53 protein-coding genes and 1 pseudogene (2 of these 54 cut by a window edge) are annotated in these 55,340 nt (G+C 73.5%); 20 read left to right on the top strand and 34 right to left on the bottom strand.

Features of this window, described 5'->3' with window-relative positions; translation table 11 throughout:
* The 3 genes from BJ961_RS21135 to BJ961_RS21125 all read right to left on the bottom strand — a co-directional run.
* Positions 1-956 carry the 5' portion of a streptophobe family protein gene (locus tag BJ961_RS21135; RefSeq protein WP_381160666.1) on the bottom strand. It extends 349 nt beyond the left edge of the window, so the window shows 956 of its 1,305 coding nt (coding positions 1-956); it begins with the start codon at positions 954-956; the stop codon falls past the left edge of the window.
* Between the two features lie 82 nt (positions 957-1,038).
* On the bottom strand, positions 1,039-1,455 hold the full coding sequence (locus BJ961_RS21130) for a hypothetical protein (RefSeq protein ID WP_271414359.1): 417 nt from the start codon (positions 1,453-1,455) through the stop codon (positions 1,039-1,041).
* Entirely contained in the window at positions 1,452-2,039 is a 588-nt protein-coding gene (locus tag BJ961_RS21125; protein WP_271414358.1) for a PRC-barrel domain-containing protein, read from the bottom strand. Before BJ961_RS21125 ends, BJ961_RS21130 begins: the two co-directional genes overlap by 4 nt.
* A 168-nt stretch (positions 2,040-2,207) precedes the next feature.
* Between BJ961_RS21125 and BJ961_RS21120 the strand changes: the two genes are divergently transcribed.
* On the top strand, positions 2,208-2,663 hold the full coding sequence (locus BJ961_RS21120; RefSeq protein ID WP_271414357.1) for an ATP-binding protein: 456 nt from the start codon (positions 2,208-2,210) through the stop codon (positions 2,661-2,663).
* Between the two features lie 39 nt (positions 2,664-2,702).
* Here BJ961_RS21120 and BJ961_RS21115 read toward each other — a convergent pair whose 3' ends face one another.
* A complete protein-coding gene (locus BJ961_RS21115) occupies positions 2,703-3,590 on the bottom strand; it encodes an RNA polymerase sigma factor SigF (protein ID WP_271417121.1) in 888 nt (295 codons plus the stop codon).
* A gap of 348 nt (positions 3,591-3,938) precedes the next feature.
* On the opposite strand from BJ961_RS21115, the gene BJ961_RS21110 reads away from it, so the two are divergent.
* Positions 3,939-4,367, top strand: a complete 429-nt coding sequence (locus BJ961_RS21110; protein WP_271414356.1) for a helix-turn-helix domain-containing protein — start codon at positions 3,939-3,941, stop codon at positions 4,365-4,367.
* Between the two features lie 51 nt (positions 4,368-4,418).
* Here BJ961_RS21110 and BJ961_RS21105 read toward each other — a convergent pair whose 3' ends face one another.
* Together BJ961_RS21105 and BJ961_RS21100 are read right to left on the bottom strand one after the other, a co-directional pair.
* A complete protein-coding gene (locus tag BJ961_RS21105; protein WP_271414355.1) occupies positions 4,419-5,021 on the bottom strand; it encodes a ClpP family protease in 603 nt (200 codons plus the stop codon).
* Between the two features lie 2 nt (positions 5,022-5,023).
* The gene (locus BJ961_RS21100; RefSeq protein ID WP_271414354.1) at positions 5,024-5,677 is read right to left on the bottom strand and encodes an ATP-dependent Clp protease proteolytic subunit; all 654 of its coding nucleotides are present in this window, start codon (positions 5,675-5,677) and stop codon (positions 5,024-5,026) included.
* 217 nt (positions 5,678-5,894) lie between these two features.
* On the opposite strand from BJ961_RS21100, the gene BJ961_RS21095 reads away from it, so the two are divergent.
* The 5 genes from BJ961_RS21095 to BJ961_RS21075 all read left to right on the top strand — a co-directional run bounded on the left by BJ961_RS21095 (position 5,895) and on the right by BJ961_RS21075 (position 10,311).
* A complete protein-coding gene (locus BJ961_RS21095) occupies positions 5,895-6,377 on the top strand; it encodes a VOC family protein (RefSeq protein ID WP_271414353.1) in 483 nt (160 codons plus the stop codon).
* Between the two features lie 46 nt (positions 6,378-6,423).
* The gene (locus tag BJ961_RS21090; protein WP_271414352.1) at positions 6,424-7,221 is read left to right on the top strand and encodes a VOC family protein; all 798 of its coding nucleotides are present in this window, start codon (positions 6,424-6,426) and stop codon (positions 7,219-7,221) included.
* A 31-nt stretch (positions 7,222-7,252) separates the two neighbouring features.
* A complete protein-coding gene (locus BJ961_RS21085) occupies positions 7,253-7,957 on the top strand; it encodes a ribonuclease H family protein (RefSeq protein WP_271414351.1) in 705 nt (234 codons plus the stop codon).
* Between the two features lie 92 nt (positions 7,958-8,049).
* Positions 8,050-9,315, top strand: coding sequence for an FAD-dependent monooxygenase (locus BJ961_RS21080; protein WP_271414350.1), 1,266 nt, complete (start codon positions 8,050-8,052; stop codon positions 9,313-9,315).
* Between the two features lie 12 nt (positions 9,316-9,327).
* Positions 9,328-10,311, top strand: coding sequence for an aldo/keto reductase (locus tag BJ961_RS21075; protein ID WP_271414349.1), 984 nt, complete (start codon positions 9,328-9,330; stop codon positions 10,309-10,311).
* 27 nt (positions 10,312-10,338) lie between these two features.
* Here BJ961_RS21075 and BJ961_RS21070 read toward each other — a convergent pair whose 3' ends face one another.
* Positions 10,339-10,683, bottom strand: coding sequence for a hypothetical protein (locus tag BJ961_RS21070; RefSeq protein ID WP_271414348.1), 345 nt, complete (start codon positions 10,681-10,683; stop codon positions 10,339-10,341).
* A gap of 239 nt (positions 10,684-10,922) precedes the next feature.
* Between BJ961_RS21070 and BJ961_RS21065 the strand changes: the two genes are divergently transcribed.
* Positions 10,923-11,348, top strand: a complete 426-nt coding sequence (locus tag BJ961_RS21065) for a DUF6328 family protein (protein ID WP_271417120.1) — start codon at positions 10,923-10,925, stop codon at positions 11,346-11,348.
* A 21-nt stretch (positions 11,349-11,369) separates the two neighbouring features.
* On the opposite strand, the gene BJ961_RS21060 is transcribed toward BJ961_RS21065, so the two are convergent.
* From BJ961_RS21060 to BJ961_RS21020, 9 genes are all read right to left on the bottom strand, one after another.
* A complete protein-coding gene (locus BJ961_RS21060; protein WP_271414347.1) occupies positions 11,370-11,798 on the bottom strand; it encodes an SsgA family sporulation/cell division regulator in 429 nt (142 codons plus the stop codon).
* A gap of 90 nt (positions 11,799-11,888) precedes the next feature.
* The gene (locus tag BJ961_RS21055) at positions 11,889-12,866 is read right to left on the bottom strand and encodes an LLM class F420-dependent oxidoreductase (protein WP_271414346.1); all 978 of its coding nucleotides are present in this window, start codon (positions 12,864-12,866) and stop codon (positions 11,889-11,891) included.
* Between the two features lie 216 nt (positions 12,867-13,082).
* Positions 13,083-14,042, bottom strand: a complete 960-nt coding sequence (locus BJ961_RS21050) for a threonine/serine dehydratase (RefSeq protein WP_271414345.1) — start codon at positions 14,040-14,042, stop codon at positions 13,083-13,085.
* 108 nt (positions 14,043-14,150) lie between these two features.
* A complete protein-coding gene (locus tag BJ961_RS21045) occupies positions 14,151-14,828 on the bottom strand; it encodes an AIM24 family protein (protein WP_271414344.1) in 678 nt (225 codons plus the stop codon).
* 58 nt (positions 14,829-14,886) lie between these two features.
* Positions 14,887-16,200, bottom strand: a complete 1,314-nt coding sequence (locus BJ961_RS21040; protein ID WP_271414343.1) for a CAP domain-containing protein — start codon at positions 16,198-16,200, stop codon at positions 14,887-14,889.
* A 93-nt stretch (positions 16,201-16,293) separates the two neighbouring features.
* The gene (locus tag BJ961_RS21035) at positions 16,294-19,251 is read right to left on the bottom strand and encodes a helix-turn-helix transcriptional regulator (RefSeq protein ID WP_271414342.1); all 2,958 of its coding nucleotides are present in this window, start codon (positions 19,249-19,251) and stop codon (positions 16,294-16,296) included.
* 76 nt (positions 19,252-19,327) lie between these two features.
* Positions 19,328-19,681: a UBP-type zinc finger domain-containing protein gene (locus BJ961_RS21030; RefSeq protein ID WP_271414341.1), complete on the bottom strand. Its 354-nt coding sequence runs from the start codon at positions 19,679-19,681 to the stop codon at positions 19,328-19,330.
* An 8-nt stretch (positions 19,682-19,689) separates the two neighbouring features.
* Positions 19,690-21,174 (bottom strand): ATP-binding protein, encoded by a 1,485-nt coding sequence (locus BJ961_RS21025; RefSeq protein ID WP_381161372.1) that lies wholly within the window; start codon positions 21,172-21,174, stop codon positions 19,690-19,692.
* A gap of 11 nt (positions 21,175-21,185) precedes the next feature.
* Positions 21,186-22,862 carry an FAD-dependent oxidoreductase gene (locus tag BJ961_RS21020; protein ID WP_271414339.1) on the bottom strand — a complete coding sequence of 559 codons (1,677 nt, stop codon included), beginning with the start codon at positions 22,860-22,862 and terminating at the stop codon, positions 21,186-21,188.
* 209 nt (positions 22,863-23,071) lie between these two features.
* On the opposite strand from BJ961_RS21020, the gene BJ961_RS21015 reads away from it, so the two are divergent.
* Positions 23,072-23,944 carry a universal stress protein gene (locus BJ961_RS21015; protein WP_271414338.1) on the top strand — a complete coding sequence of 291 codons (873 nt, stop codon included), beginning with the start codon at positions 23,072-23,074 and terminating at the stop codon, positions 23,942-23,944.
* Positions 23,945-23,965: 21 nt separating this feature from the next.
* Here BJ961_RS21015 and BJ961_RS21010 read toward each other — a convergent pair whose 3' ends face one another.
* The 3 genes from BJ961_RS21010 to BJ961_RS21000 form a co-directional block, all read right to left on the bottom strand.
* Positions 23,966-25,198: a DUF4032 domain-containing protein gene (locus BJ961_RS21010; RefSeq protein ID WP_271414337.1), complete on the bottom strand. Its 1,233-nt coding sequence runs from the start codon at positions 25,196-25,198 to the stop codon at positions 23,966-23,968.
* Between the two features lie 22 nt (positions 25,199-25,220).
* Positions 25,221-25,967 carry an MBL fold metallo-hydrolase gene (locus tag BJ961_RS21005; protein WP_271414336.1) on the bottom strand — a complete coding sequence of 249 codons (747 nt, stop codon included), beginning with the start codon at positions 25,965-25,967 and terminating at the stop codon, positions 25,221-25,223.
* A 77-nt stretch (positions 25,968-26,044) separates the two neighbouring features.
* Positions 26,045-26,677, bottom strand: a complete 633-nt coding sequence (locus tag BJ961_RS21000; RefSeq protein WP_271414335.1) for an alpha-ketoglutarate-dependent dioxygenase AlkB — start codon at positions 26,675-26,677, stop codon at positions 26,045-26,047.
* Positions 26,678-26,798: 121 nt separating this feature from the next.
* Between BJ961_RS21000 and BJ961_RS20995 the strand changes: the two genes are divergently transcribed.
* On the top strand, positions 26,799-27,422 hold the full coding sequence (locus tag BJ961_RS20995) for a TetR/AcrR family transcriptional regulator (RefSeq protein WP_271414334.1): 624 nt from the start codon (positions 26,799-26,801) through the stop codon (positions 27,420-27,422).
* A gap of 22 nt (positions 27,423-27,444) precedes the next feature.
* Positions 27,445-29,118, top strand: a complete 1,674-nt coding sequence (locus BJ961_RS20990) for an FAD-binding dehydrogenase (RefSeq protein ID WP_271414333.1) — start codon at positions 27,445-27,447, stop codon at positions 29,116-29,118.
* Positions 29,119-29,147: 29 nt separating this feature from the next.
* On the opposite strand, the gene BJ961_RS20985 is transcribed toward BJ961_RS20990, so the two are convergent.
* Both BJ961_RS20985 and BJ961_RS20980 read right to left on the bottom strand, forming a co-directional pair.
* Positions 29,148-29,399: a WhiB family transcriptional regulator gene (locus tag BJ961_RS20985; protein WP_054100096.1), complete on the bottom strand. Its 252-nt coding sequence runs from the start codon at positions 29,397-29,399 to the stop codon at positions 29,148-29,150.
* A gap of 113 nt (positions 29,400-29,512) precedes the next feature.
* A complete protein-coding gene (locus BJ961_RS20980; protein WP_271414332.1) occupies positions 29,513-30,415 on the bottom strand; it encodes a LysR family transcriptional regulator ArgP in 903 nt (300 codons plus the stop codon).
* 77 nt (positions 30,416-30,492) lie between these two features.
* Between BJ961_RS20980 and BJ961_RS20975 the strand changes: the two genes are divergently transcribed.
* Together BJ961_RS20975 and BJ961_RS20970 are read left to right on the top strand one after the other, a co-directional pair.
* Entirely contained in the window at positions 30,493-31,107 is a 615-nt protein-coding gene (locus tag BJ961_RS20975; RefSeq protein ID WP_271414331.1) for a LysE/ArgO family amino acid transporter, read from the top strand.
* Between the two features lie 95 nt (positions 31,108-31,202).
* Positions 31,203-32,513: an MFS transporter gene (locus BJ961_RS20970; RefSeq protein WP_271414330.1), complete on the top strand. Its 1,311-nt coding sequence runs from the start codon at positions 31,203-31,205 to the stop codon at positions 32,511-32,513.
* A gap of 6 nt (positions 32,514-32,519) precedes the next feature.
* On the opposite strand, the gene BJ961_RS20965 is transcribed toward BJ961_RS20970, so the two are convergent.
* The 3 genes from BJ961_RS20965 to BJ961_RS20955 all read right to left on the bottom strand — a co-directional run bounded on the left by BJ961_RS20965 (position 32,520) and on the right by BJ961_RS20955 (position 35,043).
* Entirely contained in the window at positions 32,520-32,975 is a 456-nt protein-coding gene (locus tag BJ961_RS20965) for a cyclic nucleotide-binding domain-containing protein (RefSeq protein WP_271414329.1), read from the bottom strand.
* Between the two features lie 333 nt (positions 32,976-33,308).
* A complete protein-coding gene (locus tag BJ961_RS20960; RefSeq protein WP_271414328.1) occupies positions 33,309-34,778 on the bottom strand; it encodes an aminotransferase class I/II-fold pyridoxal phosphate-dependent enzyme in 1,470 nt (489 codons plus the stop codon).
* A 49-nt stretch (positions 34,779-34,827) separates the two neighbouring features.
* A complete protein-coding gene (locus BJ961_RS20955; protein WP_271414327.1) occupies positions 34,828-35,043 on the bottom strand; it encodes a hypothetical protein in 216 nt (71 codons plus the stop codon).
* 151 nt (positions 35,044-35,194) lie between these two features.
* Between BJ961_RS20955 and BJ961_RS20950 the strand changes: the two genes are divergently transcribed.
* The 5 genes from BJ961_RS20950 to BJ961_RS20930 all read left to right on the top strand — a co-directional run bounded on the left by BJ961_RS20950 (position 35,195) and on the right by BJ961_RS20930 (position 38,444).
* Positions 35,195-35,653: an ATP-binding protein gene (locus BJ961_RS20950; protein WP_271414326.1), complete on the top strand. Its 459-nt coding sequence runs from the start codon at positions 35,195-35,197 to the stop codon at positions 35,651-35,653.
* A gap of 184 nt (positions 35,654-35,837) precedes the next feature.
* On the top strand, positions 35,838-36,713 hold the full coding sequence (locus tag BJ961_RS20945) for a SigB/SigF/SigG family RNA polymerase sigma factor (RefSeq protein ID WP_271414325.1): 876 nt from the start codon (positions 35,838-35,840) through the stop codon (positions 36,711-36,713).
* Between the two features lie 38 nt (positions 36,714-36,751).
* Complete coding sequence (locus BJ961_RS20940; RefSeq protein ID WP_271414324.1) at positions 36,752-36,997, top strand: DUF5133 domain-containing protein; 246 nt, start codon at positions 36,752-36,754, stop codon at positions 36,995-36,997.
* A 150-nt stretch (positions 36,998-37,147) separates the two neighbouring features.
* On the top strand, positions 37,148-37,981 hold the full coding sequence (locus BJ961_RS20935) for a DUF1206 domain-containing protein (RefSeq protein ID WP_271414323.1): 834 nt from the start codon (positions 37,148-37,150) through the stop codon (positions 37,979-37,981).
* A gap of 28 nt (positions 37,982-38,009) precedes the next feature.
* Positions 38,010-38,444, top strand: a complete 435-nt coding sequence (locus BJ961_RS20930) for a hypothetical protein (RefSeq protein ID WP_271414322.1) — start codon at positions 38,010-38,012, stop codon at positions 38,442-38,444.
* A 22-nt stretch (positions 38,445-38,466) separates the two neighbouring features.
* On the opposite strand, the gene BJ961_RS20925 is transcribed toward BJ961_RS20930, so the two are convergent.
* From BJ961_RS20925 to BJ961_RS20880, 10 genes and pseudogenes are all read right to left on the bottom strand, one after another.
* Positions 38,467-40,713: an FUSC family protein gene (locus BJ961_RS20925; protein WP_271414321.1), complete on the bottom strand. Its 2,247-nt coding sequence runs from the start codon at positions 40,711-40,713 to the stop codon at positions 38,467-38,469.
* A 123-nt stretch (positions 40,714-40,836) separates the two neighbouring features.
* A complete protein-coding gene (locus BJ961_RS20920; protein WP_271414320.1) occupies positions 40,837-42,213 on the bottom strand; it encodes an NAD(P)/FAD-dependent oxidoreductase in 1,377 nt (458 codons plus the stop codon).
* A gap of 252 nt (positions 42,214-42,465) precedes the next feature.
* Entirely contained in the window at positions 42,466-44,217 is a 1,752-nt protein-coding gene (locus BJ961_RS20915; RefSeq protein ID WP_271414319.1) for a PP2C family protein-serine/threonine phosphatase, read from the bottom strand.
* Positions 44,214-45,278 carry an ATP-binding SpoIIE family protein phosphatase gene (locus tag BJ961_RS20910; protein WP_271414318.1) on the bottom strand — a complete coding sequence of 355 codons (1,065 nt, stop codon included), beginning with the start codon at positions 45,276-45,278 and terminating at the stop codon, positions 44,214-44,216. Before BJ961_RS20910 ends, BJ961_RS20915 begins: the two co-directional genes overlap by 4 nt.
* Positions 45,278-45,718 (bottom strand): anti-sigma regulatory factor, encoded by a 441-nt coding sequence (locus BJ961_RS20905; protein ID WP_271414317.1) that lies wholly within the window; start codon positions 45,716-45,718, stop codon positions 45,278-45,280. The genes BJ961_RS20910 and BJ961_RS20905 overlap by 1 nt, the downstream gene beginning before the upstream one ends.
* Positions 45,718-46,149, bottom strand: a complete 432-nt coding sequence (locus BJ961_RS20900) for an STAS domain-containing protein (protein WP_271414316.1) — start codon at positions 46,147-46,149, stop codon at positions 45,718-45,720. Before BJ961_RS20900 ends, BJ961_RS20905 begins: the two co-directional genes overlap by 1 nt.
* Positions 46,146-47,045 carry an STAS domain-containing protein gene (locus tag BJ961_RS20895; RefSeq protein WP_271414315.1) on the bottom strand — a complete coding sequence of 300 codons (900 nt, stop codon included), beginning with the start codon at positions 47,043-47,045 and terminating at the stop codon, positions 46,146-46,148. Before BJ961_RS20895 ends, BJ961_RS20900 begins: the two co-directional genes overlap by 4 nt.
* A 157-nt stretch (positions 47,046-47,202) precedes the next feature.
* On the bottom strand, positions 47,203-47,595 hold the full coding sequence (locus BJ961_RS20890; protein ID WP_271414314.1) for an STAS domain-containing protein: 393 nt from the start codon (positions 47,593-47,595) through the stop codon (positions 47,203-47,205).
* 118 nt (positions 47,596-47,713) lie between these two features.
* Positions 47,714-50,133 (bottom strand): annotated as a pseudogene (locus BJ961_RS20885) (SpoIIE family protein phosphatase).
* 52 nt (positions 50,134-50,185) lie between these two features.
* The gene (locus tag BJ961_RS20880; RefSeq protein WP_271414313.1) at positions 50,186-54,181 is read right to left on the bottom strand and encodes a HAMP domain-containing protein; all 3,996 of its coding nucleotides are present in this window, start codon (positions 54,179-54,181) and stop codon (positions 50,186-50,188) included.
* 386 nt (positions 54,182-54,567) lie between these two features.
* Between BJ961_RS20880 and BJ961_RS20875 the strand changes: the two genes are divergently transcribed.
* Together BJ961_RS20875 and BJ961_RS20870 are read left to right on the top strand one after the other, a co-directional pair.
* Entirely contained in the window at positions 54,568-54,933 is a 366-nt protein-coding gene (locus BJ961_RS20875; protein ID WP_271417119.1) for a PRC-barrel domain-containing protein, read from the top strand.
* Between the two features lie 42 nt (positions 54,934-54,975).
* On the top strand, positions 54,976-55,340 hold the 5' portion of the coding sequence (locus BJ961_RS20870) for an ATP-binding protein (RefSeq protein WP_271414312.1). The gene runs 100 nt beyond the window's last position; the window shows 365 of its 465 coding nt (coding positions 1-365); the start codon lies at positions 54,976-54,978; its stop codon lies beyond the right edge, outside the window.

Genomic DNA, 55,340 nt, shown 5'->3' with positions numbered 1-55,340 from the left:
CGCCCGTCGCGCTCGGCGAGCGTGCCCACGTTCACGGTCGAGACGTCCGGCGTGCGCAGCACCTTGTCGAGCACCTGCGGCATCGGGAGCCCGAAGGGCCCCTCCACGCGCCCGTTCCAGGTCGCCCCCAGGCCGATCGTGAGCGCGGGCCACGCCAGGTTCGGCAGACCCAGGAGCAGCACGGGGAAGGTGTCCGCCGGATGCCCCCGCGTCCCGGCGACCACCAGGGCGACGACGACGCCGATCACCACGTACGCCAGCAGCAGCGCGACCATCGAGTACGCGGCCGGACGCACCGACGTCCGCAGACCCCGCAGCCGGCCGGGCAGCGGAGCCGCGGGCGAGGCCAGCAGGGCGAGGACGAGCACCCCCGCCAGCCAGAGCAGGCCGAAGAGGACGGTCAGCGGCACGTCCGTGGTGAAGCCGACCCTCGGGGCGACGCCGAACAGGTCGCCGAGGTCGTTCAGCAGGCCCTCGCCGAGCGACACCTCGAACGTCTGCCGTGCCGCGAACGACATCCCCAGCAGCGCGAGCAGCCACAGGACGGCGATCCGCCCGGCCCAGCCGGCCAGCTCCGCCGCCCCGACCTCGGCGCGGTGGCGCAGCGGTCGCAGGAAGCCCCGGGCGATCATCAGGGCGCCGGTCAGGGTGACGGACAGCGGCATCACGGTCAGCCCCGCGTCGGTGGCCGCCAGGTCGCCCGCGTCGCCGGACATCTCCAGCGCGCCGCCCACGGCGGTGACGAGGGTCGCCACGACGACCCGCGGGAAGGCGTTGTCGGGCAGGTCCGCGGCACCGGCCGCCCACAGCCCGAGCGCGGCCGCGGCCCCCATGGCGACCAGCCCGGCCAGCACCGTCCCCAGTGCCTGCGCCCAGCCGGGACCGGCGGGCGTCCGGCCCGGGGAACCCGGACGTCCGGGGGGCCCGGCGGCCGCGGAGGGGGTTCGCGCACTCACGCTGCCACGCTATGCAGCCCCCGCCGGACCCGCCCGCCGACACGTCCGTCCGCGTCGCCCCGAGCCGCCCCGCGCCGCGGACTCAGTGCGCGCCGATCACCAGGGCGTAGTCGCCGAGCCCCAGCAGGCGGTCGGGCGGCACTTCACCGCGGGTGGTGAAGACCGCGAGGATCCTGGCGGTGCGCGGGTCGAACGCGACGTCCAGCACGGTGCCGTGCCCGTTGCCCGTGTCGGTGAGGATCCGGTGGCCCAGCAGGTCGTGGTGGGGCGGCACCGTCCCGGGGGCGTCGGCGGAACCGACCCGGACCGCGCCGGGCCCGACGGAGTGCACCGCGTCCCAGGCCAGCACCGTCTCCCCGCCGAGGCGCCCGTGCCGGAAGCGGACATGGCTCACGGTGGCGGACGCGGCGTCGACGGTCAGCGACGTCACGGCGCCGAGCGGACCGCCCCCGGACCGCGGCAGCACCGGCAGCCCGCGCACCTCGGTGAACAGCATCACGGCAGTGGCCCCGTCCGGTGGCCGGGCACGCCGCCGCCGACCAGGGCGGTGAGGCCCGGCAGGTCGTCCGCGACGTGCCGTACGGCGTCCTCGGGCAGGACGAGGTCGCGGCCGTTGACCGTGAGCGTCTCGCCGCGCGGCACGTACACCCGCCGCCGGTGCCGGGAAGCTCCCGGTACGAACCGCCGGCTCGCCGCCACCCGGAAGCCCATGATCCGCCCACCGGTGCCGCCCTCCACCACGACGTCGAGCACCGTGCCGACCTCGGCGCCCGCCTCGGTCAGCACCCGCGCGCCGAGCACCCGGGCCCGCAGGTTCTGCTGGTGCGCCGTCATCGCCGCCGCGCTCACCAGGCCCCGCCCGTCGCGGATCATCACGGCGTCGTGGCCCAGCGCGTACACACCCGACCAGGGCAGGCCCTCCTTCAGGGGGCCGGACAGCAGGCCCCGCCCGGTCAGCGTGAAACCGGTGATTCGGCCCGCGGCGGCGTCGCATACGGTGTCCTTGACATGGGCGACGGCGTCGCCGCGGAGGGTGACCACCGGCCGGGTGGTGAGGCTTCGTGCGGCCATCAGTTCGTCCATCGCACACCCTCCGCCTCGCCCGATCGCACACCCTTCTCGCACTACGGGTTCCCCGCACCACTGTGACGATGCCCGCACTGCGAAGAGACGGGGACTGCGACGCGCGGCTCGGGGTACGAGGACAGGTGCAGCAGCGTCCGGCCAGTCCGGCTTCCGAGAGAGAAACGCATGACCGAGTACCTGGACGGGGCAGTGATACCGACTGGTTTCGACGTTCCCGTTGAACCGCTGAGGCGGGCGGCACACTACTCCGGCGAGCCGGGATGCATAGCGCAGGCGCGTTCCTTCGCCTCGCTCTTCCTCGACCAGCTGAGGACCGAGTGGTGCGCCACGATCGGCCCCCGCGCGGACGGCGCGGTCCTGCTGGTGGTGAGCGAGCTGGTCACCAACGCGGACCGACACAGCAGGGGGCCGTACATCCTGGAGCTGGAGGGCACCGGCACCTCGGTGGCGGTGACCGTCTACGACAGCAGCGGCGCCGTGCCCGAGCGCTACCCCCGGGACCCCGAGCGGATCGGCCGGCACGGGCTGGAGATCGTCCACGCCCTGGTGGAGACCGTCGTCGTCGAACGCGTCCCGGTCGGCAAACGGGTACGTGCCGTGGTGCCCCTCACCGCGGCGTGAACCGAGGGGCGAAGGGCACCGTCGTCGTCGCGGCCGGGCTCAGGCGCAGCCGAGTTCCCCCAGCATGCCCTCGCGCAGCCGGGTGATGATCCGCTTGATCAGTCGGGACACGTGCATCTGCGAGCAGCCGAGCCGTTCGCCGATCTCCGCCTGAGTGGCCTCCTCCACGAACCGCAGATGGATGATCTCGCGGTCGCGGTCGCTCAGCTCGGCCATCAGCGGAGCCAGCGAGTGGAAGTCCTCGACGAGTCGCAGCCCGTCCTCCTCCACGCCGATGAAGTCCGCCAGGACCGACTCCCCGTGCTCGGGGCCGTCGCCGGTCAGCGCGGCGTCCAACGACGAGGAGTGGTAGCCGTTGGACGCGATCTGCCCCTCGACCACCTCGCGCTCGCCGATGTTCATCAGCGTCGCGAGTTCGGCGACGGTGGGCTCGCGGTCCAGGCGGGAGGAGAGCTCCTCGCGTGCCCTGGCCAGTTCCACCCGCAGCTCCTGGAGCCGCCTCGGCACGTGCACCGCCCAGGTCGTGTCCCGGAAGAAGCGCTTGATCTCCCCGACGATGTACGGCAGCGCGAAGGAGGTGAACTCGACCTCGCGGGACAGCTCGAACCGGTCGATGGCCTTGATGAGACCGATCATGCCGGTCTGCACGATGTCCTCCATGTCGTTCCCGCGGCCCCGGAAGCGGCCGGCGGCGAACCGCACGAGCGACATGTTCATCTCGATCAGGGTGTTGCGCGCGTACTGGTACTCGGGCGTGCCCTCTTCGAGTTCCGTCAGACGCCGGAAGAACTGGCGGGACAGCTGCCGCGCGTCACGCGGCGCCACGGTGCGGGGGTCCACGACGTCCCGCGGTGCTTGCCCGCCCGCCCCGCCCCCGGCGGTCTTCTCGACGACCTGCGCTTCCGGCCGGACCACGGCGGTCTCCATTGCCTCTCCCACGAAAGTCACGGTTGGACGTCTCCCTGGACTCTTCCCGCTTGCGGGTACCCGGGCCGCGACGGGGCATGCCACCCGTTGTCACGCGTGGCGCGACGTGTGCCGCGGCGTCCTCGCGGGGCGTTGCGTCACTCGCCAGCGTAGTCCCGCGGGCGGGGCCCGGCACCCGCGACCGGCGCGGCGGTTTCCGGTATACGGACGGATGCCCGACGGATCTCATCGACGGATCTCCTTGACCGGTCTCCCCGACCTGTCTCCCCGACCGGTCTCCCCGAGGATTTCCCTGAGGGCGGAACGCCGCACCCTTCCGTGACGCGCCCCGGCTCCTAGGCTGAGCAGGTGACCAGCCACGTGCCGAACGAAGCCCGCGTCATTCCGCTGCGCCCGCAGGCCGCGCGCCCGGGAGCCCGCCCCGCCGCCCCGCCGGTCCCCCCGGGGCGCAGGGCGCCCGCCGCGAGGGAGCCCCTGTGGCGCGACCTGGTGGGGGACGTCCTGCGCCGTGAACGCCTCGGGCAGGAGCGCACCCTGAAGGAGGTCGCGGAGGCCGCCCGGATCTCCATGCCCTACCTGTCGGAGGTGGAGCGCGGTCGCAAGGAGGCATCCTCGGAAGTGCTCGCCGCCGCCGCGGGCGCCCTCGGCCTCGGCCTGGGCGACCTGCTGGCCCGCGCCCAGGGAGAACTGGTCCGCCTCACCTCCCGGCACACCGGCGCGGGACCGGGCCGGGGCGCGTCGGGCGCGCGGTTCGACGGGATGTGCCTGGCCGCCTGAGCACACGCACGGGCCGGCACCCCGCACGGAGCGGGACGCCGGCCCGGTCGCTCACACCCGCGCCAGGCGCCGGACGAGCACCTCGTCGGCCAGCCCGTACGCCACCGCCTCCTGGGCGGTGAACACCTTGTCGCGGTCCATGTCCGCACGCAGTGCCGCGACGTCGTGGTGCGTGTGGCGGGCCAGCACCTCCTCCACCTGGGAGCGGATCCGCACCATCTCCTTGGCCTGGAGCGCCAGATCGGAGACCGTGCCCTGCCGCCCGCCACTGGCCGGCTGCCCCAGCAGCACCCGCGCGTGCTCGAGCACGAAGCGGCGCCCCGGGTCCCCGCCCGCCAGCAGCACGGCCGCCGTGGACGCCGCCTGCCCTACACAGAACGTGGAGATCGGCGCCTGCACGAACGTCATCGTGTCGTAGATCGCCATCAGCGAGGTGAACGAGCCGCCGGGGGAGTTGATGTAGATCGCGATCTCGCTCTCCGGGGCCGACGACTCCAGATGCAGGAGCTGTGCGATCACGACGTTGGCCACGCCGTCGTCGATGTCGGTCCCCAGGAAGATGATCCGCTCCGACAGCAGCCGGCTGAACACGTCGTAGGAGCGCTCGCCCTGCGGGGTCCGCTCGACGACGTTCGGAATCGTGTAGCTCCCCATGTTCACAGCCCCATCCGTCGCTTGGCGGCGGCCGGGCGCACATCCGCGAGGGACTGCACGACCCGGTCCACCATTCCGTACTCCCTGGCCTCCTCGGCCGTGAACCAGCGGTCGCGGTCGCCGTCCCGGGAGATGGTCTCCGGGCTCTGACCGGTGTGCTCGGCGGTGATCCGCTCGATGGTCCGCTTGGTGAACTCCAGGTTGTCCGCCTGGATCTCGATGTCGGCCGTGGTCCCGCCGATGCCCGCCGACGGCTGGTGCATCATGACCCGCGCGTTCGGCAGCGCGTAGCGCTTGCCCGCCGTGCCGACACTCAGCAGGAACTGCCCCATGCTGGCGGCGAACCCCATGGCGAGCGTCGCGACGTCGTTGGGGACCAGGCGCATGGTGTCGTAGATGGCGAGCCCCGCGTGCACGGACCCGCCGGGGCTGTTGATGTACAGGCTGATGTCGGTGCGCGGGTCCTGCGCGGACAGGATCAGCAACTGCGCGCAGACCCGGTTCGCGGACACCTCGTCGACCTGGGTGCCCAGCAGCACGATCCGCTGGTCGAGCAACTGCTCGGCGAGCCGGTCGTCGAACCGGGTCGCGGGGGTGTCGCCGTCCTCGGCCCTGGGCGGTGCGGCCGGGGCGCGGCCTGCGATGAGTGGAGACATCGGCACTCCTTGTCGAGTCGTAGCGCGTCGTGAGGGGTGGTAGTGGTGGTGGGAGTGGTCCGCGGCAGTCGGCGCCGCGGTTCCTCCACTCTCGGCCCGCCGCGGCCCCCGCCGGGGATTTCTCTGCCCGCGGCAGATTCGCCACCGGCGAAGCGATGAGTTCCGCGGCCCGCGCCGGTCGACAGTGGTGACCGTGTCGCACGCCCAGGAGGTAGTCATGAGCACCGACGGATTCACCACGTGCCTGTGGTTCGACGGCGATGCCGAGGAGGCCGCCCACTTCTACGTCTCCCTCTTCAAGAACTCCGGCGTCGGCGCCGTCACCCGCTACCCGGAGGGGTCGTACCAGCCCGCGGGCAGCGTGCTCACCGTCGAGTTCACGGCCAACGGCCAGAAGTTCGTGGGCCTCAACGGCGGCCCGCAGTTCAGGTTCAACGAGGCGATCTCCTTCCAGATCGGCTGCGAGGACCAGGAGGAGGTCGACCACTACTGGTCGAGGCTCACCGAGGGCGGCGGCGAGCACGGCCCCTGCGGCTGGCTCAAGGACAGGTTCGGCGTGTCCTGGCAGGTCGTCCCGAGGAGGCTGGAGGAGATGTTCCGCGACCCGGATCCCGCGAAGGTGGCGCGCGCCAACAAGGCCATGATGTCGATGCGCAAGCTCGACATCGCCGCGCTGGAACAGGCGTACGCCGGGGAGTGACCCGCGCCCCACCCGCACCACCACGCCCGCACAGGAGGCGGCAGCCATGGCCGTATCACCGGAAGGGGCCCCTTGCTGGGCCGACGCGATGTTCACGGACGTCGAGGGAGCCAAGCGCTTCTACGGCGGCGTCCTCGGCTGGACCTTCGGCGAGTCGTCGTCGGAGTACGGCGACTACACCCAGTGCTACGCGGACGGCAAGGCGGTGGCCGCCGTGGTCCCGCCGCCGCCCGGGCACGAGGACCGGTCCCAGTGGTGCCTGTACTTCGCGTCCCCGGACGCGGCGGCGACCGCCGGACGGATCCGCGACGCAGGCGGCGAGCTGCTCCTGGAGCCGATGCGGGTCGGGGACTTCGGCACCATGTGCCTGGCCCGGGACCCGAGCGGCGTCGTCTTCGGCGTCTGGCAGGGCGACGCCCACGAGGGCTTCGAGGCGACCGCCGAGCCCGGCGCCTACTGCTGGGCCGAGGTCTTCACCCGCGAGCCCGGGAAGTCGGACGCCTTCTTCCCCGCGGTCTTCCCCTACATGTCCCGGCAGATGCGGGACGACCAGGTGGACTTCCGCGTCTTCGACCTCGGCGACCGCACCGTCCTGGGCCGCCTGGCCATGACGGACGACTTCCCGCCCGAGGCGCCGCCCCACATCAACGTCTACTTCGCCGTCGGCGACTGCGACGACGCCGTGGCCCGCGCCACCGAGCTCGGCGGTGTCCTGAGGTTCGGCCCGGTCACCACGCCGTTCGGCCGGTTCGCGGCACTGAGCGACCCGCAGGGCGCGAGCTTCTCGGTGATCGACACCACGACGACCGAAGGGGAGATGCCGAAGGTCACGGAGGTCCCCTGAACCCCGTCCGGACACCCGGCCGGACCATGGCATGATCGAGCGCATGCGTGAACGAGTGGTGGCCGCGTGCGACGGGGCTTCGAAGGGAAACCCGGGTCCGGCCGGCTGGGCCTGGGTGGTCGCCGACGCGTCGGAGACACCGGTCCGCTGGGAGTCCGGCCCGCTGGGCAGGGCCACCAACAACATCGCCGAACTGACGGCGCTGGAGCGCCTGCTGGCGTCGACCGACCCCGAGGTGCCGCTCGAGGTCCGCATGGACTCGCAGTACGCCATGAAGGCCGTCACCACCTGGCTGCCCGGCTGGAAGCGCAACGGCTGGAAGACGGCCGCGGGCAAGCCCGTCGCCAACCAGGAACTCGTCGTACGCATCGACGAACTGCTCGACGGCCGCTCGGTCGAGTTCCGCTACGTGCCCGCCCACCAGGTCGACGGCGACCGGCTCAACGACTTCGCCGACCGCGCCGCCAGCCAGGCGGCCGTCGTCCAGGAGGCCGCGGGCAGCGGCCTCGGCTCCCCGGAGCCGCCGCCGGCGCCGGACGTCCCCGCGGCCCGGAAGGCGCCGCGCCGGGGCTCCTCGGGCCCGGCCCGCAAGAGCGGCGGCTCCTCGGCACGCACCATCAAGGCGAAGTTCCCCGGCCGCTGCCTGTGCGGCCGCCCCTACGCGGCCGGAGAGCCCATCGCCAAGAACGACCAGGGCTGGGGCCACCCGGAGTGCCGCACGGTGGCCGCCGGGTAACCACGCCGGGCCCACGGTCGTGTAGCACCGGCCAGGCGCCTCTCCCTTGTTACTCTGCGGTCCCGAATGACCGTTTTGAGTACATATCAGGGGTGTGTGTGAAGGTCGCCTGCGTCGGCGGTGGACCCGCCGGTCTGTATCTGTCGATCCTGCTGAAGCGGCAGGACCCGTCCCACGACGTCACCGTGTACGAACGCGACCCGGAGGGCTCCACCTACGGCTGGGGCGTCACCTACTGGCGCGGGCTGCTCGACCGGCTCCAGGAACACGACCCCGGGTCCGCGCGCACCATCGAGGAGCACTCCGTGCGCTGGCGCGACGGCGTCGCCCACGTGGGCGACCTGGCCACCCGGCACCACGGCGACGAGGGCTTCGGCATCGGCCGCCACCGGCTCCTCGCGATCCTCGCCGCACGCGCCCGCGAGCTGGGCGTACGCCTGGAGTTCGAGCACCCGGTCACCGGGGCCAACCCACCCGACGCCGACCTCGTGGTGGCGGCCGACGGGGCGGGCAGCGCCCTGCGCACCCACCACGCCGGCCACTTCGGCACCGACATCGCGGGCGGCCGCGACCCCTACGTGTGGCTCGGCACCACCAAGGTCTTCGACGCCTTCACCTTCGCCTTCACCGAGACCGACCACGGCTGGATCTGGGCGTACGGCTACGGCTTCGGCCCGGAAGGCAGCACCTGCGTCGTCGAGTGCGCGCCCGGGACCTGGACCGGCCTGGGCCTGGACCGGGCCGACGAGGCCGAGGGACTGGTCCTGCTGGAGAAGCTCTTCGCCGACGTGCTGGACGGACACCCGCTCACCGCGCGGCCCTCCGGCCGGGCCGGCACCCCGTGGCGCACCTTCCGCACCGTCACCAACCGCACCTGGTCCCGCGGCAACCTCGTCCTGCTCGGCGACGCCGCCCACACCACGCACTACTCCATCGGCGCCGGCACCACGCTGGCCCTGGAGGACGCCATGACGCTGGCCGCGACGCTGCACGAGCGGGCCGGCCTCCCGGACGCCCTCGCCCACTACGAACGCGAACGCCGGGCCGCCCTGCTGCCGGTGCAGAGCGCGGCCCGGCTCAGCGCCCAGTGGTACGAGAACCTGCCCCGCTACATCCGCCTGCCGCCCGAGCAGATGTTCGCCCTGCTCGGCCAGCGCCACTCGCCGCTGCTGCCGTATCTCCCGCCCCGCCTGTACCACCGGCTCGACCGGGCGGCCGGCCGGCTGGAGACGCTGCGCCGGCTCAAGCGCAGGCTGGGGCCGGTCGTCGCGCGCACGGTCCAGGCGCGCAGGCTCGACGCCGACGGGGGACCGGGGCGCCGCGGGCGTCCCGACGCGGTGCCCGCGCACCGCGGATGACACACTGACGCCATGGACGAGCGCACTTTCGACAGGTCGGACCAGCACGCGTCGGTCATCGGCCTCGGCACCTGGCAACTGGGCGCCGACTGGGGAGACGTCGACGACAAGGAAGCCCTCGCGGTACTGGAGGCGGCGGCCGAGTCGGGGGTGACCTTCTTCGACACGGCGGACGTCTACGGCGACGGCCGCAGCGAGCAGACCATCGCGACCTTCCTCGCGAGCAGGCCCGACCTGCACGTGCTGGTCGCCACCAAGATGGGCCGCCGGGTCGACCAGATCCCGCAGAACTACGTCCTGGACAACTTCCGGGAATGGAACGACCGCTCCCGCCGCAACCTCGGCGTCGACCGCGTCGACCTGGTGCAGCTGCACTGCCCGCCGACGGCCGTCTACTCCAGCGACGAGGTGTTCGACGCCCTGGACACCCTCGTCGAGGAGGAGCGCGTCGCCGCGTACGGCGTCAGCGTCGAGACCTGCGAGGAGGCCCTCACCGCGATCGCCCGGCCGAACGTGGCGAGCGTCCAGATCATCCTCAACCCGTTCCGCATGAAGCCCCTGCGCGAGGTCCTGCCCGCGGCCCGCGAGGCGGGCGTCGGCATCATCGCCCGGGTGCCGCTGGCGTCCGGCCTGCTGACCGGCAAGTACACCAAGGACACCGTCTTCGCCGCGAACGACCACCGGAACTTCAACCGGCACGGCGAGGCCTTCGACCAGGGCGAGACCTTCTCCGGCGTCGACTTCGCCACCGGAGTGGAGGCCGCCGCCGAGTTCGCCGCGCTCGCCCCCGAGGGATACACCCCGGCCCAACTGGCGCTGCGCTGGATCGTCCAGCAGCCCGGCGTGACGAGCGTGATCCCCGGTGCCCGGTCGCCCCAGCAGGCCCGCGCCAACACGGAGGCGGCCCGGCTGCCGGAGCTGTCCGACGCCACCCTCGCCGCGATCCGCGACCTCTACGACCGCCGCGTCAAGGACCAGGTCGAGGGCCGCTGGTAGGCGGCCCGCAGACAGCGGGTTCCGGCCTCACGGCACCAGGAGCAACTGCCGTTCCCGCTCCTGGTCGCCGGAGGCCGCCCCCTCGTTCCGCGTGGTGAAGGCGCGGGACAGCGTCTCGCCGGCCGCCTCCACCGCCTGCGGCGTGCCCTGGACGGTGACCGTCACCGGCGCGGACAGCGCCCCGCCCGTCGCCGGGGCCGAGGCCGCCCGCGGGGCGTTCGGGGAGTCGAAGGTCGCGGTACGCACCGTCGCCCCCTCGTCGGTGGGCAGGCCGTCGGGCGTCCCGAAGACGCCCTCCAGTGCGCGGACGATCGCCCGCGCGTCGTCGATCCCCCCGCCGTCGAGCGTCACGGTGAGCTGAGTCTCGGACATCCTTCGCCTTCCTTGCCGCGCCTGGGTCGGTCCCGGCCCGTGTAACCCCGCCCCGATCACCCAAACCGGGCGTCGCCGTCCCGGCCCCGCGCCTGAGTACCGGGATCGCGGGAAGAGGGAAGGGGATCGCAGGCGACGGCCACCGGGAGGAAGACGTGGTGCACTCGGACTCGGAACCGGCTGAGGGCTCGGGCCGGCGCAGGGGGCGCAACGAGACCGAGGAGGAGCGGGCCGACCGGATGTGGACGGAGCTGATCCAGGAGGTCCGCGTCGCCCAGATGGGCGTGCAGATCCTGTTCGGCTTCCTGCTCACGGTCGTGTTCCAGCCGAAGTACGAGCAGCTCTCGGAGACCGATCAGACGATCTACCTGATCACCGTGGTTCTCGGCGCCGTGACGACCGGTGCCCTGATCGGGCCGGTGTCCCTGCACCGCCTCGTCTCCGGACGGCGGGTGAAGCCCCAGGCGGTGCGGTGGGCGTCCCGGCTGACCGTGCTCGGCCTGGTGCTGCTGCTCGCCACGACGGCCTGCTCGCTGCTGCTGATCCTGCGCGTCGCGACCCACGACGGCTTCGTGCCCTACCTCGTCACCGGCGTGGTGCTCTGGTACCTGCTGTGCTGGTTCGGGATCCCCCTGTGGACCCGGTACCGCCACACGGCCCGCTGAGGGACCGCGCCCCGGCGGCCCTCAGCCCTCGGCGGTCAGCTCGGCGAGGAAGTCGTCGACGCTCACCTCTTCCTCCCCGGGCCGGACCACCGTGTACGTCTCGTGCAGGAAGGCCTCGACGGCCGCGGCCCACACGAACACGACGGCGCGATGACGGTCCCCGTCGGCCCGGTCGTCGCCCAGCAGCTCGACGCGCAGCTCGTCCCACATGCCCCGCGACTCGGGCCGCAGCCGCACGTCGCCCACGCCGACCGGTCGGGTGAGCCCCTCGCCCACCATCTCCCGGTCCAGCGTCCAGCGGGCCAGCACCCGGCCGTCGTGGCTGAAGACCACGGTCAGGGCGAAGGGGTCCGCCGCGTCGTATCCGAGGTGGGCGAGCACGGGGAACCGGTCGGCGGTGTCGCCCGCCTGCAGCTGCACCACCAGGGTCTTGTGCACGACGGTGTTCACGAGGCCTCCAGGGGATGGACGTAGAGCCCTCTAGTACCCGCCCACCGGCAAGATGCTCAGTCGGACGGGTGATTCGCGCGTCGCCGGGTCTCAGTCCCGGCCGAACGCCTCCCGCAGCGCGGGCAGCAGGGTCTTCTCCGACCAGTCCAGGAAGGCCGGTTGGGACTCGCCGCCGATCTGCACCAGGGCGATCTCGGTGAAACCGGCCTCCACATAGGGGCGCACGGCCGCGACGAACGCGTCCGGGTCGTCGCCGCAGGGGATGGACTCGGCGACGTCGTCGGGCGTCACGAACTGGGTGGCCGCGTCGAAGGAGTCCGGGTGCGGCAGCTCGGAGTTGACCTTCCAGCCGCTGCCGAACCAGCGGAACTGGGAGTGGGCCCGCCTGATCGCCGTGTCCCGGTCGGGATCGTAGGAGACGGGCAGCTGGCCCACGCGCGGCTTGCCCGCACCGCCGTGCCGGTCGAAGGCCTCCAGCAGTCCCGCCTTCGGCTCGGTGGCGATCACCAGGTCGGCGAACTCACCGGCCAGCTTGCAGGAGCGCTCCCCGGAGACGGCGACACCGATGGGCGGCGCGCTGTCCGGCAGGTCCCACAGCCGGGCCGACTCCACGTCGAAGTGCGCGCCGCGGTGGTTCACATGACCGCCCTCGAACAGGGCCCGGATGATCTCCACGGCCTCCTGGAGCATCTCGTGACGTACGTCGACGGACGGCCAGCCGCCGCCCACCACGTGCTCGTTGAGGTTCTCGCCCGAGCCGAGCCCCAGCCGGAACCGGCCCTCGGACAGCAGCTGCAGCGTCGCCGCCTTCTGCGCCACCACCGCCGGGTGGTAGCGGAACGTCGGACACGTCACGTACGTCATCAGCGGGATGCGGGAGGTCGCCTGCGCCGCGGCGCCCAGCACGCTCCAGGCATAGGGCGCGTGGCCCTGCGAGCGCAGCCACGGGAAGTAGTGGTCCGACGTCACCGAGAAGTCGAACCCCACCTCCTCGGCCCGCACCAGATGCCCGACGAGTTCCCGCGGGCCGGCCTGCTCGGTCATCATCGTGTAGCCGATCTGTGCCATGACGGCCGAGTCCCCGCCGTCCCCGGGGGAAAACGGGGGAAACGAGGCGGAAGGGATCGGGCCGCGCCCTCCCGGAAGGTGGTGAGGACGGTGGCGGGCGCCCGCTCGTCCGCGGCGTCGTCCCCGTCGCCCCCGGCGCCGGCCGGCACCGGGGCCGTGCCCGGTGCCGGCGGCGAGACGCTCGGGCCCCGGCCGGTCGGCGGCGCGGGAGGGGCGTCAGCGCAGGCCGAAGCGGTCCGCCCACACCGCCATGTCGGCCACCGTGCTATTGCCCCCGCACACCACGAGCCCGATCCGGGCATCGGTCCCCACCCGCTCCGCCACGCGCCGGGCCGCCGGAAGCAGACAGCCGGCGGCCGGCTCGGTCCACACCTTGGCGTGCTCGGCGAGTGCCAGCGAACCCTCGACGGCCTCCCGGTCCGGCACCACGAGCACCTCGGTGACCAGCTCCGACACATGGTCGTACGTCACCTGCGAGACGGACGGGGCGCTGAGCGTGGTGACGATCGAGGAGAGGGGCACCGCGAGCGGCCCGCCCGCCGCCAGCGCCCGGGACATGGCCTCGGCGCCCTCCGTCTCCACGCCCCAGACCCGCACCCCGGGCCGCAGGGCCCGCAGCGCCGCCGCCACGCCCGCGATCAGCCCGCCGCCCCCGATGCTCACCAGCACGTCGGTGAGGTCCGAGGCGTCCTCGGCGAACTCCAGCCCCACGGTGCCCTGACCCGCGATCACCACGGGGTCGTCGAAGGGGTGGACCAGAGTCAGCCCCTCCTCACGCAGCCGCGTGACCAGCGCGAAGGCGCTGTCCATGCCGTCGGTGAGCCGCACCAGCGCGCCCGCCTCCTCGGCGATCTCCACGGAACGGGCCGGTGCCGTGCGCGGCATGACCACCGTGGCCTTCACGTCGAGAGCGGCGGCCATCACCGCCACCGCGATGCCGTGGTTGCCGCCGCTGACCGCGACGACTCCGGCGGCCCGCTCGGCCTCGGTCAGCGACAGCAGCTTCGCCGTCGCGCCGCGCGCCTTGAACGAGCCCGTGCGCTGGAGCAGCTCCAGCTTCGCCGTGACCGGGACGCCGAGCAGCGCGGACAGCCCCGGGCTCGGCACGGTCGGGGTGCGTACGACATGTCCGGCGATCCGCTCGGCCGCCGCTTCGATCTCGGTGATCCCGATCAAGGCAGTCTTCCTTCCGGCGCGGGCGGTGATCCGCGCCCCGTCGCACCCTTTCGCGCGACGCCCCCAAGGTCAACAAGAACCCCGGGGGCAGGAAGAAGGGGAGGGGGCTCAGTGCTGCTGCGTCTTCTGCGGCGTCGCCTCGCTCGGCCGGACGACGACGAAGCCCTCGCCCTGGAGCACCAGCTGCACGGCCTCCCCCGAGCCGCCGCGCAGCATCGAGCCGATCGACTGCGAGCGGTGCAGGGAGGTCGCGAGCCCCGCGGACCAGCCCACGACCGCGTCCGTGTCGACGTACACCGGGTACTGGTGCGAGACCGGGATGACCAGCGGGTTGCCCTCGCACACCAGGCCCAGCCTGCCGTGCCCGGTGAAGACGCTGTTGAACAGTCCGCCGCCCGCGATGCCCGAGCCCTTCACCGTCGCGATGCGGTACGACAGCGACGCGTCGAAGCACAGGACGTTGCGGCCGTTGACGGTGAACTCGTCGCCGGGCTCGACCTCGACGATGAAGCAGTTCTGCGCCTCGTGCGCGAACCAGGCCTCGCCCTGTCCGCTCACCGCCATCAGGGGCAGCCCCTCCCCGGTGACCGCGCGCTTGAGCATGCCGCCCACGCCCTGGCCCTTGCGCTCGAACTGGAGACCGCCCCGGTAGGCGATCATTGCGCCCTGCCGGGCGAGCATCTCGCCGTTGACCGCGTAACGGATGCATTTGGAGTTCTCGACGGTCATGCCCGGCGCGGTGGCGGGCTGGACCATGTGCTCACTGGAAAAGAGGTCACCCTTCATGACGGCATCCTGGCCCGGAGCGTTCCGTTCCGCCAAGATCGGGTGCCGGTGGGTTCCTTCAGCCGCCGAAGAGCTGCGTCCAGTAGGTGCCCGCCCGGCCGCCGCCGGCCAGGCCGACGCCGATGTGGGTGAAGTCGGCCTTGAGGATGTTGGCGCGGTGCCCGGGACTGTTCATCCAGCCCTCGACGACGTCGGCGGGGGAGCGCTGGCCGCAGGCGATGTTCTCGCCGACCGTGCCTCGGGTGGCGCCCGCGGCGGCGGCCCGGTCCCACGGCCTGCCGCCGTCCGGGTCGGTGTGCGAGTAGAAGTCGCGGGCCACCATGTCCGCGCTGTGCGCCTGCGCGGCGGTGGCCAGCCGGGCGTCGACGGACAGCGGCGGCAGCCCCGCCCCGGCCCGCTCCCGGTTGGTGAGGCCGACGACCTCCGCCGTCGTGCGGGCCAGGCCGTCCGGGGTGAGCGGCACCGCCCACAGCACCGTCCAGTACGTGTCGCCCGAGGGCCCGCCGGACACGTACGCCCACCCGGTGTGGGTGAAGCCGGTGCCGTGGAGGGTGCGCCGGGTGCGCTCGGCGCCGAGGCAGTACGCGACGAACTCGGCGGGAGTGCGCGGGCCGGAGACCAGGTGCTCGCCGACGGTGAGATACGCGAACCCCGCCGACACGACGCGCTGGTGCACCGAGACGCCGTCCCGTGTCTCGACGCTCAAGGTGCCCGCGGCGGCCATCGCGACGGCGTGCGCCCGGGCCGCGGCGATCAGGCGGGGGTCGGCGCGCACGGAGGGCGAGCCGGCCGCGGCACGGGCGGAGTTGACCAGTGCGAGGAACCCGTCGGAGTCGACGGGGGAAGCGGACGCGGACGGTCCCGGCGCCGCGACGGGCCCGGGCGGCGGCGCCCCGTCGGTCACCTCCACGCCGAAGTCCCGGGCGAGCCCGGCGAGTCCGTCCGCGTACCCCTGGCCCAGCGCGCGCAACTTCCAGCCCCCGCCGCGCCGGTAGAACTCCACCAGCAGCAGCACGGTCTCCTGCCCCGGACGCGAGGGCGTGAACCGGGCCACGGCCCGCCCGTCGGCGTCGGTGACCCGGACCGTGGGGGAGGGGAGCGCGCCCAGGACGGAGCCGGGGTCCGACGGGCTGACGGCCACCGTCACCCGGGTGGCACCGGGGCGCAGCCGCGCCGGGTCGACGGTCAGCGTGTCGGCCCGCAGCCGGGCGCCGGGTGCCTCGGGCTGGTTGTAGAAGACGAAGTCCGCGTCGCCGCCGACCTTGCCGCCGTCGTCCGTGACGAGCGCCGACAGGTCGAAGCCGCCGGGCACCCGTAAGCTCACGGGGCCGCCCGGCAGGGGGACGTTGCCCCCGGGGACCAGCTCGCTCATCGTGCCGCCCTGTGTCGTGGTCCGCGCTCCCGGCGCCGGTGTCGGTGCCGGGTCAACGTCCGCCGGGCGGCGCGGGTTCCCGCAGGCGCGGCGTCAGTGCGACGCCGTCGGCGCCGGGGCCACCAGACCCCGCCGGTGGGCGACCGCGACCGCCTCCGTGCGGCTCGCCGCGTCGAGCTTGGCGAGGATGTTGGAGACGTGGACGCTCGCCGTCTTGGCGCTGATGAACAACTCCTCGCCGATCTGCCGGTTGCTGCGGCCCAGGGCGAGCAGCCGCAGCACGTCCTGCTCGCGTGCGGTCAGCACCGCCGCGCCGGCCCCGCTCCGTTCCGGGTTCGTCAGCCGGCCGCGGCGGGCCAGGTCGTCGAGCCGCTCGCGCAGCACCGTCGCGCCGAGCCGGTCGGCCTCCCGGCGTACGGTGTCGGCCGCGGCGACCGCCTCGTCCCGGCGGTCGGCCGCCAGCAGGGCCTCGGCCAGCCGCAGCCCGCACCGGGCGCGTTCGTAGGCGTCGCCGAACGCGAAGGCGGCCACCGCCTTCTCCCAGGCCGCCGGGTCCGGTGCGGTGGCGGAGATCCGGGACCACTCGGCCTCCGCACGCGCCAGCCACGCCTGCCCCTCCGGGCCCTGGGGCCGGTCGTCGTAGCCGTGTTCGGCCGACCAGCGGCCCTCGGCCAGCAGTTCGGCCGCCGTGTCCGTCCAGCGGGCCACCGCCGCCCCGTCCCCGGCCCGGCGCGACTCGGCCACGGTGTCGGCGACGGCGGACAGCGCCAGGGCCGCGAGCCGGACGGTCACGGCCGGCGGGGTGCCCGCCTCGGTGAGCGCCTCGACACTGGACCGCATCCACCGCACCGCGTCCGCCGCGCTCCCGCGCAGGGCCGCCGCGTCGGTCAGCACGAGACCCCCGACCATCCGCGCCATCCAGTCGAACGGCCCCTCCAGCAGGGCCCGGGCCCGCTCGACGGCACCGAAGTCGCCGCGTGCCAGCGCCACGTACAGGCCGGGACCGAGGGTGTGACCGCCCACGGCCGGACCTGTCGCGGCCTGCTCGGCGGACTCGCGCAGCACCTCGTCCCAGTGCCCCAGCGTGTACTGGACGAGCAGCCGCAGGTATCGCATCTCCCGCGGGTAGGGCGAGGACAGCAGCCCGGCGCGGCGGGCCCGCTCCAGCCCCTCCGCGGCCCAGGGCAGGCACTCCTTCGGGTCACCGGACTCGAAGCCGCCGATGGCGAGGTTGAACAGCGCGCGCAGCTCGACCGGCGCGTTGCCCGCCCGCCGCGCCAGCTCACGTGCCTCCAGCAGCCGCTCGCGGCCCGTCGGGGTGGACCGGTTGCCGCCCTCCAGACTCGTCAGGGAGATCAGCAGGTCGGCGCGGGCGTCGGCGACCCCCAGCTCCCGTGCGACCGCCAGAGCCCGGCGGGCCACCCGAAGCGCAGTCTCGTTCTCCCCGACCTGGCGGGCCGCCGTCACATGGGTGGCCGCCGCCCACACCCACGTCGCCGACGGCGGCTCGGCGGGGATCAGACCCAGCGCCTCGCTGCTGTAGGCATACGCGGCCTCCAGGTTGTCGACGCTCAGCAGATTGCCGGCGAGGGTGTAGCGGACACGGGCGGCCAGCTCCAGGTCGGCATCCTGGCCGAGGCCGGCCAGCGCGGACCGGGTGAGGGAGACCGCGCGGTGCAGTTCCCCGGCGTGTGCGGCGGCGGCCGACGCCCGCAGGGTGAGCGTCACCGCGTCGGGGCCGGTGGGACGCGCGGACGCGTCGACCGCCGACCACAGGTCCAGGGCCGCCTCGACGTGCCGCAGCTCCTCCGCGGGGGCGCCCACGCGCTGGGCGTGGTCGGCGGCCTCCAGGGAGGCGGCGAGCGCCTCCGGCAGGTCGTGGCTCTCGCGGTAGTGGTGGGCGCGTTCGGCGGCGCTGTCCGAGCGGCGGCCGGGACCGGCGAGCAGCCGGGCGAACGCGCCGTGCAGCCGGGCCCGTTCACCGGGGAGCAGGTCGGCGTAGACCGCCTCCCGGGCGAGGGCGTGCCGGAAGGAGTAGGTGTCGCCGTCACCGGAGACCAGCAGTTGCCGCTCCACCGCCTCGCGCAGCGCCGACTCCAGCTCGTCCTCGGGCAGCCCGACGGCGTCCCGCAGCAGGTCGTGGCCCACACGGCGCCCGGCGACCGCGGCGGTGCGCAGCACCTGCTGGGCGGTCTCGGAGAGCTGCTCGAACCGGATGAGCAGGACGTCCGCCAGCCCGCTGGGCACACCCCCGGCGGGCCCGTCCGTAGCCGCGACCAGCTCCTCGGCGTAGAAGGCGTTGCCCTCGGCCCGTTCGACGATCCGGCGCACGGTGGTGTCCGGCAGCCGCCGCTCCCGCAGCGAGCGCACCAGCCGGGCCACGTCCGCGTCGGGCAGGGGCCGCAGCTCCAGGCGCTCCACGCCCGGCAGGCGCACCAGCTCGGCCAGCAGCGGGCGCAGGGGGTGACGGCGGTGCAGGTCGTCCGCCCGGTACGAGGCGAACAGCGCGAGCCGGTGGCCGGGCGCCCCGCCCGCCGGCCGTTGCAGGACTCCCCGGCTGAGCAGGAACCTCAGCAGGTCCCGGGAGGACTGGTCGGCCCAGTGCAGGTCCTCCAGGACCAGCAGCAGCGGCGCGGTGCCGGCCAGGTCGGTCAGCAGGGCCGCCACGCCCTCGAAGAGCCGGAGCCGCGAGCGGGTGGCGGCGTCCCCGTCGTCGGCGCCGCCGCCGAGCAGGCGGTCGGCCACCGGATGCGCGGCCAGTACGGCGGCGAACCGCTCGTCCGCCGCCAGCGCGCCGAGGATCTCGGTGAACGGCAGATACGGCAGGCCGACGTCTCCCAGGTCCACGCAGTGACCGGTGAGCACGGTCGTCCCGGCCGCGACGGCCCGCCCGGCGACCTCGTCCAGGGTGCGGGTCTTGCCGACCCCGGCGTCCCCGGCGACGAGCACCGCGCGGGCCTCACCGGCACGGGCGCGTTCCAGTACGCCGGTGAGGCGCGCGAGTTCGTCCTCGCGACCGACGAGCGGGCTGATGAGTGAGGTCTGCGGCACGCCGCCATCCTGGCACGCGGGCCCGGCACCGGGCCCCCGTTTCGGGGTGCGGCCGCCCGGCGCCGGGGACGGGCGCTCAGCGGCGCAGCGCGGTCGCCCAGTCGGCCGGGACGCGGCCCGCCGGACCCGGCGTCGGCTGGTCGTCGGGGTGGCTGCCGGGCGGAGCCAGGCGCGGGCCGGACTCGCGCACCTCGTTCGTCGCGTAGTCCCAGTACCAGTCCTCGCCCGGCTCGAAGCTCTGCACCACCGGATGGCCGGTCGACCGGAAGTGGCCGGTCGCGTGCTGTCCGGGGGAGCTGTCGCAGCAGCCGACGTGGCCGCAGCTCGCGCAGCGCCGCAGGTGGAACCACCAGCCGCCCGCCGCGTCGCACTCGGTGCAGCCGTCGCCGCTCGGCGGGACGGTGGGGTCGATTCCGGTGTCGCTCGTCATACCGGCTCCTAGGTCGGATCGGTCGGATCGGTTGATTCGGTCGGTTCTGTCGGTTCGGTCGGGGCTTCCTGCTCGGACTCGGCCGCGGTGAGCGGCAGGAGCACCTGGAAACGGGTGTCGCCCGGCTCGGACTCGACCTGGAGGGTGCCGTGGTGCTTGTCGACGACGATCCGCCAGGAGATGTCCAGGCCGAGCCCGGTGCCCTCGCCCACCGGCTTGGTGGTGAAGAACGGGTCGAAGACGCGCCCCCGGATCTCCGCGGGGATCCCGGTGCCGGTGTCGCGGAACTCCACCAGCAGCCGGTCGTGGTGGAGAGCGGTCCGCACGGTCAGCGCCCCCTCGCCGCCCGCGTCGTTCACCGCGGCGACCGCGTTGTCGATCAGGTTGGTCCACACCTGGTTCAGTTCCGCCGGGTACGCCGGGATGCGCGGCAGCGTGCCGTCGTACTCCTTGACGACCCTGATCCGGGGGCCGATCTTGCCGGACAGCATCAGCAGCGTGCTGTCGAGGAGTTCATGGACGTCGACCGTCCGGTACGGGGCACGGTCGAGCTGCGCGTACTGCTTGGCCGCGTCCACCAGGTGGGAGACGCGGGCGGTGGAGTCCGCGATCTCGTTCATCAGCAGCTCGGTCTCGACCGTGTAGTTGAGCCAGCCGACCGCCCCCGGCAGGATCTCCGCGTCCACGGCCGCCGCCACCCGCTCCAGCCACTCGGTGTCCAGACCGGCCTGCACGAAGGTCGGTGCGAGCTGCCAGCCCTGCTCGATCCCGTGGTCCGCCAGCCAGTCGCCGAGGACGTCCTCCCGGTCGGCGGCCTCCAGGGGGCTGAGCGAGGGCGCCTTGGCGACCCGCTCCGCCGTACGCTCCTGTATCTCGATGAGCCCCGCCAGCGCGTCGCGGGAGAACGGGCCCTCGGCGATCACGGCGAGCTTGTGCCGCATCTTCGCCACCCGCTCCCGCAGCGTCGAGGTGGCCCGCACCGCGGCCGCCGCCGGGTTGTTCAGCTCGTGGGTGAGCCCGGCGGACAGTGAGCCCAGCGCCAGCAGCCGCTCGCGCTGCCCGATGGTGCGCTGGGTGTTCTTGGACCCGAAGAACAGCCCCTCCAGCAGGTGCACCGCCATCGGGAACCACTCCCGCATGACGGCCGCGAAGGTGTCGGCCGGGAGCACGAAGAACCGCGTCGGCTCGGTGACCCGCATGGAGTTGTTGTAGACCTGCGGCACCCGGTCGCCGACGTACGCCTGCATCGCGCCCGCGTACACCCCGGGCTGCGAGGTGCGGTTGGTCTCCACGTCGTCCCCGCCGACCCGGCGGGTCAGCACGACGGTGCCCTCCAGCATCACGTAGAAGCAGGTGGCGTCCTCGCCTTCGGCGTACACCGGGCCCGGGTCGAACAGCTCCACCCGGCCTTCGGCGCAGAGCCGGCCCAGCTGCTCGGGCGTCAGCTTCTCGAACAGGAACAGCTTGCCGATCTCCCCGGGGCTGCACGGCATCGGCCGGCCGCTCACGACTGCTCCAGGTACCGGTGGACGAGCATGACGGCCATGGCTCCCTCTCCGACGGCGGACGCGACCCGCTTGGCGGACTCCGCGCGGGCGTCGCCCGCCACGAACACGCCCGGGACGCTGGTCTCCAGGTGGTACGGCGGCCGGTCCAGCTCCCAGTCGGCCGGCGGCCGCCCGTCGGGGGTCAGATCGGGCCCGGCGAGGATGAACCCGCGGTCGTCCCGCAGCACCGTGCCGTCCAGCCAGTCGGTCAGCGGGGCCGCGCCGATGAACACGAACAGCCACTGCGCGTCGACGAGTTCGGTGGTGCCGCTCTCCGCGTCGCGCAGGGTGAGCCGCTCCAGGTGGCCGTCGCCGTGCGCGCTCTCGACGACGGTGGAGCAGCGCACCCGGATGTTGGGCGTCTCCTCGATCTGCTGGATCAGGTAGTACGACATCGACGCCGCCAGGGAGGCGCCGCGCACCAGCAGCGTCACCGACTTGGCGCCCCGGGCCAGGTACATCGCCGCCTGCCCGGCCGAGTTGGCGCCGCCCACGATGTACACGTCGTGGCCCTGGCAGGAGGCGGCCTCGGTCAGCGCCGAGCCGTAGAACACCCCGCAGCCCGCCAGGTCCTCGGTGCCCGGCGCGGTCAGCTGCCGGTAGGAGACGCCGGTCGCCAGGATGACGCTGTGCGCGGCGATCGCCGAGCCGTCCGAGAACCGGACGACGCGCGCCGCGCCGTTCGCCTCCAGGCCGGTGACCTCGCGCGCGGTGAGGATCTCGGCGCCGAACTTCGCCGCCTGCCGCCGGGCCCGCTCGGTCAGCTGGCCGCCGGAGACGCCGTCGGGGAAGCCCAGGTAGTTCTCGATGCGCGAGCTCTGCCCGGCTTGGCCCCCGGTCGCCGACCGTTCCACCAGCACCGTGCGCAGCCCCTCCGAGGCCCCGTAGACGGCCGCGCCGAGCCCGGCCGGGCCGCCGCCGATCACCACCAGGTCGTAGAAGTCGGCCGTCGGCGTGGTCGCCAGACCCACCCGGGCCGCCAGCTCGGGCGCCTCCGGCTCCACCAGCGGGACCCCGTCCGGCGTGATCACCACCGGCAGGCGCTGCCCGTCCTGCCCGGCCGCCGACAGCAGCCGCCGCCCCTCCGGCTCGTCCGCGGAGTACCAGCGGTACGGCACCTGGTTGCGGGCCAGGAACTCCCGGACCTCCGAGGACCGCGCCGACCAGCGGTGCCCGACGACCTTGGTGCTGGGCACCGGACGGTGGTCGCCGGTGCGCCAGGCCTGGAGCAGGTCGTCCAGGACCGGGTACAGCTTCTCCTCGGGCGGGTCCCAGGGCTTGAGCAGGTAGTGGTCCAGGTCGACGACGTTGATCGCGTCGATCGCCGCGTCGGTGTCCGCGTACGCCGTCAGCAGCACCCGCCGGGCGCCCGGGTACACGTCCAGGGCCTGTTCGAGGAACTCGATGCCGTTCATCCGCGGCATCCGGTAGTCGGCGAGGATCACGGCCACCAGGTCGCCGCGGAGCTTCAGTTCACGCAGCGCGTCGAGCGCCGACTCGCCGGACTCCGCGCGCACGATCCGGTACGTGGCGCCGTAACGTCGCCGCAGGTCGCGGGCGACGGCACGGGACACCCCCGGATCGTCGTCCACGGTCATGATGACGGTCCGTGTCTCCCCGTCGGCCTGTGCCATACGTCCCCCACGTCGCGCGGCCGGATTCACGGCACGGCGTCCCCGTCACCGCACCGGCCTCGAACCCATCGTATGTTCGATCGCCGGTCCCCGCTCAGGCAGCGGGAAGGGGCACCGGCGTCCCCCGGCTCCCCGCGCGAGATCACGGGGGCGGCTTGGGGAAGACTGGGCCCATGAACGACGCGACCGCGACACAGGGAGGGGCCCGCATGACGCGCCCGATCACGGCAGGCCTGGACGGTTCTCAGGAGAGCCTGGCCGCACTGGCCTGGGCCGCCAGGGAGGCGGTCCGCCGCGGAACCCCGCTGCACGTCGTGCACGCCTGGCGGTTCCAGGGGCAGGGCGTGACCGGCACGGCCGACCGGGACACCCAGGAGCGGTGGGTGCGGGACGCGCTCGCCGAGTCCGTCGGCACCGTCACCGAACGGCACCCCGGCCTCACCGTGACCACCGATGTCCGCGAGGGCGACGCCGTCGCGGCCCTGCTCGCCGCCGCGGCCGACGCCGACACGCTGGTCCTCGGCTCGCGCGGCCACGGGCCGGTCGTCGGCTTCCTGCTCGGCTCGGTCGGCCAGCAGGTGATCGCCGAGGCGACCCGGCCGGTCGTCCTCGTGCGGGCCGGTGACGAGGCCGCCGCGGAGGCCGCGGGCCGCGAGGTCGTCGTGGGCCAGCAGGGCGAGCCGGAGGACAGCGCCGACGTGATCGGGTTCGCGTTCGAGGCCGCCGCCGCCCGGGGCGCCACCGTGCGCGCCGTACGGGCCTGGGCCCTGCCGACGGTCTTCACCTACAGCCCCGGCTCGATGGCGCTCGCCGACGAGGCCGGGGGCCTGGAGCAGTACGAACGCAAGGCGCTCGACGAGGCGCTCGCCCCGTGGCGCGAGCGCTTCCCCGACGTTGCGGTGGTCGAGCACGTGGAGATGGGCAGCGCCGGGCAGGTGCTGCTCTCGGTGGCCGGGGGTGCCCAGCTGATGGTCGTCGGCCGCCGCGCCCGCCGCAGCGCGGTCGGCGCCCGGATCGGCTCGGTGGCGCACGGCGTGCTGCACCACGCGGAGTGCCCGGTGGCGGTCGTCCCGCACACCTGAGGACCCGGCGGGGGCCGCTGCTCAGTCCGCCGTGGGCCGCAGCGTCTCCCGCGCCGTGGGCAGGATGTTGACGAGGTAGTCCTCGACCGCCGTGTCCAGGCCGATGTCGTGCTGGGCCCGTTCGGACAGGTACCAGCGGTGCTCCAGCAGCTCGTGGTAGATCTCCGCCGGGTCCATCGCGCCGCGCAGCTCCACCGGCACGGCGCGCACGGTGGGCCGGAAGACCTCGCGCACCCAGCGGTGGGCGAGGACCTCGGGGCGGGCGCCGAGGGGGTCGCCCGGGGCGTAGTCGTCCTGGGTGGCCATCCAGCTCTCCAGGTCGTTCAGCAGCCGCCTGGCCTGGTTCTCCTCGGCGTCCAGGCCGGTCAGGCGCAGCAGTTGGCGCTGGTGGTGTCCGGCGTCGACGACCTTCGGCACGAAGGTGACGGTGTCGCCGTTGGAGGCGTGCTCGATCTGCATCTCGGCCACGTCGAAGCCGAGGTCGTTCAGCCGCCGGATCCGGCGCTCGATGTAGTGGTACTTGCCCGCCGGGTAGACGGAGGTGCGGGTCAGCTCCTCCCACAGGCTCCGGTAGCGGGCGCATATCTCCATGCCGAAGTCGACCGGGTCGACGGAGGGGTGCAGCGCCCCGGACGCCTCCAGGTCGAGCAGTTCGCCGCTGATGTTCACCCGGGCGAGGTCGAGGTCGTAGTCCCGCTGCCCGGGGCTCAGCCGCGGGTGCAGCTCCCCGGTCTCGGCGTCGACCAGGTAGGCGGCGTAGGCGCCCGCGTCGCGCCGGAAGAGCGTGTTGGACAGCGAGCAGTCGCCCCAGGCGAACCCGGCCAGGTGCAGTCGCACCAGCAGCACCGCGAGGGCGTCCATCAGCCGGTGCATGGTCGCCGGGCGCAGCGTCGTCTCGAACATCGACCGGTACGGCTGCGAGCCGCCCAGGTGCCGGGTGACCAGCACCGGCTCCAGCGGGCCGCCGGCGGTGTCCGTGCGGCCGGTGATCACGGCCAGCGCGTCCACCGCCGGGATGGCGAGCCGGTCCAGGTCGCGCAGCAGCTGGTACTCGCGCAGGGCGGGCCGTTCGGCCAGTTCCTTGACGGCGATGACCTCGTCCCCGGCGCGCGCGTAACGGACCACGTGCCGGGAGATGCCGCGCGGCAGCGGCACGAGGTACTCCTCGGGCCACTGCTCCAGCGGCAGCTGCCAGGGCAGTTCGAGCAGGAGCGCGGGGTGCTCCGGATTGGTGGCACTGATCTGCAAGGCCATGCCCCGACTCTAGGCCGCGGCCTCAGGCCGCCCGCTCCCGGGCCAGTTCCGCGGCGTCCTTCACCGGGCCCTGGTGCAGGGGGCCGTGCCCCGGCAGCAGGAGGTCGCCCTCCAGGCCCGCGATGACGTCGAGCGAGGCGATCGCGCGCGGCCGGTCGTGGTGGAACAGGTCGGGCAGCAGCTGCGGTCCCTCGATCCGGGAGATGGCGTGCCCGCTCACCAGCGCGTCGCCGGAGACCACCACCCCGGCGTCCGGGAGGTGGTAGACGCAGTGGCCGTCGGTGTGCCCCGGGGTGTGCACCGGCACGGGCCGGCCGGGCAGGTCCAGGGCGCCGTCCGCCGGGAAGGGCGCGGGCGCGGTCACCGGGTGCTGCTCGGTGCCGCCGGTGCGCAGCACGTGCCGCATCCACGGCAGGACGCCGGGCCGCCAGGCGTTGCGCAGCACCGTGCCGACCGACACCTGCTGGAGGTAGTCGCGCCGGGCGTGCGGCACCTCGGCCTCGTGCAGCAGCACCGGGGTGCCGTGGGCGGCGCGCAGGTACTCGGCCGAGCCCAGGTGGTCGTTGTGCGCGTGGGTGATCAGCACCGCCGCCACCGCCTCGGGCGAACTCCCCACGGCGGCCAGGGAGTCGAGCAGTGCCCGGCGGTCGCCGGGGTAACCGGTGTCGACGAGGGTCACCGCGTCGCCGTCGGTGAGGATGACCCAGTTGGTGTTGCCGCCGTGCACCAGGTAGGTGCCGTCGGCCACTTGCCGTACGTCCGCGCTCATGGTCTCCCGCGATTCTGGTCGGCTGCCTGCGTACGGGACAGCCAACCAGAAACGGGGCGCGGGCGGTTGTCCGGCCCTCAGCGCACGCCGTGCGGGCGGAACTGGACGCTGATGCGGGGCCCGGCGGCGCGGGTGCTCTTCGGGACGCAGTGCTCCCAGGTGCGCTGGCAGGAGCCGCCCATCACGATCAGGTCGCCGTGGCCCAGCGGGCGGCGCACGGTCGCGCCGCCCCCGCCCACCGGGCGCAGCAGCAGGTCACGCGGTGCGCCGACGGAGAGGATCGCGACCATGGTGTCCTGGCGCGCGCCGCGCCCGATCCGGTCGCCGTGCCAGGCGACGCTGTCCCGGCCGTCGCGGTAGTGGCACAGGCCCGCCGTGGTGAAGGGTTCGCCCAGCTCCTCGGCGTAGTGCGCGGACAGCGCCGCGCGCGCCTCGGCCAGCAGGGGGTCCGGCAGCGGGTCGGCCGCACCGTAGAACGCCAGCAGCCGGGGCACGTCGACGACCCGCTCGTACATCTCGCGCCGCTCAGCCCGCCAGGGGACCTCGGCGGCCAGCCGCCCGAACAGTGCGTCGGCGCCGGTCAGCCACCCCGGGAGCAGGTCGATCCAGGCCCCGGCGCCGAGGCGGGTGCGGCGCAGCCCGTCGAGGGAGCCGAGCCCGACCTCGTCGGTCTGGTCGAAGAGCGAACCCTGGAGGTGGTGCGTGGTCATGGCACCAGCGTACTCCTTGTTCGAAACTGTGTTCTATTCACTGGACGTGGGCGTCCGGGCTCTTTCGATACGCCGGTGTATCCGATACATTCGCGCATCGAACGGAGCGAAGGGACCGGGCATGGCGGTGCGGGAGACGACCGGGCGGATGACCAGACGCCGCGCACACACCCGCGCCAACCTCCTGGACGCCGCCTTCGGGGTGTTCGCCGCCAAGGGGTTCGGGCGGGTGTCGATCGAGGAGGTCTGCGAGGCCGCCGGGTACAGCCGGGGTGCCTTCTACTCCAACTTCGACAGCCTCGACGAACTGTTCTTCGCCCTCTACCGGCAGCGGGCCGACCTGATCGCCGAGCAGGTGTCCGCGGCCCTCGCCTCCGACGGCCCCGACCTGGACGTACCGGCCGCCGCGGACCGCGTCACCGAGGTGCTGCTCCTGGACCGGGACTGGCTCCTGGTGAAGACGGACTTCCTGGTGCACGCCGCCCGCGATCCGGAGGTCGCCCGGACCCTGCTGGAGCACCGGGCCCGCCTCAGGCGGGCGATCGCCGACCGGCTCGCCCGGGCCCGTGGTCACACCGCCCTGCCCGCCGTGCTCGGCGACACCGAGGGTGCCGCGCACGCCGTGGTCGCCGCGTACGACGGGGTCACCACCCGGCTGCTCCTCGACCGGGACGTCGCACACGCCCGGATCTGGCTCGGACAACTGCTCACCGCGCTGCTCACCGACGGCAGCGCTCGCCAATGACGAACAGGAAGGGACGGTCGCCATGGATGCCGACGTCATCGTGGTCGGAGCGGGTCTCGCGGGCCTCGTCGCGGCCCACGAACTGACCAGCCGGGGCCGCAGGGTCGCCCTGGTCGACCAGGAGAACGCCGCCAACCTCGGCGGACAGGCCTTCTGGTCCTTCGGCGGCCTCTTCCTCGTCGACTCCCCGGAGCAGCGCCGCCTCGGCGTCAAGGACTCCTTCGAGCTGGCCTGGAGCGACTGGCAGGGCAGCGCCGGCTTCGACCGGGCCGACGACGAGGACTCCTGGGCGGTGCGCTGGGCGCGGGCGTACGTCGAGTGGGCGGCGGGGGAGAAGCGGTCCTGGCTCGCCGGACACGGCATCACCTTCCTGCCCACCGTCGGCTGGGCCGAGCGCGGTGACCTGACGGCCGGCGGCCACGGCAACTCCGTGCCCCGCTTCCACATCGCCTGGGGCACCGGCACGGGGGTCGTCGAGCCCTTCGTGCGGTACGCGAAGCAGGCCGCGCGGGACGGACTGCTCACCTTCCACCACCGCCACCGCGTCGACCACCTCGTCGTCGAGGGCGGCACCGCGCGCGGCGTGCGCGGCACGGTCCTCGCCCCGGACGACTCACCGCGCGGCGTCGCCTCCAACCGTGAAGCGGCCGGGGAGTTCGAACTCACCGCGCAGGCCGTGATCGTCACCTCCGGCGGCATCGGCGCCGACCACGACATCGTCCGCCGCCACTGGCCCGCACGCCTGGGCACCCCGCCCGCCGAGATGGTCACCGGCGTCCCCGCCTACGTCGACGGACGGATGCTCGGCATCAGCGCCGAGGCGGGCGCCCGCCTGGTCAACCGCGACCGCATGTGGCACTACACCGAGGGCGTGCGCAACTGGGACCCGATCTGGCCCGGCCACGGCATCCGCATCCTGCCCGGACCGTCGTCGATGTGGTTCGACGCGCTGGGCCGCCGGCTGCCCGAGCCGTACCTGCCCGGCTACGACACCCTCGGCACCCTGCGCCACCTGCGCACGGCCGAGGACCTCGCGGGCCACGACCACTCCTGGTTCGTCCTCACCCAGAAGATCGTCGAGAAGGAGTTCGCGCTCTCCGGTTCCGAGCAGAACCCCGACATCACCGCCAAGGACCGCGCCGGCTTCCTGCGCGAACGCGTCCTCGGCAAGGGGGCACCCGGCCCGGTGGACGCGTTCCTGCGCAACGGCGCGGACTTCGTGACCGCGCCGGACCTGGAGCAACTGGTGGAGAAGATGAACCGGTTGACCGACAAACCGCTCCTGGACGCCGCCGCGCTCCGGCGCCAGATCGAGGCCCGGGACCTGCAGATGGCCAACCCGTACGCCAAGGACGCCCAGGTGCAGGGCATCCGCAACGCCCGCCGCTACATCGGCGACCGCCTCGGCCGGGTCGCCGCCCCGCACCGCATCCTCGACCCGGCGGCGGGCCCGCTGATCGGCGTCAAGCTGCACATCCTCACCCGCAAGACCCTCGGCGGCATCCAGACCGACCTCGACTCCCGCGCCCTGGGCGCCGACGGCACCCCGGTGGAGGGCCTGTACGCGGCCGGCGAGGTGGCCGGCTTCGGCGGGGGAGGGGTGCACGGGTACAACGCGCTGGAGGGCACCTTCCTCGGCGGCTGCCTGTTCTCCGGGCGGGCGGCGGGACGGGCCGCGGCCCGGCAGAGCGCCTGAGCGGCCGACCGGGCGGCGCGGACGCCGGACTACGCCGACCTGCGGCGCACGGCCTCGCGCCGCTTGAGCGCACGGCGCTCCAACTCGCTGGTACCGCCCCAGACACCGAGCGTCTGCCCGGTGTCGAGCGCCCACCGCAGACACTGCTCCCGGACCGGGCAGGTCCGGCAGACCGCCTTCGCCTGCTCGGTCTGCAAAGCGGCCGGGCCGGTGGTGCCGATCGGGAAGAAGAGGTCGGGGTCCTCCGTACGGCATGCGGCGTGCTCTCGCCAGTTGTCCATCAAAGTCACCTGCGATCAGTAGCGTTCGCGTCCTCGTACACGGCTTGCTCCCCTTCGGGTGACCGGCCGGCAGCGGTGCGAAACCGGCGGGTGTCCCGGTGCGGCGCCGCGGTCTACCGGAGCAGCGCCTCCGCGGCCGTCGTCACCACCGCGTCCGCCACCGCGGCCAGCGCCGGGGAGTCGAGCTTCCACTGCTGCCAGTACAGCGTGATGTCCACCGCCAGGTCCGGGGCGAAGACGGTCAGCCGCCCGGCGCGCAGCAGGGGTGCCGCCTGCGGCTGCGGCACCATGCCCCAGCCCAGCCCGGCGGCGACCGCCTCGACGAAGCCCTCCGAGGTCGGCACGTAGTGCCGCGCGGCACTCGCGCCCGCGTGCCCGAGCCGCCGCGCGAAGGCGTCCTGGAAGTCGTCCCGCCGGTCGAAGACCACCACGGGCGCCCCGGCGACGGCCTCGCGGGGCGGTCCCTGAAGATGCCGGGCGGCGAAGTCGGGTGCGGCGCAGGGGAGATAGCGCATCCGGCCCAGCGGCCGGACCGTGCAGCCCGGTACCGGCTCGGGCGACGACGTCACCGCCGCCATCACCACGCCCTCCCGCAGCAGCGTCGCGGTGTGCCCCTCGTCCTCGCGGCGCAGCTCGAAGCAGAGCGCGGGTTCGCGGGGAAGACGGGTGAGGGCCGGCAGGAACCAGGTCGCCAGCGAGTCCGCGTTCACCGCCACCGACACCCGGGTCGGCTCGCCCTCCCCGCGCAGGCCCAGCTCGGCCGAGGCGTCCCGCTCCAGCCGCGCCACCTGGCGGGCCAGCCGCACCAGCACGGCACCGGAGTCGGTCGCCCGCACCGGCTTGGTGCGCAGCAGCAGCACCCGGCCCGTGCGCTGCTCCAGCGCCTTCACCCGCTGGCTGACCGCGGACGGCGTCACGTGCAGGGCGGCGGCCGCCGCGTCGAACGTGCCCTCGTCCACCACGGCCAGCAGGGTCCGCACCTGCTCCAGCGGCAGATCCGCGAAGGCCGGCGTCATGTCGTCATCACACCGGCTAATGATACGTAAGAATCTTTAGCTGTACGCACGGTGATCGTCCACTTAGCGTCGAGGGCATGAACAACGCCCTCACGGCAGCCGCCGCCGGTTTCGGCACCGGACTCTCGCTCATCGTCGCCATCGGCGCCCAGAACGCCTTCGTCCTGCGCCAGGGAGCCCGCCGCGACGCCGTCCTCGCCGTGGTCGGCATCTGCGCGCTGTCCGACGCCGTGCTCATCGCCCTGGGGGTCGGCGGCGTCGGCGCCGTGGTGGTGGCCTGGCCGGGGGCCCTGACCGCCGTCGGCTGGATCGGCGGCGCCTTCCTGCTCTGCTACGGCGCCCTGGCCGCCCGGCGGGTGTTCCGCCCGTCCGGCGCGCTGCGGGCGGAGGGCGACGCCGCGGGCTCCCGCCGCCGGGCGGTGCTCACCTGCCTGGCGCTGACCTGGCTCAACCCGCACGTCTACCTGGACACCGTGTTCCTGCTGGGCTCCGTCGCCGCCGACCGGGGGCCGCTGCGCTGGACCTTCGGCCTCGGCGCCGCGGCCGCCAGCCTGGTCTGGTTCGCCGCGCTCGGCTTCGGCGCCCGCTACCTCGGCCGCTTCCTGGCCCGGCCCGCGGCCTGGCGCGTACTGGACGGCCTGGTGGCCGCCACCATGATCGCCCTCGGCGTCTCCCTCGTCGCCGGGGCCTGAGCGGCGCGGACCAGCCCCACGCGACCGGCGCGCTCGAACGAAGCTGCGATAGTGATCCCCGCAGTCGAAAGATGTATCGAGCATGTAGGAAGCGCGTGGACACGAGCGAGAGCAGCGGCGAGAGCGGCACCGAACCCCGGACGAAGGCCCCGGTGACGGACGGCGCCGACCGGCGGGGGTGGCGCCGCTGGGCCATGGACACCCGACCCCTGCGCCGCCCGGCCTACCGCAGGCTGTGGTCCTCGACCATCGTCACCGCCGTCGGCAGCCAGCTCACCGCCGTCGCCGTGCCCAAGCAGATCTACGACATCACCGGCTCCTCCGCCTGGGTCGGCGCCGCGAGCCTCGCCGGTCTGCTGCCGCTCATCGTGTTCGCGCTGTGGGGCGGCGCCGTCGCCGACACCATGGACCGCCGCAAGCTGCTGCTGATCACCAACACCGGCATCGCGGTGACCTCGCTGCTCTTCTGGATACAGGCGGTCACCGGCATGGAGTCGGTGGCCGCCCTGATGCTGCTGCTCGCGCTCCAGCAGGCCTTCTGGGGTCTCAACGCCCCGGCCCGCAACGCCTCCATCGCCCGCCTGGTGCCCGAGAGCGAACTGCCCGCCGCCAACGCGCTCGGCTCGACCGTGATGCAGACCGGCCAGGTGGCCGGACCGCTGCTCGCCGGTGCGCTGATCCCGCTGATCGGCCTCCCCGAGCTGTACCTGATCGACGCCCTGGCGCTGTGCGTGACGGTGTGGGCCGTCCACCGGCTGCCCGCCCTGCCGCCGCTGGCGGGCACCGCGGTGCGGCGCGCGGGCCTGCGCGAGGTCGTGGCGGGCTTCCGCTACATCGCCGGGCACAAGGTGCTGCTGCTGTCCTTCCTGGCCGACATCGTCGCCATGGTTTTCGGCATGCCCCGCGCCCTGTTCCCGCAGCTCGCCGCGGAGACGTACGCCCCCTACGGAGAGGGGCTCGCCCTGGGGCTGCTGTTCGCGGCGATCCCGGTCGGGGCGGTGGCCGGCGGGCTGTTCTCCGGCACCTTCTCGCGAGCGCGTCGGCACGGCTGGATGGTGATCGGCGCGGTCGTCGTCTGGGGCGCCGCCATCGCCGGCTTCGGGCTGAGCGGCAGCCTGTGGCTCGCGGTGGCGTTCCTGGCCCTGGCCGGGGTCGCCGACATGGTCTCCATGGTGTTCCGCGGGGCGATCCTGCTGTCCGCGGCCACCGACGAGATGCGCGGGCGCATGCAGGGCGTGTTCACCGTCGTCGTGGCGGGTGGGCCGCGGCTGGCCGACGTACTGCACGGCGGCGCGGGCTCCGCCCTCGGACCGCGGGAGGCCGTGGCCGGGGGCGGGCTGCTCGTCGTGGCGCTGATGCTGGCCCTGGCCGCCGCGGTGCCGGCGCTGCGGCGCTACCGCGTCTGACGGGGCTCACAGTTCGCCGTGGCCGTGCAGCGCGTAGTGCTCCATCAGGCGTCCCCTGGTGCTCTCCAGCCGGTGCGCGAGGATCTCGGCGACCGACCGCACCAGCACGATGCCCAGCTGCGGGTCGTCCTCGCACAGCCTCAGCACCGCCGCCGCCTCGAACTCGTAGGCCCGCACCGGGCTGAACGCCTCGGCGCCGAAGTCCCACTCGTAGGGCGGGAAGAGCCAGGACCAGCCGAGCAGGTCGCCCACGCCGAGGCTGGCGACCGTGACCCGCTGCAGGGACGTCACCCGCTGGGTCAGGGAGACCGCGCCGGAGCGGACGACCCAGAAGCGGTCGGCCTTGCCCCCGGCCTCGAAGATCCGCTCGTCCTCCGGGAAGGAGACCTCCTGGGCCAGCTCCATCAGCCGCGCGCGCTGGGGGCGGGGGAGGGCGGTCAGGAGTTTGATCGCTTTGGTCATGGCACGGGGCTCCTCGCCGGCGATTCGGTTCCGGGGCTTTCCCTCTTCCCATTTCAGTCGCTGCGGGCGTCCTGAGCACCTCGGCGGACGACGGATCCCGTACGAATCCCGTAGGCATTCCGTGCCGGAATGGGGGGCGTGGGCGCGCGGGCATGAAAAAGCCCTGGCTGGACGGGGGAAGCCAGCCAGGGCCGTAAGCGGTGACCGCGGAGGACACTCGGTCGACTCCGTCGCCACAACTGGATGAACGCTAAACCATCTCTGGGTGTTCCACCCACCCGGAACCGGGGTGAGTGACCCGTTTCACTCGCCCCCTCGCCCTCCCCTCACGCGTCACCGCGCGACGACCCTGATCGTCTCCAGTGCCGGATCGGTCGGATCGGGCAGGTACATCCCGGCGTCCAGACCGGTCCGCAGATAGCGCAGGACCGGCTCGGCCAGCCGCTCACCCGGCAGGACGGCCGGAATGCCCGGCGGATACGGCGTGATCATCTCCGCCGCGATCCGGCCGGCGGCCCGCACCAGGGGCACGTCCTCGGTGGGCCCGAAGAACGCGTCCCGGGGCAGGCACACCTGGGGCATCCGCAGCTCCTGCGGCGAGGGCACCTCGACCCGCGGAGCGGGGTCCAGGCCGGGAGCGGCGCGGGCCAGGTCCTTGAGGGCGGTGAGCAACTCGTCCGCGGTCTCCCGGTCGTCGCCGTGGGTGATCTGCGCGCCGATGCGGCGGTGGTCGGTGAGGTGCGCGACCACGCTCCGGTGCTCGCGCAGCCAGTCCGCCGCCTGGAAGCCCGAGACGCCGAGGCCCGCCAGGTCGATGACGACGGGCAGCGGATCGAAGCCGTGGGCCGCCCCCGCGCCGCAGAAGTCGTCGCGGTCGTTGACGTGCATGCCGTCGATCTCCTCGACGGCCGCCCGGACACCGGCGGCCAGCTCCAGCGCGCCGCCCATCAGCCCGTGTCCGCCGAGCGCCATCTGGCGGCGCCAGCCGTCGAGACCGGCGAAGATCAGCACCGACGGGCTGGTGGTGCTCAACAGGTCGGCCCGCATGCCGAGCAGCTTCGGCGGCACCAGGTCACCGCGCAGGTGGAACACGGACCCCTGCTCCAGACCGCTGCCCATCTTGTGGATGCTGGTCACGCAGATGTCGGCGCCCGCGTCCATCGCCCAGGACGGCAGATCCGGATGGAAGGGCAGATGCGCCCCCCACGCCTCGTCGACGATCAGCGGCGCCGAACGCCGGTGGCAGACCTCGGCGACGGCCCGCAGATCCGCGCTCGCCCCGTACGGCGTGGGACTGGTGATCAAGGCGCCCTTGGCGTCGGGATGCGCGGCGAACGCCTCCTCGAACGTTTCGGCGGACGGCGGATGGGCCAGATGCCGCTCGGCGTCCCAGCGGGGATCGACCCAGACCGGCTCGATCCCGGACAGGATCAGTCCCGAGACCACCGCCTTGTGCGCGTCCCGGCCGATCAGCAGCTTCTCGTGCGGTCCCGCGACCGCCAGCATCGCCGCCTTCACCGACAGGGAACTCCCGCACGTGGTGAAGAACGTGTGATCGGCGTGGACGGCGTCCGCCATCAGCTCCTGGGCACGCTGCAGCACCCGCCCCCGGTTGAGCCGGTCGTCGAGCCCGGCCGTCGCCAGTACGTCACCGTGGAAGACGGCGTCGCCCAGCACCTCGCGCACGGCGGGATCGGCGCCCCGCGCCTGCTTGTGTCCCGGCGGCGTGAACGACAGCCGCCCCTCACGGCGGTACTCGACGAGGGCCTCCAGGACCGGTGCGCGGCGATGGTCGACAGTCATGCCGATGCGGCTTCCCGCCCGGCGTGCCGTCAATCCGCGCCGCGGCCCCTCAACCCGGGTTCCGGCCCGGGGTGAGCACCTCGTCCAGGACCCGCAGGACGGCCTCGTACGCCACCGTCCGCACCGCGGCCTCCCGCGAACCCTCCGGGTCGGTCGGCCGCAGCTCCTCGGCTCGCGCCCGCCAGACGCGCCGCTCCTCCAGCGCGCACGACCTCGCGCGGTGCATGCGGCGCAGCAGTTCGTCCGAGTCCACAACATCCGTCATGCACTCCGCGTACCCCCGCAGGGCGCCCGGATGGCCCGTGGGCCGCACGGAGGACCGGAGGTTTGGCCCGACGCCCAGAGGTCAGCCGAAAGTGACGGGGCCGAACGGTGCGCACACGGCCGAACAGAACCGACCCACAGGGAGCCGACGGATGTGTGACAGGGACACAACCGAACCCGCAGCCGAACCGCGCGGTACCCGCGCGCACCGCCGGTACGCGCCGTGCAGGCCCGCCGACGCGCGCCGGGAGGTCGAGCGCGCCGTCACCGCGTGCGGCGGCCGCGGCGGCCCCGCGTCCTGCGACACGGGCGCCCTGTCCGACGCCGTCCTCGTCGCCTCCGAACTGACCACCAACGCGATCCTGCACGGCGGCGGCATCACCGACTTCCGGGTCGACGTCGTGGAACCGGGCATACGGCCCGGCCTGCGCCTTTCGGTGTGCGACCGCAGCCACGACCTGCCGGTGGCCGCGCCCGCCACCGACGAACGCGGCCGCCGCGGCCTGGGCGGGCGAGGCTGGCCGATCGTCTGCCGGCTGGCCCGCGAGGTACGCGTGGCAGACCTTCCCTCCGGAGGCAAGTGCATCACCGTGGTCGTTCCGCTGTCCTGATGACTTTTCGAAAAGCGGAGTTTGTTCCACCGGGGCGAGGGCAGTCGCCAAATCGTGCTTCGGACCGGAGGCGCAGCAGCGGGAGCGGTAGAGCTGCTTCGGTGCTCCGGCTGTCCCGGGGCGACCCGGACAGCGCCGTTCCCGCGGAAAGTCCCCTGAGACCACCGTTCAGGAGCGAATCCGCATGCTCATCGAAACGCCCACCATCCGCCCCGGAACCCCCGAGTCCACCACCGCTACCGCCGCCACCGGCACCCCGGCCCGCCGCCGGCACGACGACGCCCCCGACACCATGGCCCTCTTCGGCCGCCTGGCGGGACTGGCGGACGGACCCGAACGCGACGCGGTCCGCGACGAACTCGTCACGGCCTGGCTGCCCATGGCCCACCGCATCGCCGGGCGGTTCCGGGACCGCGGGGAATCCCTGGAGGACCTCCGCCAGGTCGCCGCGCTCGGTCTGGTCAAGGCCATCGACCGCTTCGACCCCGAGCGGGGAGCCTTCGAGAGCTACGCCGTGCCCACCATCACCGGTGAGGTCAAGCGCCATTTCCGCGACCGCATGTGGGCCCTGCGGGTACCCCGCCGGGTCCAGGAACTGCGCAACAAGGTGCGCGTCGCCCGGCGCGAACTCGCCCAGAGCCCGGGCAGCCCCGAACCCTCGGTGGCCGCCCTCGCCGCCCACACCGGCCTCACCGAGGACGAGGTCGGCGCCGGCATGGAGGCGCTGGAGAGCTTCAGCACCCTCTCGCTCGACGCCGAACTCTCGGCCGGCGACGACGGCTACAGCCTCGCGGACACCCTCGGCGCGGCCGACGCCTCGTACGACACCGTGATCGACCGCGAGTCCGCCAAGGAGGGCCTGCGCAGGCTGCCCGAACGCGAACGCGCCATCCTCTACATGCGCTTCTTCGAGGACATGACCCAGAGCCGGATAGCCGACTGCCTGGGCATCTCGCAGATGCACGTCTCGCGGCTCATCAGCCGCAGCTGCGCCCGCGTGCGCGACGAGGCCATGGGGGAGCGGACCGCCCGCCCCGGCCGCCCGGTACGGACCCGATGAGCCGGACGGACCGGGAAGCGAGGGAGGGAAGGGACCGCATGCTGATGCCACACCCCGCGGTGCTGCGCGGACTCCTGGAGGAGTACGAGGCCGCCGCGGTGAACGAGCCCGCCGACGCGGCGGGCGAACCGGGCCCGCGGACCCGGGACCTCGCGTACACGCTGTGCGTGTCGACCGGCACGCGCGACGTGCGCCGGGCCCTGGAGAGTGCCCGGCGCCACCTCGCGGACGCGCCCGTCCCGGAGCCCGTGCCCGGTGGAGCGCACGCGGGCGTGGCGGACTGACACGAGGAACGGCCAGGGGAACGACCACGCGACCGCCCGTACACCACCAGTCGGTGTACGGGCGGTCGCACGTCCACGGCCACCGTCCACGAGACCCGCGGTGTGCGCGTCCGATGCCGGGGCATGCGGAGTCCGGGAGGGGAGGTCCACATGAACACACGTGTCCTGGCACGTACCGGCCGCGGACGCGCCCGGAGGGCCGCGAACGGATCGGCGGCCGAGGGGGCCGCCCGGGCGGGACTCACCGCCCGCGGCGTCATCTACCTGCTGGTCGGCATCCTGGCCCTGCAGATCGCCTTCGGCACCGGAAACCGGCAGGCCGACCGGGGCGGCGCCCTGGCCGAGCTGTCCGACAGGCCCTTCGGCGCGGTGCTGCTGTGGGCGCTGGGCGCCGGACTCGCCGGGATGGCCCTGTGGCGGCTGTCCGAGGCGCTCTTCGGCGTCACCGGCAAGGACGGCCGCACCGCGAGGAAGCGGCTGCCCGCCGCCGCCCGCTGCGTCTTCTACGCCTTCGTCGCCTACTCCGTACTGGCCTTCGCGGCCGGTGCCGGCGGCAGCGGCTCCAGCGACCGGCAGTCCAGGGACGTCACCGCCAGGGTGATGGGCATGCCCGCGGGGCAGTGGCTCGTGGGCGTCGCCGGCGCCGCGATCGTCGTCGCCGGAGTGGTCATCTGCGTCCAGGCCGTGCGCCGCACCTATCACAAGAAGATGAAGCTCGGCGGGCTCGGCCGGCGGGCCCGCCGGCTGGTCGACGTCACCGGGGTCGGCGGCGGAGCGGCCCGCGGCATCGTGTTCGCGGTGGTGGGCGCCTTCGCCGTACGGGCCGCCGTCGACTACGAACCCGACCGGGCGAAGGGACTGGACGACACCCTCCGCTCCTTCGCCGGCACCCCGCTCGGCCCGTGGCTCCTGGCGCTGGTCGCCGCCGGTCTGGTGCTCTTCGGCGTCTTCTCCTTCGCCCTCGCCCGCTGGCGGAGGGTCTGAGCGGCCCGGCACGGGGAACACGGGGCGAATGAACGAACACGAGATTCCTCCGCCGGACGGACGTCCCGTGGACGTCTACCTCGACCTCCTGCGCGTTCGCATGCCCAACGACGACTACCAGCTGCTGCTCAGCGTGGTGGAACCGGTCCTCCAGGCGATCGACGAGCAGCAGATGCCGGCCATCGACTTCTCGCTGGACGGCGACAACGCCGAACCGCTGCCCCAGGAGATCCGGGACGAGGCCGCACTCGTCATCGCCACCGCCGTCACCGGACGCCTCGACAACGAGGTCGTCGAGATCAGCACCGACGAGACCGGACCCGTCCGGGTCGTCACCGACGCGGTCACCGCCTCCGACCCGGAACGTCTGGGCGAGATAGCCGACTACCTCAAGGAACGCCACCAGCAGAACGAGGAACTGCGCGGCATCGCCGAGGCCAGCGGGCTGCCCAGCGACTTCTGAACCGCACCACCGGGTGGTGCCGTCACCGCTTCGGCGCCCTGACGGACACGCCCAGCGGCCGGGCGAGGCCCACCACCGCCTCGTCCAGCCGCTCCAGATGCCGCAGCACCCGGCCGGTGATGCGGCCGTACCGGGGCACCCCGGCCACGTCCGGCTCCAGCAGCGAGGCGATGCTCGGCCCCGTCTCCACCTCGGCCCCGGCGTCCTCGTCGGCGACACGGGCGGCGATCGCCTCGATGTTGCGCACCGTGCGCCGCACCGCGCCGCGCAGCCGCGGGTCGGCCGCGATCGAGGGGTGGGTGGGCAGCAGCTCGGCCGTCGCGGCCAGCGACCGCGCGTGGTAGGCACAGGTCTCCAGCAGCGCCACCACGTACTGGGCGGTGTCGCGCCGGGCCCGCAGCGGTGTGATCGGATGGGTCAGCGGCTGCGTGGCGGCCCGCAGATCCCCCAGCGCCTGGTCCAGCTCCCGCGCGGTGTCCAGCAGGTCGGCCGCCTGCCCGCCGCTGAGCTGGTCGACGGCGCCCTCCGTGACATCGGTGAGCCGCTCCAGCACCGTGCCCAGCAGTTCGTTCGTACGCCGGTCCGTGCGTATCGGCAGCACCAGCGCCGCCGCCACGATCCCGCAGGCCGCGCCGAGCGCCGTCTCCTCGACCCGCAGCAGCAGCACCGACATGCTGTAGGTGTGCAGCAGTGTGTACAGCAGCCCGAGCATCGCGGTGACGAAGAACGACATCAGCGTGTAGGACAGCGGTGCCGTGTAGAACATCGCGAAGATGAGCACCAGCACCAGCCCGAACGCGGTCCAGGTGTGGTTTCCCACCAGGCCGGCCAGCACGATGCCCGCCACCACGCCCAGCACGGTGCCGAGCAGGCGGCGGTAGCCCTTGACCAGGATCTCCCCGGTGGACGCGGTGTTGATGAAGACGATCCAGCAGGTGAGCACCGCCCAGTACCAGCGCTGCGTGGACAGGAACTCCCCGCCGACGATGGCCAGCGAGGACCCCACGGCCACCTGCACCGCGGCACGCGTGGTGGGCCGCCGCAGCCCGGTCTGCTCCTCCTCGGGCGCCGCCTCCTCACCGGCGTCGATGGCCGCGTCCTCGGCGTCCAGCTCCTCCCGGGACCTGGCCGTGGCCGGCGAGTCGTCCGACTCGTCCTGCGGACCGTCCAGCGCCATCCTGAGGCCCATGACCGCCCGCGCGCTCTCACCGATGCCGCGGAAGACGTCCTGGACGGCCGGTGTCGCCTCGGGCAGGTTCTCCTCGTCGCGGTAGCCGAGCAGCCGGTTGCGCAGATGGGACAGCGCGGTGCCGCGCGCCTCCGAGGGCGGCCGCAGCACCAGGGTGCGCAGCGCCGCCAGATCGCGGCGCAGTATCTCGGTGGCCTCGCCGGGCGCCGGTGAACGGCCCACCGACGGGGCGGGCGCGCCCGGCAGGTGCAGGGTGAGGGTGTCCGCCCGCTCGGCACTGCGCGCGGTCAGCAGCAGCAGCCCCAGACGCTCCGCGGCGATCTCGGCGTCCGCGATGCGCCGCTGCACCAGGCGCGCGGTGGACTTGTCGGGCGTGCCCTCCTCCAGCCGGGACTGGATCATCAGCGCCGTCTCGTGCAGACGCGCGGTGCCGTCGCGCAGGCGCTCCAGCGTCTTGTCGATGTCGTCCGGACCCGCGTCCAGCAACTCGGCCTGCGTCGCGATCAACTGCGCCAGCCGTGCCCGGAAGGCCTGCCGCAGCAGCCGCAGGATGCGCGTGGGCGTCGCCGGGACCACCGCGAAGCGCATCACCGCGCTGGACGCGAACGCGGCGGCCACGGCGAGCCACAGGGAGGGCAGCCCCGACGGCTTGGCGCCGACGAACAGGGACACGAAGTAGACCTGGAAGCCGATCAGCCCGAGCGCGGTGCCGCGGTCGCCGAACCGGCGGACGAAGACGGCGCTGAAGATGAGGACCACGAAGACGGCGTCGCCGAGGACCACCCGCGAGGCGAGCAGCGTACTCAGCGACATCGAGGCCAGGGCGACGGGCAGGCCGAGCGCCAGCGTGACGGCCTGCGGACCCGGCTCCTTCTCCCGGATGGCGAAGGTGGCGACCATCGCCGCGATGGCCCCCGCCACCAGATGTTTGACGTCCACGCCGAACACGGCGAGCACGGCGAGGGTCAGCGCGATCGCGCCCACCGTCCGCAGGCCCGCCGTCAGCCTCAACAGCCCCGGGTCGGACGCGGCGACGCGGTCCCGCAGTCGTGTCCGCGCCGAGCGCCCCGCTGCCTTCACGCCGCCGTACACTCTCCCGATTCACAGCCGGCCAGCACAGCCGGTTCCAGCCACGTCCCGGCAGGTTCACGCCGAGATCCACTTCTCAGCATGTCATGCCCCGGCCCGCTACCGGCCCCGGGGTCACAGCTCCGCCCGGTCCGCCCCCCTGACCCGCTCCCGCACCTGTTCCGGAGTCAGATAGGCGTCGGTGTACTCGAAGTCCTTGAGCTTGGCCGGCTTGCGGGCCTGGAAACCGGTGCGGACGAAATCGTCGCCGGCGACCGCGTTGAGCGCCCAGTTCGCCGCCACCCGGGCCTTGGCGACCCCCGTGCGCAGCGCCGACCAGTGGTAGCCGCGGGCCACCGCCTGCGCGGGCAGCCCCTTCAGCTCCACGCCGAGCGGCTTGGACACCGCGTCGGCGCCGCCGAGGTCGACGACGAGACCGAGGTCCTTGTGGACGTACGGCCGCATCGGCTGGTTGCGCAGGGTGGCGATGAGGTTCTCGGCGACATGCCGGCCCTGCCGCATCGCGTGCTGGGCGGTCGGCGGGCACACGGCGCCCTCCTGGCCCTTGGCGAGGTCGGGGACGGCCGCGGAGTCGCCGAGCGCGAACACCCCGTCGTGGTCGGGCAGGCACATCTCGGCGGTGACCGCGAGGCGACCCTTGACCGTCTCCGCGCCCAGCGTCGCCATGAGCGGGCTCGCCACCACGCCCGCCGTCCAGATCAGCGTGCGGGTGGGCACCACCCGGCCGTTCGTGAAGGTGACCTCCTCGGGCCCGGCCTTCTCGATGGACACCCCGAGGGAGATCTCGATGCCGCGCCGCGTCAGGACCTCCTGCGCGTCGCGCCCCAGCTTCTCGCCCAGCTCGGGCATCAGCTTGGGCGCGATGTCGATCAGGTGCCACTTGATCAGGTTCGGGTCGAGGCGGTTGTACCGCTTGACGGCCGCGTGGGTCAGCCGCTGCAGACAGGCCGCGGTCTCGGTGCCCGCGTAGCCGCCGCCGACCACCACGAACTGCAGCCGGGAGGCCCGCTCGGCGGGGTCCTGGCTGGCGTCGGCGAGGTCCAGCTGCGAGATGACGTGGTCGCGGATGTACGCGGCCTCCGCCAGCGTCTTCATGCCGAACGCGTTGTCGGTGAGCCCCGGGATGTCGAAGGTGCGGGTGATGCTGCCGGGCGCCAGCACGATGTAGTCGTACGGCTCGTCGACGATCCGGTCGGTGATGGTGCGCACCACGCAGACCTTCGACTTGAGGTCCACCCCGATGGCGCCCCCGGGGATGATCCGGGTCCGGTACTTGCTGCTGCGGCGCAGGGAGAGCGCGATCGACTGGGGTGTCAGCACCCCGGAGGCGACCTGGGGCAGCAGCGGCAGGTAGAGCTGATAGGAGAACGGTGTCACCAGGGTGATCTCGGCCTCGCTCGGGGAGAGCCTCCGTTCCAGACGGCGGACGCACTCCACGCCGGCGAAACCTGCGCCGACCACCAGGATCCTGGGTCGTGTCACGGTGTTCATCCCTTTCTGCGGCTCCAGGCGGTCTGCCGCGAACGCCTTTCGCCTGCCCCTGGATCGCTGCTTCGCACCTCGTCCATGCCACCGCGCCCGCACCGGTCCGGCCAGCCGGGCGCGGCAGGCAGGCGACACATCCTGATCACCACCATGCCCCGCCCGGGCCCGGAGCGCACCGGGCAGACGTGAACCGTGTGCGACTTTCCCGCGACTTTCCCGCCACCCCCGCGCGGTTTCCGGCGGGCAGCGGTGCCGGGGTCAGCCGTGCCCGCCGGGTCGGCCCGGACCGCGCAGGTGACACAGGAGCAGGCACACGTCGTCGTCCCGCTCGGAGTCGCTGAGCAGCGGACGCAGGATGCCGTCGGCCGAACCCCCCAGGTCCGCGTCCAACTCCGCCGGACCGAACGAGCCGAGCGCGTCCGCCAGCCGGGCGATGCCCGGGTCTATGCCCAGGGCCCGGCGCTCCACCAGGCCGTCCGTGTACAGCGCGAGCGTCGAACCCGGCGCGAGGCGCACCGTGTGGTCCGCGATCTCCTGTTTGAGCGGGATGCCCAGCATCGCGCCCGGTTTGGCGTCCAGGGTCCGCACTCGGCCGTCCGGGGTACGCAGCACCGGCGGCGGATGCCCGGCCGCCGCCCACGTCATGACCGGGTCGTCGGGATGGAAGCGCGCGATGACGGCCGTGGCGAACAGGTCGGGCTGGAGATGGTGCAGGAAGGTGTGCAGCCGGGTCAGGAGCTGCCCGGGGCTGCCCCCGTCGACGGCGTACGCGCGCAGGGCGGTGCGCAGCTGGCTCATCATGACGGCCGCGCGCAGCCCGTGTCCGGTGACGTCCCCGACCACGGCGATGACGCTGCCGTCGGGCTGGCGGAACGCGTCGTACCAGTCGCCGCCGATGTTCAGCCCGTGGGTGGCCGGGAGATAGCGCGCGGCCAGCGCCAGGCCGGGCGGGGCGGGCAGCTCCGTCAGCAGCGCCCGCTGGAGGGTCTCGGCGATGTCGCGGTTGTGCTGGTAGCGCTGGGCGTGGTCGATCGCGATGCTGGCCCGCCGGGTCAGCTCGACCAGCATGACCGCGTCGTCCGGGTCCCAGCGCTCTCCGGGCGGGGACAGGGTCACCACACCCAGCGGCGCCTGCCGCGTCGGCAGCGGGATGCACAGCAGGGGCCGGTCCGGGGCCAGGGCCGAGGGCGGCTGGTCGTCCACGCCCGGCAGTCCGCCCGGGAGCGCGGCGGCGTACTGCGGCCGCCCGGTGCGGGCGGCGACCACCGCGGCGGCCGTGTGGGCGGGCCCCGACCGGTCGCCGTCCTGGTCGAACAGCCAGATGTCCACGCTCGCCGCGTACTCCGGCACCAGCAACTCCGGCAGCCTGCGCACGATCTCGTGGTGGTCGAGCGACGCCGTCAGCACCGCGCTCGCGTCCGCCAGGAACGTCAGCCTGCGCCGGGCGTTCTCCGCCTCCGTACGCGCCTTGCGCTCGGCGGCGAACGCCTCGCGCTGCGCCCGCCCGGCGGCGTCCAGCTCCGCGTGCAGCGCCACCACGCCCTGGTTCGTCTGCTGCAACTCCTCCCGGTGGAAGTCGACCAGACCCTCCTGCTCGGTGAGCCGCTCCAGCACCAGAGCCGTGTCCTCGTCGGCACCCAGCAGCGCCTCCGCCCACCTCGCCGGGTCGTCGGAGCCCAGGTCGGCGCCCATGTCCACCGCCGCCTCCGGGCACGGCACCGTCACCCGCCACGGCGGCTGACCCGCGGCGGCGGCCTCGGGCGACGGCGTCACCACCGCGTGCAGCACACGCTCCCCGGCCCCCGGCGCGGCACGGGAGACGGTGCCCGACTCCAGGGTGAGCCGCCAGACGCCGCCCTTGGCCAGGCACAGCCGCAACTGCGCGCCGAGCGACGCCGTCAGCCGGGTGCGCTCCAGGGGCGGCACACCGTGGGCGGCGGCCAGGCGCGCGGCGGCGACGCGCGCCCGCGCCGCGTCGGTGACGTCGCTGATCTGCCACGTACGGGTCATGAACGGTCCGGCGGGGTCGGGGCCAGCACGGCGACCGCGGTGTCGTCCCGTACGGGCCTTGCCGGGCTGCTGGCGTCACGGATCGTGACGGCGGCGGTCACCGCCGGGTCGGTCGCCGTGCGGCACGTGTCGGACGTCGGCGACCAACGGCTCGGCAGACCGTCGCTGTGCAGGACCAGCACCCGGTCGTCCGCCCAGACCGCCTCCTCCTCGCGCAGGGTGCTGGGCCGGTGGGTGCCGACGATGCCGGGCCGCGACACGAGGTGCCGCCACGTACCGCCCTCGCACAGTCGCGCCCCGATGTTGCCGACCCCGGTGAACCTGAGCACCCCGGCGCGCGTGTCGACCTGCGCGACCGCGACGGCGGCGCCACGGGTGCCGGACAACGCCCGGTCCAGCCGCCGTACCGCCTCGGCCGGCCTCAGCCCGGCCGAGGCGCGCAGCGCGTCCACGGCGGCGCTCGAGGCGCGGGCCGCCTCCGGACCGTGACCGAGACCGTCGGCCAGCATCAGCGTGACGAGGTCGCCGTCCCGGACCCAGGCCCACGCGTCGCCCGAGTAGTCCGCACCGCCGAACGGGAGGTTCACCGCGCCGGCCCGCAACCGGGTCGCCGGACCGGACTCGGCGGCGCGGGCGTCCGGTACGGCGCCCAGCCGGGCGACCACCACCGTGCCCCGGCCGGGAACACTGTGCAGGTCGAAGTCGTCGGCGAGGCGCGCGCACGTGCCGAGGCCGGCACCGAGGGAACCCGTGGTGGTGAAACCGTCGCGCAGCGCGGCGGACACGTCGGCGATCCCGGGGCCGTGGTCGATCGTGGTCACCTGCACCTGCGAACTCCCCTCCCGGCCGGCGCTGAGGACGGCCGGGGCGACCACGTCGATCAGCACGCGGCCGCCCCCGGCGTGCTTGAGCAGGTTGGTGGCCAGCTCGGTCGCCACCAGCGCCGCCGTCGAGGTCCGCCGCTCGTCGAGTCCGGCCAGGGCCGCCGCGTGCTCCGCGGCCACCCTGGCATCGCGCACCCGGGTCGAGTCGTGCACCGGGACGTCCCACACGCGTGGCATCAGGATTCCTCACGCGGGCGTGGCGGCCGGCCCACCCAGGACGCCACCCGCACGGTCGTCCCGGCGCCCGGGGCACTGTCGATGGAGAACTCGTGCACCAGGCGACGCGCGCCGCCCAGCCCCATGCCCAGCCCCTCGCCGGACGTGAAACCGTCGCTGAGCGCCTGTTCCAGATCCGGGATGCCGGGCCCCTCGTCGCTGAAGGTCAGCCGCAGCCCGCGCGTGGCCCCCTCGGCGAGGGACTCCGTCTCCATGGTGCCGCCACCGCCGTACACGAGCGTGTTGCGGGCCAGCTCACTGGCCGCGGTGACCAGCTTGGTCTGGTCCACCAGGCCGAAGCCGAGCTGGGCGGCGGCCTGCCGCACATGCTGTCGCACCCATACCAGATCCATGTCCGAACGGATCGGCAGGCGGGCCTGGGAGCCCGCGGCAGTGTGCATCACTGACGCTCCTGGCGCAGGCCGCCGAAGCGGGACGAGGGAGCCTGCTGTCTGAGGAGCTCCATGGCCACCTCGGTGCTGAGCGCGGTGTGCACGCCCGGCAGCGTGAGACCCAGCTCCACCAGGGTGATGGCGACCGCGGGACGCATACCGACCAGCACGGTCCGGGCGGCCAGCAGGCCGGTCTGCCCGGCGATCTCGGCCAGGATCCGGCCGAGGAAGGAGTCGACGATCTCCACGCCGGAGACGTCGATGATCACGCCGGTGGCACCACTGCGCACGATGGTCTCGGCGAGATCCTCCTGGAGCTGCTGCGCCGTGCTGTCGTGCAGGTCCCCCTGAAGGGTGACCAGGAGGACCTCACCGAGCCGGAGCACCGGAACATGCCCTGTCACCGGAGCCCCGTGGGGCCCGGGAAACGCCTGGCTCACCGCTCGACCGCACCGTTCGTGCCGGGAGTCACGATGCCGACCCCGAGCTGGTGCAGCACATAGCCCAGCGCGTCGGCGAGGCTCGCGCGGGTGACCACCGTGCCCAGGTCCAGACCGAGGTGGACCATGGTCTGCGCGATCGCCGGCCGGATGCCGGAGACGATGCACTCGGCACCCATCAGCCGGGCCGCCGCGACCGTCTTCATCAGATGCTGGGCCACCAGCGAGTCGACGGTCGGAACCCCGGTGATGTCCAGGATCGCGTAGCGGGCCCGCTGCTCCACGATGGACTCCAGCAGGGTTTCCATCACCACCTGGCTGCGGGCGCTGTCCAGCGTGCCGATCAGCGGCACGGCCACGATGCCGTCCCACAGCTTGATGACCGGCGTGGCCACCTCCAGCAGCTGCAGCTGCTGGCGGTCGATGAGCGCCTGGCCCTCGCTGAGCGCCGTCTGCATCACCACCACCCGCAGGGTGCCCATCAGCACACTCAGCGTGGTGACACAGGCCCGGACCTCCTCCGCCGGGGCGTCCTCGGGCAGGTCGGACACCAGCAGGTTCTCGACCGGCGGACGCAGTGCGGCCAGCTCGCTCGACACCTGCGCGGTGCTCAGCCCCGCGCGCGAACGGGCCGCGCCCATCCGCGCCAACTGCTCCCGCACCGCCGTGAATCCGGCCGCGTCCGGGTCCTCGACCCGCGACGCGTCGGCGACTTGCGCCAACGCGTCCACGACGGCCTTGCCCGCCTCCACCGCCTCGTCGCGGGAGACGGTGAACACGGCCCGGAACAAGGGCTCGTCCGCCCAACGCTGGGCGATCTGCTCACGCCGACGCCGCAGGAAGTCCCGCACCTCGTGCGTCGGCACCCCCGCCGTTCCCTCCGCCTGTTCCGGCACTTGTCCCACTCCTCATCCGCGTTGCGCCGCACCCCGCCCCGGACGGGGTGACGTGCCGGCGACGTGACTCTGCCGGGCGACCACTGTATCCACCCGCCGACCTGGCACGGCACCCGCTTCCGCACGCCCGGTCCGGATGAGGCGCGGGGCGGGAGGCTCAGGCGTCGGGCACCCGCGGGCCCTCCGGGTGCGCGTCGACCCGGGAGAGGGCCTCGTCGACGCTCTGAGAGACCGGCACCGTGATGCTCACCCCCGTCAGGTCCAGGACACGCCGCACCGCCGAGGGCGGTGAGATGATGTGCACACTGCCCGGCAGGTCCCTGGCCTCCTGGTAGACCCGCAGAATGATGTTCATGCCGGACGAGTCCATGAACGGGACCTCCGACAGGTCCAGCAGGAAGTGCCGTCGGCCGTGGTGGAGTTGGTTGGCCAGATGGTGCTGGAACTCGGTCGCCGTGTCGACGTCCAGGTACCCCTCCACCTTGAGCAGCGCGACATCCTCCCGCGGCAGCGTCACCTCGACGGACAGCGGGTTCTGGGCTATGGGCACGTCTACCTCCAACAAACGCGGCGGCACGGCGGACCGGCGTGTGGCCCACCGCGCCGGGCGGATACCCCCGATTCCCGACCCCATACCTGCCGGCCCGGCCCGGCCCCCGCGCGGCGTCTCAACCGACCCGGATGCCCACCAGACACGTGTCGTCGTCCGTGTCCGACCTGCTGTAGGTGAGCAGCCGGTCCAGGTGCTGGTCCAGGGTGTTCGGCGTCGGCCGTACGGTGCTCAGCAACTGGGCCAGCGCCTCCTCCACCGGGCGGTCCCGGCGTTCGATCAGACCGTCGGTGTACATGAGCAGCGTGTCCCCGGCGGCCAGCTGCGCCTCGGCCTCCTCGTACGCCGTCTCCGCCACCGCCCCCAGCAGCATGCCCCGCACCAGCGGCAGCGGCTCCGCCCCCGGGCCCCGCACCAGCACCGGTGGCAGATGACCCGCCCTGGCCCAGCGCAGTGTGCGCCGCGCCGGGTCGTACAGGCCGCACACCGCCGTCGCGGTGATCCCGCCCGTCAGATGGTGCGCCACGATGTTGAGCCAGGACAGCAGCTGCCCCGGGCCCGCACCGGTCACCGCCAGACCGCGCAGCGCGTTGCGCAGCACCACCATGCTGGTCGCCGCCTCTATCCCGTGCCCGGCGACGTCGCCCACGCACAGCAGCACCAGACCGCTCGGCAGCATCACCGCGTCGTACCAGTCGCCGCCCACCAGCTGCTCGGTCTCCGCGGGCCGGTACCGGACGGCCACCTGAAGGTCCGGCACCCGCAGCGGGGTCTGGGCGGGCGGCATGATGGCGTGCTGCAACTGCAGGGTCAACCGGGCGCGCTCGATGGCCTGCTGCTCGGTCTGCGCCAACTGGTCGCGGGTCGCGGCGAGCGCCACCTCCGTCCAGTGCTGGGCCGAGATGTCCTGACAGGCGCCCCGGACGAGGAGCAGCCGGTCGTCGGTGTCCAGCACCGGCTCGGCCACCACCCGCACGTGCCGGGTCACCCCGTCCGGCCGCCGCAGCCGGAACGCCGCCGACGCCGGCCGCCGGTGGTGCAGCAGCGTGCGCAGGAACCGCCCGATGGCCACGGCGTCGTCCGGATGGGCGTGCGCCGCCAGCTCCTCCAGCGGCACCGGCGTGCTGGTGTGCGGACGCCCGTACAGGTCGAACAGCTGCCCGTTCCAGGTGATCTCGCCGGTCAGCAGGTTCTCCTCGAAACCGCCGATGCGGCCGAGGCGCTGGGCGTGCTGGAGGAGGCTGGCCAGCCGGGCCGTCTCGTCCTCGATGCGCCAGATGAGCAGCACGGCGTTGCCGTGCCGGCTGACGCTGATGTCCGCGACCGCGGACAGCGGCACCTGGTCCACCAGGGCGGTCAGGTTCATGTGCCGGGCCCGGAAGGGCTCGCCCGTCGCGTACACCCGCTCCACGTTCTGGAACAGCTCGCTGTCCCCGGCGGCCATCGGGTACGCCTCGAGGAGCAGCGCGCCGCCCACGACCGCACGCGGCCGTCCGGCCGGGTCCAGGAACCGCTTGTTCACGTGCTGGATGCGGAAGTCCGCAAGGTGACCCGCGGCGTCCAGGTGCGGCACCAGGACCAGCGCCGGGTCGTGGAGGCCGTCCGCCAGGTCCATCAGCTCCACCGCGTCCGGGATGACCCGGGGCTCCTGCCCGGGGCCGCGCGGCGGCGTGTACGACTCCAGAGTGTGCGCGCACAGCTCCGCCAGGGCCTCCACCTGCCGGACCACCTGGGGCGGCTGCGGGGCCAGCGGCACCGGCCAGGCGATCTCCAGCACGCCGTGGATGCGGCCCCCGGTACCGGCGGGCACCGCGACCCTGCCGCCGTCCGGGTACTGGTGCCGGCCCACGCTGGGCAGCCCCGTCCCGGCGAGCGACGCGAACCACTGCCCCGACCGCTCGGTCAGTCCGCACCTGGCCACCGTCGCCACGTCCGGCGGCACGTAACGCCAGCGGGCCGCCTCGGCCGGCGGGAACCCGGCGCTGCCCGCCAGCGTGAGCGAACCGTCGTACCCGGCGGCCCAGATGGCCACCGCGACCGCGCCGAGCGGGCGCAGCGCCTGCTCCAGCAGCGCGTCGGCCACGGCCTGGGTGTCGTCCGCGGCCAGCGCGCCGCTCTCGGCGGCCCGCAGGCGTACGGCGGCCGAGTCGGCCACCGGCCCCCGGGCCCGGCGCCCCGCGCGCCGTCACCCGGGTCGGCGGCCCGTACGGCGGCGGTGGCCGTCAGGAACGCGTCCGTCACCTCCGACACCCGGTCCCGGGCGGCCTGGTTGATGACCTCGACCGCGAACTCCAGCGGCGTCACCTGGGACTGACCGGCCAGTTCGGCGAGCTGCCGGGCGGCCTGCGCCGGACCGCATCCGAGCCGTGCGACCAGGATGCCCTTGGCCAACTCGATCAGCGCCCGGCCCTCGGCCTCCGCCTGGGCGGCCCGCACCTCGCGGCTGAGCCGGTCCACCGTGGCCGCCAGCCTGCCCACCGGCGACAGCGGGGTCATCCCGCCCAGGCCGGGATCCGGATCGCCCGGCAGTTCGGACATGTTCACGACGGGAACGCTCCTCGGCCGAGAGCCCGCACGGCGCGCGGCGCGCTCATGCGGGCAGCCACCGTCGGACGCAGGCGATGAGATCCTGCGTGTCGACGGGTTTGGTGACGTAGTCGCTGGCGCCCGAGGCGAGGCTCTTCTCCCGGTCGCCGGGCATCGCCTTCGCCGTGACCGCGATGATCGGCAGCTCGGCGTAGCGCGGGATCCGGCGGATCTCCGCGGTCGCCGTGTAGCCGTCCATCTCCGGCATCATCACGTCCATCAGGACCAGCGCGACGTCCGGATGTTCCACGAGCGTCTCGATGCCCCGGCGGCCGTTCTCCGCGTGCAGGACCCGGAAGCCGTGCAGCTCCAGGATCCCGCTGAGCGCGAAGAGGTTGCGCGCGTCGTCGTCGACGACGAGGACGGTCCGCCCGGCGGGCGGCTCCTGGCCGGCCTGCGGGACCAGCCGCGGCGGCTCCTCCGGCCGCACCAGGGACAGCACGTCCCCGGGTTCCTCGGCGGCCAGGTGCAGGGCGATGCGCTCACGCAGTTCGTCGAGGCCGGCCAGGAACTCCAGGGTCCGGCCGGCCGAGCCGGAGCGCAGGTTCTCCTCCAGGGCGGCGTCGGCGCGGTGGCCGCTGTGCACGAGCACCGGCACGCTCGCCAGCGCCGAGTCCCCCCGCAGCGCGTGCAGGAAGCGGGACGCCTCGTCGTCCGGCATGCCCAGTTCGAGTACGACGCAGTGGCACGGCTCGGCCGCCAGCGCACCGGCCGCCTCCTCGGCGCCCACGGCGGTGATGACGTCCAGCGGGGGCCGGTCGCCCGCGTCGTCCCGCCCGTGCGTCAGGTCGGTGACCACGCTCTCCGCGACGAGGGTCAGCAGACCGCGCGGGCGTTCCTCCACGACGAGCAGCCGCCGCGGCCGCTGCCGGTGTCCGCCGGTCAGCTCGGGCACCGGCAGCGGCCGGTCGAGCACGTCCGCGGACGCCTCGGCCGGGGCGTGCTCGGCCCCCCGGGCCAGCAGGTCCTCGAAGTCGGGCCGCGCCACCGGCAGGAACAGCGTGAACGTGCTGCCCCGGTCGGGCGTGCTGTCCACGGTGACCGCGCCGCCCAGCAACTGGGCGATCTCCCGGGTGATGGACAGGCCGAGGCCGGTGCCGCCGTACTTGCGGCTCGTCGTGCCGTCCGCCTGCTGGAAGGCGCCGAAGATCGACTCCAGGTTCTGCTCGGGGATGCCGATGCCCGTGTCCTTCACCCGGAAGGCCACCACGGCACCGCCCCGGACCACGCCCCTGGGCACCTCGTCGTCCGGTGCCGGTTCGACGGCCAGCTCCACGCCGCCCCGCTCGGTGAACTTCACCGCGTTGGACAGCAGGTTGCGCAGCACCTGACGCAGCCGGGAGTCGTCGGTCAGCAGGTCCGCCGGCGCCCCGGCGGCCGTCGTCACCGTGAACTCCAGGCCCTTCTGGGTCGTCATGGGCCGGAAGGTGGCCTCGACGTAGTCGATGAGCTGCCGCAGCGTCACGCGCTCGGGGGAGACGTCCATCTTCCCCGCCTCGACCTTGGACAGGTCCAGGATGTCGTTGATCAGCTGGAGCAGGTCCGAGCCCGCCGAGTGGATGATGCCCGCGTACTCCACCTGCTTCGGGGTGAGGTTGCGCGAGGGGTTCTGGGCCAGCAACTGGGCGAGGATGAGCAGGCTGTTGAGCGGGGTGCGCAGCTCGTGGCTCATGTTGGCCAGGAACTCGGACTTGTACTTCGAGGCCAGCGACAGCTGCTGGGCGCGTGCCTCCAGCTCCTGCCGGGCCTGCTCGATCTGCAGGTTCTTCGCCTCGATGTCCCGGTTCTGCGTCGCGAGCAGGGACGCCTTGTCCTCCAGCTCGGCGTTGGAGTGCTGCAACTCCTCCTGCTGCGCCTGCAACTCCGCCGAGCGGGCCTGCAGCTCGCCGGTCAGGCGCTGCGACTCGGCGAGGAGCTCGTCGGTACGGGCGTTGGCCACGATCGTGTTGACGTTCACGCCGATGGTCTCCATCAGCAGTTCCAGGAAGTCCTGGTTGATCTGCGTGAAGGGGGCGACCGAGGCGAGTTCGATGACCCCGAGGACCTGCCCCTCGACCACGATGGGCAGCAGCACCAGGGCCGCCGGCACCACCTCGCCGAGCCCCGAGGAGACGGTCAGGTAGCCCGGCGGCAGCTCGTTGACCATGATGGTGCGCCGACTGCGCGCGGCCTGGCCGACCAGGGTGCGGCCGAAGGAGATGCGGGTGGGCCGGGCCGTGTGCTCCGGGTAGCCGTAGGAGCCGACGAGCCGCAGCTCGGGCCCGTCCTCGCCGTCCTCGGCCAGGTAGAAGGCGCCGTACTGGGCCGACACCAGCGGCACCAGCTCGTCCATGATCAGCTCGGCGACCACGGGCAGGTCCCGGTGCCCCTGCATCAGGCCGGAGATGCGGGCGAGGTTGGTCTTGAGCCAGTCCTGCTCCTGGTTGGCCCGCGTGGTCTCGCGCAGGGACTCCACCATGGCGTTGATGTTGTCCTTGAGTTCGGCGACCTCGCCGGACGCCACCACGTTCACCGAGCGCGTCAGATCGCCCTCGGCGACGGCCGACGTGACCTCGGCGATCGCGCGGACCTGGCGGGTGAGGTTGCCGGCCAGTTCGTTGACGTTCTCCGTGAGCCGCTTCCAGGTGCCGGAGACACCCTCCACCTCGGCCTGGCCGCCGAGCCGGCCCTCGGTGCCGACCTCGCGGGCCACCCGGGTGACCTCGTCGGCGAAGGCGGAGAGCTGGTCGACCATCGTGTTGATCGTCGTCTTGAGTTCGAGGATCTCGCCGCGCGCGTCGACGTCGATCTTCTTCGACAGGTCGCCGCGGGCCACCGCGGTCGTCACCAACGCGATGTTGCGCACCTGGTTGGTGAGGTTGTTGGCCATCGAGTTGACGTTGTCGGTGAGGTCCTTCCAGGTGCCGGCGACGTTCGGCACGTTCGCCTGGCCGCCGAGCCGCCCGTCGGTGCCGACCTCGCGGGCCACGCGGGTGACCTCGCCCGCGAACGCCGACAGCGTGTCGACCATGGTGTTGATCACGTCGGCCAGCGCCGCGACCTCGCCCTCGGCGTCGACGGTGATCCGCTGCGACAGGTCGCCCCGGGCCACGGCACTGGCCACCTGAGCGATGGAGCGGACCTGCCCGGTCAGGTTCGACGCCATCACGTTGACGTTGTCGGTGAGGTCCTTCCAGGTGCCCGACACCCCGCGCACCCGGGCCTGCCCGCCCAGGTTGCCGGCCGTGCCGACCTCGCGGGCGACGCGGGTGACCTCGTCGGCGAAGGCGGAGAGCTGGTCGACCATGGTGTTGAGCGTGTTCTTCAGCTCCAGGATCTCGCCGCGGGCGTCCACGGTGATCTTCTGGGTGAGGTCGCCCTTGGCCACGGCGGTGGCCACCTGGGCGACGTTGCGGACCTGGCTGGTCAGGTTGCCCGCCATGAAGTTCACCGAGTCGGTGAGGTCGCGCCACGTGCCCCTGACGCCCTGGACGTCGGCCTGGCCGCCGAGCCGCCCGTCGGTGCCGACCTCGCGGGCGACGCGGGTGACCTCGTCGGCGAAGGCGGAGAGCTGGTCGACCATCGTGTTGATGGTGTTCTTCAGCTCCAGGATCTCCCCGCGGGCGTCCACGTCGATCTTCTGCGACAGGTCGCCCTTGGCCACCGCGGTGGCCACCTGGGCGATGTCACGCACCTGGGTGGTGAGGTTGCCCGCCATGGCGTTGACCGAGTCCGTCAGGTCGGCCCAGGTGCCCGAGACCCCCGGCACCCGGGCCTGCCCGCCCAGGGTCCCCTCGGTGCCGACCTCGCGCGAGACCCGGGTGACCTCGGAGGTGAACACGGACAGCTGGTCCACCATGCCGTTGAAGACCTTGGCGATGTCGCCCATCAGGCCGTCCGCGTCGTCCGGCAGACGCGTACCGAAGTCGCCGTCCCGTACGGCCGTCAGGCCGGCCAGGAGACGACGCAGCTCCTGATCGCCCGGAACCGCGTCCACGGCTCCCGTGCTGTCCTTGGTCATGCGCACCCTCGTTCCGCTCCCCGGGAGCCCTCGGAGCGAGGACTCGCCACCCCCTCCGGACCATGGGTGGTCCGGCCTCCCGTGTCCGCGTTTGCGCAGTTCACGGATTTGCCCCCGGGAGAAAAATACGTCAGAGGCTAACCCAGGTCCCGGGCGGCGACAAAGCGATGTGTCACCCGGTGGAACACGTACCCCCGGACGGGGCACGCCGGAGCGGACGGGAACCGGCCGCGCGCCCCGTCCGGACCACGCCACCGCCGAATGGCCCGCCGGACCCGAATGCGTCGGCCTCGGCCGGGTATCTGCTGCTGTGGAGCCGGTCAGGCCCGTTGCGCCCGCCCGGCCCCACGGTCGTCACCGACACGGGAGGGAAGGGCAGCGTGCCGATGGAGAGCATCTGGTCGTACACGGCGGACAGCGCTCACGCGGAGGGACAGGACCTGACGGGCTGCACCGTCGTCGCCGGCGACGGCACCATCGGGCACGTGGACCGGCAGGCCGAGCACTTCGGCATGCGCCACCTCGTCGTCGACACCGGCGTCTGGGTGTTCGGCCGCAGCGTGCTCGTGCCGGTCGGAGTGGTCCGCGGCATCGACGCCGAAGCCCGTACGGTCACGCTGACCTGCACCAGGGCCGAGGTCAAGGCCGCGCCCAGGTTCCGGACCGACAGCGAGACGATGGACCGCGACTACCTCGCGTCCGTCGGCGACTACTACCACCGGCTGCCGCCGCGGGAGACGCCCGCGACCTGACCGGTACCGAACGACACCACGCGGAAACCGGGGACACCACTGATGGAACCGACCGACGGGATGACCACGGCCACCACGGCCCCGCCCGCCCCCGCGCCGCCCGGCGGCCCGGCCCCGGGCGCCGCGGCGGGTCCGGCGGCGGCACGGGCGTACGCGGAGTCGGTGGCGCGCACCGAGTGGAGCCGCCCCGGCCGCGAGGTGCGCGAGGAGGACGTCGTCGACCTGCTCCTCGTGGTCTCGGAACTGGTCACCAACGCGATCCGCCACGGCGACGGACTGGCCGGTTTCGAGGCCAGGCCCACCGAGGCGGGACTGTGGATCGCCGTCCACGACAACAGCGCGGTCGTACCCCGGGCGGCCTTCGCGTTCCCCACCACCCACCCCGGAGGCGGCTACGGCTGGCCGCT

The sequence above is a fragment of the Streptomyces lienomycini genome, assembly GCF_027947595.1.
Lineage (GTDB): Bacteria > Actinomycetota > Actinomycetes > Streptomycetales > Streptomycetaceae > Streptomyces > Streptomyces lienomycini.
The sequence above is the reverse complement of the archived record's forward strand: the minus strand, read 5'-3'. Positions and strand labels throughout refer to the sequence as shown.

What these genes read in the sequence shown, in the direction of transcription:
- BJ961_RS21125 (WP_271414358.1), bottom strand. Translation starts at nt 2,039, where the DNA reads ATGGACGAACTGATGGCCGCACGAAGCCTCACCACCCGGCCGGTGGTC.
- BJ961_RS21120 (WP_271414357.1), top strand. Translation starts at nt 2,208, where the DNA reads ATGACCGAGTACCTGGACGGGGCAGTGATACCGACTGGTTTCGACGTT.
- BJ961_RS21115 (WP_271417121.1), bottom strand. Translation starts at nt 3,590, where the DNA reads ATGGAGACCGCCGTGGTCCGGCCGGAAGCGCAGGTCGTCGAGAAGACC.
- BJ961_RS21105 (WP_271414355.1), bottom strand. Translation starts at nt 5,021, where the DNA reads ATGGGGAGCTACACGATTCCGAACGTCGTCGAGCGGACCCCGCAGGGC.
- BJ961_RS21100 (WP_271414354.1), bottom strand. Translation starts at nt 5,677, where the DNA reads ATGTCTCCACTCATCGCAGGCCGCGCCCCGGCCGCACCGCCCAGGGCC.
- BJ961_RS21095 (WP_271414353.1), top strand. Translation starts at nt 5,895, where the DNA reads ATGAGCACCGACGGATTCACCACGTGCCTGTGGTTCGACGGCGATGCC.
- BJ961_RS21090 (WP_271414352.1), top strand. Translation starts at nt 6,424, where the DNA reads ATGGCCGTATCACCGGAAGGGGCCCCTTGCTGGGCCGACGCGATGTTC.
- BJ961_RS21085 (WP_271414351.1), top strand. Translation starts at nt 7,253, where the DNA reads ATGATCGAGCGCATGCGTGAACGAGTGGTGGCCGCGTGCGACGGGGCT.
- BJ961_RS21075 (WP_271414349.1), top strand. Translation starts at nt 9,328, where the DNA reads ATGGACGAGCGCACTTTCGACAGGTCGGACCAGCACGCGTCGGTCATC.
- BJ961_RS21070 (WP_271414348.1), bottom strand. Translation starts at nt 10,683, where the DNA reads ATGTCCGAGACTCAGCTCACCGTGACGCTCGACGGCGGGGGGATCGAC.
- BJ961_RS21065 (WP_271417120.1), top strand. Translation starts at nt 10,923, where the DNA reads ATGTGGACGGAGCTGATCCAGGAGGTCCGCGTCGCCCAGATGGGCGTG.
- BJ961_RS21055 (WP_271414346.1), bottom strand. Translation starts at nt 12,866, where the DNA reads ATGGCACAGATCGGCTACACGATGATGACCGAGCAGGCCGGCCCGCGG.
- BJ961_RS21045 (WP_271414344.1), bottom strand. Translation starts at nt 14,828, where the DNA reads ATGAAGGGTGACCTCTTTTCCAGTGAGCACATGGTCCAGCCCGCCACC.
- BJ961_RS21040 (WP_271414343.1), bottom strand. Translation starts at nt 16,200, where the DNA reads ATGAGCGAGCTGGTCCCCGGGGGCAACGTCCCCCTGCCGGGCGGCCCC.
- BJ961_RS21030 (WP_271414341.1), bottom strand. Translation starts at nt 19,681, where the DNA reads ATGACGAGCGACACCGGAATCGACCCCACCGTCCCGCCGAGCGGCGAC.
- BJ961_RS21025 (WP_381161372.1), bottom strand. Translation starts at nt 21,174, where the DNA reads ATGCCGTGCAGCCCCGGGGAGATCGGCAAGCTGTTCCTGTTCGAGAAG.
- BJ961_RS21020 (WP_271414339.1), bottom strand. Translation starts at nt 22,862, where the DNA reads ATGGCACAGGCCGACGGGGAGACACGGACCGTCATCATGACCGTGGAC.
- BJ961_RS21015 (WP_271414338.1), top strand. Translation starts at nt 23,072, where the DNA reads ATGACGCGCCCGATCACGGCAGGCCTGGACGGTTCTCAGGAGAGCCTG.
- BJ961_RS21010 (WP_271414337.1), bottom strand. Translation starts at nt 25,198, where the DNA reads ATGGCCTTGCAGATCAGTGCCACCAATCCGGAGCACCCCGCGCTCCTG.
- BJ961_RS21005 (WP_271414336.1), bottom strand. Translation starts at nt 25,967, where the DNA reads ATGAGCGCGGACGTACGGCAAGTGGCCGACGGCACCTACCTGGTGCAC.
- BJ961_RS21000 (WP_271414335.1), bottom strand. Translation starts at nt 26,677, where the DNA reads ATGACCACGCACCACCTCCAGGGTTCGCTCTTCGACCAGACCGACGAG.
- BJ961_RS20995 (WP_271414334.1), top strand. Translation starts at nt 26,799, where the DNA reads ATGGCGGTGCGGGAGACGACCGGGCGGATGACCAGACGCCGCGCACAC.
- BJ961_RS20990 (WP_271414333.1), top strand. Translation starts at nt 27,445, where the DNA reads ATGGATGCCGACGTCATCGTGGTCGGAGCGGGTCTCGCGGGCCTCGTC.
- BJ961_RS20985 (WP_054100096.1), bottom strand. Translation starts at nt 29,399, where the DNA reads ATGGACAACTGGCGAGAGCACGCCGCATGCCGTACGGAGGACCCCGAC.
- BJ961_RS20980 (WP_271414332.1), bottom strand. Translation starts at nt 30,415, where the DNA reads ATGACGCCGGCCTTCGCGGATCTGCCGCTGGAGCAGGTGCGGACCCTG.
- BJ961_RS20975 (WP_271414331.1), top strand. Translation starts at nt 30,493, where the DNA reads ATGAACAACGCCCTCACGGCAGCCGCCGCCGGTTTCGGCACCGGACTC.
- BJ961_RS20965 (WP_271414329.1), bottom strand. Translation starts at nt 32,975, where the DNA reads ATGACCAAAGCGATCAAACTCCTGACCGCCCTCCCCCGCCCCCAGCGC.
- BJ961_RS20960 (WP_271414328.1), bottom strand. Translation starts at nt 34,778, where the DNA reads ATGACTGTCGACCATCGCCGCGCACCGGTCCTGGAGGCCCTCGTCGAG.
- BJ961_RS20955 (WP_271414327.1), bottom strand. Translation starts at nt 35,043, where the DNA reads ATGACGGATGTTGTGGACTCGGACGAACTGCTGCGCCGCATGCACCGC.
- BJ961_RS20950 (WP_271414326.1), top strand. Translation starts at nt 35,195, where the DNA reads ATGTGTGACAGGGACACAACCGAACCCGCAGCCGAACCGCGCGGTACC.
- BJ961_RS20945 (WP_271414325.1), top strand. Translation starts at nt 35,838, where the DNA reads ATGCTCATCGAAACGCCCACCATCCGCCCCGGAACCCCCGAGTCCACC.
- BJ961_RS20940 (WP_271414324.1), top strand. Translation starts at nt 36,752, where the DNA reads ATGCTGATGCCACACCCCGCGGTGCTGCGCGGACTCCTGGAGGAGTAC.
- BJ961_RS20935 (WP_271414323.1), top strand. Translation starts at nt 37,148, where the DNA reads ATGAACACACGTGTCCTGGCACGTACCGGCCGCGGACGCGCCCGGAGG.
- BJ961_RS20930 (WP_271414322.1), top strand. Translation starts at nt 38,010, where the DNA reads ATGAACGAACACGAGATTCCTCCGCCGGACGGACGTCCCGTGGACGTC.
- BJ961_RS20920 (WP_271414320.1), bottom strand. Translation starts at nt 42,213, where the DNA reads ATGAACACCGTGACACGACCCAGGATCCTGGTGGTCGGCGCAGGTTTC.
- BJ961_RS20915 (WP_271414319.1), bottom strand. Translation starts at nt 44,217, where the DNA reads ATGACCCGTACGTGGCAGATCAGCGACGTCACCGACGCGGCGCGGGCG.
- BJ961_RS20910 (WP_271414318.1), bottom strand. Translation starts at nt 45,278, where the DNA reads ATGCCACGCGTGTGGGACGTCCCGGTGCACGACTCGACCCGGGTGCGC.
- BJ961_RS20905 (WP_271414317.1), bottom strand. Translation starts at nt 45,718, where the DNA reads ATGCACACTGCCGCGGGCTCCCAGGCCCGCCTGCCGATCCGTTCGGAC.
- BJ961_RS20880 (WP_271414313.1), bottom strand. Translation starts at nt 54,181, where the DNA reads ATGACCAAGGACAGCACGGGAGCCGTGGACGCGGTTCCGGGCGATCAG.
- BJ961_RS20875 (WP_271417119.1), top strand. Translation starts at nt 54,568, where the DNA reads ATGGAGAGCATCTGGTCGTACACGGCGGACAGCGCTCACGCGGAGGGA.